We start from the raw sequence: 54,538 nt of genomic DNA, 5'->3' as shown, positions 1-54,538 counted from the left end.
CACCGCCCCAAGGTAGCCAAAGAGGAATTCATGGGCGTGCCAGGACACCGGGTCGAGCCGGGTCGGCAGTGCGAGTGTGCCCGACAGCAGCGCGAGCCAGAGGCAGGCCGACAACACCGCCCAGACCCCGGCCCCCAGGAAGAACGGCCGGAAGCCGTAGCTGAAAAGCGCCGGGCCAGTCCAGGCCCGCCTGCGATCCGAAGTCGTGGCCATTCCCGTGTCTCCTCAAATTTGGTGTTGGTACCCGTTCAGCTGGCTCACCCTATCGTCACCGCCGCGGGTCCGAAGACCTCATGGTGGATGCGCGCATCGGGCACATTCGCCGCCTTGAGCCCACGCACCATCGCCTGCATGAAACCAACCGGGCCGCAGATGAAATAGTCGGCCTGCTCGATGTCGGTGTTCTCGGTCAGCCAGGCAGGGTCGATGCGACCCTCCAAGACCCCCTCCTCTCGCTCCCGCCCGCCGAGATCCTCATAAAACGCAAAGGTCGCGTCGGCGAGCCTACCAGAGGTCCCGGTCATGGCGTGGCGCTCCGGATCCTGCGCCGCGTGAACATGGATCATGCGCAGACCTTTCCCGCCAAAGGCTTCGAGCATCGAGATCATCGGCGTCAGTCCGACACCGCCCGAAAGCAGAATTACTTCCTGCTTGTCACAGGGATCAAGGAAGAAGGCACCCGCGGGCGGCGCGACGTCGATCCGCTGGCCCACTTCGGCCACCTCGTGCAGCCAGCTCGACACGCGCCCGTGCGGCTCGCGTTTCACGGTGATGCGGTAGGTCTGACCGTTTGGCGCCGAGGAAATCGAATAGTTCCGCCGCTGCTCCTCGCCATCGGCAAGATGGAAGCGGAAGCTGAGATACTGGCCAGGGAGGTGCTGGACCACTGCGCCGCCGTCCACGGGACGCAGAACGAAGGAGATGATATCCGTCGCTTCGCACCGCTTCTCCGCAATTTCGAAGCTGCGCCAGCTTCGCCAGCCACCGGACGCCTCTGCCGTGCCCTGGTAGATGTCCTCTTCGCGTCCGATCAAGATGTGCGCGAGCTGCCAATAGGCCTCGCCCCAGGCACTCAGGACCTCCGGCGTTGCAGCCTCTCCCAACACCTCCAAGATCGCTCCCAGAAGCGCATCGGCGACATGCGGATAATGCTCCGGGAGAATCTGCAAACCCGCGTGCTTCTGTGCGATCCGCTCGACCGCCCCGGCCAATACGTTCGGCGTGCGGATATGGGTTGCATAGGCCACCAGCGCATTCGCAAGGGCCTTGTGCTGTGGCGCCTGGCCCTCCTGATTGGACATGTTGAAGAGCGCGCGGATTTCTTCGTCCGCAAGCAGGCGCCGGTACATCGCAGGTACGATCTGATCGACATGCTGTGCCACGACCGGTGCGGTCGCTTCGATGATCTGCAGGGTTGCTTCGCTGAGCGAGCTCGACATGGCGCCCTCCTAAAAGATTCCGATGATCGGCATCTATACATGCTATTCAAAAACATGCCACCCATTGGTATCTTAAAGACCTGCGTCATTGCGTCTCGGGCTGAGCGGGCCGGTGCAGACTGCAGGCGCGGCGGAAAGGACCGGAAAATGCGGCTCAACGACAGCACCGACATTGCGCTGCGGATCATGATCCACGCCGCCTCGACCGGCGGCCAGCGCATCACGATCGACCTGATCGTCGCCCACTACCACCTGCCGCGCAGCACGGTCATGAAAGTGGTCAATGCGCTGACACAGGGGGGGTTTCTCAGCGCGCAGCGCGGCCGTTCAGGCGGACTGACGCTAGCACGGGACGCGGGCGACATTCCCGTGAGCGCCCTGGTCGAACATATGGAGACCGATTTCGCCCTGGCGGAATGCATGCGCCCGGGCAACGCCTGCACGATCACGCGGAGCTGTCGGTTGATCACCCCGCTCGAAGAGGCGCGCCGTGCTTTCCTCGCCGCGCTCGCGCGGTATTCGGTCGCCGACATCGCCCTCGCGCCTGCCGACTTCGGTCTGACCGCGACCAATACCTGAAGCCTTTCCGGTCTCTAGGCGCGCCGCCCCAAGGCGCCAGCACACCGCCGGCGCTTCTGCCTTCTCAGAACCTACGCGCCCAAGTCACCCATGTCGCCTCACACCGACCAGCACCGGAAACCTGGCCCCCTCAGACAAGGCCGTTCGCCGTCAGGAAGCCCTGCATCTTCGTTCTTTGCGCCTCCGTCAGCGGCCAGGCGGAGGGCGACCGGGTCGGGCCGCAGTCATTGCCAAGCGCCTGCAGCGCGGCCTTCACCCCGGTCACGTTGGTTCCGTTCAGCTCTTCCGCCCGGACCTCCTCGAATGGAGCCATGTCGGCGATCAGCCCATTGGCACGGCCGTAATCGCCCGCCTCCAGCGCCGCGTGGATCGCCATGGAACGCTCCGGCCAGATGTTGATCAACCCGGAGGTGAAGCCCCGCGCGCCCACCGCGTAGAAGACGGGGGCCCAGAGCTCTGCCAGCCCGCCGACCCAGGTGATGGCGGAATCGCAGGCGGCGATGGCCTCGGCCAGTTTCAGGGGATTGGGCGTGGCCCATTTGACCCCCTTCACCCCCGGCAGGTCGCAAAGCGCCTTGATCCCCGCGACCCCGATGGCGTCGTTGCGCAGGTAAAGCATGATCGGCAATCCGCCCGAGGCCTCGTGGATCGCGCGCACATAGTCCACTGTGCCGCGCGGCGACACGAAAGGATCCGGCGGCTGATGGATCATCAGCGCCGTGGCCCCCGCATCGGCAGAGGCGCGGGCCAGCCTGCAGGCATCCCGAATGCCCCGCCCGACGCCTGCCAGAAGCGGCGCGCGGCGGTCCAGCAGGGCCGCGACCTCGGCCACCATGGTGCAGGCCTCATCTGTGGTTAGCGCGTAGAATTCGCCGGTGTTGCCGTTCACCACCGGCATGTGCAGCCCGGCGGCCAGCGCCCGGTCCAGCACCGGCGCCAGTTTGCCGGGCGCGATGTCGCCCGCCGCGTCATACGGCGTGACGAGGATGCCGGAGATCCCGGTCAGCGCAGTGTCGAGGTCGATCATTGGGGGCTCCTCTGAGCGGGTGCAAAGCTGGTCCAGAGATCGCGAAACTTCCAACAATTGTCAATTATAATAACAAAAAATCCGTGAATTTGTCAGATCACCTGCCTTGAGCTCATCGCGTCAAATCTCATCAATGGCTTGCTAAGTTGCACATATCTCCCGAACTCGCAGGCAGAGACCTTCTGTCACCCCGGTAAATAAGTAAATTAAGTTGGACAAAATCCGAGACCTTTGGGAAAATCGCCCCCATGCCAAGCCAGATGCCGCCAATCCCCGGCCCAGATGCGCCCGCTTCCGCAGGTTCCCCGCGGGATCGGATCTATGAGAGCATCTACCGCAAGATCTCCCTTGGCGAATGGCCCAACGGCACCAAGTTGCCCGCAGAGGCGCAGCTGGCGGCGGAGTTCGGCGTTTCCCGGCTGGTACTGCGCGAGGCACTGACGCGGCTTCGGATCGACGGGCTGGTCGAGTCGCGGCAGGGCGCGGGCACGCGGGTCATCGCTTCGCCCAGCCGCGCCGTCCTGCCGCTGGTCGAGAAGGACGGGCTGGCAGAGCTGGTCAGCCTCTACGAGATGCGCGTAGGCGTCGAAGGCGAGGTCGCCTATCTTGCCGCCAAGCGTGCCACCCCGCGCCGGATCGCCGCCATCGAGGCCGCGCATCAAAAGATGCGCAAGGCCCTGACCCAGCCCGGAGCGGAGGTGGTGGAAGAGGATATCGCCTTCCACCTTGCTGTCGCCCGGGCCACCGAGAACAGCTATTATCTTGGGGTCGTGGAAAGCGCCGTGGGTGGCATCCGCACCGGCATCAGCATCGCCCGCTCGCTGGAGCATCGCACCAACGAGGAGCGGGTGGAGAATACCGTGACCGAACACGGGCAACTGCTGGACGTCATCCGCTCCGGCGATGCCGACCGCGCCAGGCAGATGATGCGGGACCATATCGAAAATGCCCGTGCGCGGCTGTTCTTGGGCCGGTAAGGGACCGAAGCCCCTCTTCAGTCGGAGACGTAGCCCGCCCCATGGGCGGCGCGGTCCCATTCCACCAGCGGCGCGCGCAGCGCCTCCATGGCGTCCTCGTCCAGCTCCATGCCAAGGCCGGGGCCCTCCGGCAGGATCAACTTGGTGCCGTCGAAGCGGATACGCTCCTTCACCACGTCCTCGGCATAGAGGGTCGGGCCTACGGTGTCGGAGGCCACGTGCAACTCGGGCAGGGAGGCGCCAAGGTGGGCATGGGCGGCGGTGCCGATGGAAAGCTCCTGCGTGGTTCCGATCAGCACCCGGATGCCGGAAAGCTCCGCCAGCGCGGCCAGCTTGCGCACTTGGTGGATGCCACCGGAGTTCACGGTGATGTTGAAGACATCGACGGCCCCGGCGCGGATCATCTGCATAGCCTGCGCGGCGGAAGAGCAATGTTCGCAGACATCGGCCTCGACCCGGCGGCGGATCTCGGCCATCCCCTCGAAATCCTCGCGCCAGCTCGGGCTTTCGATCAGGGAAAAGCCGAACTGCTTCAGCCGGTCATAGGCGCGCAGCACGTCCTTCCAGTAATGCCGGGCCTGGAAATCCAGCGCCTTCAGAGTCACCCGGTCGCTGAAACGGTCGCGCACCGCAGCCAGGAATTTCTCGTCCTTCTCGAAATCCACGCCCACGTAATAGCGGAACCGAGTGAGGCCCTGCGCCAGCAGCTCCTCAATATAGCCGAGGTTGCGCTCGTAATCCGCCTCCGCCTTCACTTGGAAGAGCGGATAGCAGATCTCCAGCGACTCCCGGACCTTGCCGCCGATCAGCGAATGCACGGGCGTATCCAGCGCCTTGCCGACGATGTCGTAGCAGGCCATGTCGATGCCGGCGGCGATCTGCGAGGCGGGGGTGAAGGGCGGGTAGCTGGGGGCGGAAACGAAGTAGTTGTGCAGGTACTTCGCCATCTCGTCATGCATGGCCTGCACCGCGAAGGGATCGCGGCCCAGCACGACCTTCTCGATCCCCGTGCGCACCGCTTCCACGTCCGGCATGTACATCCGGTAGCAGTCGAGGTCAGAGATCTCTCCCAGGCCGGTAATCCCCTCGTCTGTGTGCATCTGCAGGATCAGGTGCGAACTAATCGAACCGGTGCGGCGGTGCGTCTGGATCGGGGTAAGGGTGATGCGTGAGATTTTCATGAAAGGTCCTTGGAAGGCTTATCGGGCGCGGCTTACTGAGCAAGCAGCAGATTGGGCAGCCAGAGAGAGATGCCGGGGATGAAGGTGACCATCATCAGCACGGTGAGAATGGCGAGGTAGAAGGGCCAGATCGTCTTAATCGTCTCTTCCATGCGGATGCCGCCGATGGAGCAGCCCAGGAACAGACAGGCCCCAACAGGGGGCGTGGTCAGGCCCAGCCCGAGATTCATCATCATCAGGATGCCGAACTGCACCGGTTCGATGCCCATCTGTTGCGCCACGGGCAAGAAGATCGGCGTGCAGATCAGGATCAGTGCCGCCATGTCCATGAAGCAGCCCAGCACCAGCAGGGCAAGGTTGATCAGCAGCAGGACGATGATGGGGTTGTCGGAAACCGCCGTCAGGCCCGACATCACCAGCTCCGGCATGCGGTAGATCGACAGCAGGTAGGCGAAGCTCGACGCCGTGGCGACCAGGATCATCACCATGGCGGTGGTGCGCACCGTGGCCTTCAGCGACTCGATGAGCGAAGCGATGGTCAGGCCCCGGTAAAGCAACCCGATGACGATCAACCCGTAGATCACCCCGATGGCCGCGCTTTCCGTGACGGTGAAGATGCCCGACAGGATGCCACCCACGATGATCACCCCGGTCAGCATACCCGGGATGGCATCGGCCGCGAAAAGAAGCGTGCGCCTGATACCCGGGAAGGCCTCGCGCGGGTAGTTCCGGGTCACCGCCACGCCATAGGCCGCGACGCAAAGCGCCAGGCACATCAGCATTCCCGGGATCACCCCCGCAATGAACAGGCCCGAAATCGAGGCCGTCCCGCCCGCCGCCAGCGCATAGAGCACCATGTTGTGCGAGGGCGGGATGACGATCCCGGCCAGCGAAGAGGTCACGGTCACGTTGACCGCGTAATCCTTGTCATAGCCCGCTTCCTCCATCACCGGGATCAGCATGGAGCCAAGCGCAGAGGTATCAGCCACGGCAGAGCCTGAGATCCCGCCGAAGATCATCGAGGAGACCACGTTGACCTGCCCCAGCCCGCCGCGCACCCGGCCCACCAGCGCAAGACACAGGTTCACCAGCTTGGTGCCGATGCCGCCGCGCAGCATGAGCTCTCCGGCGAAGATGAAGAAGGGCACGGCGATCAGCGAATAGATGCTCAGCCCGCCCACGACCCGCTGGAAGGCGATGGCCGGGTTGATCCCCTCGTAGAGGAAGGTCGCCAGCGAGGCGACGCCGAGCGCATAGGCGATCGGCACCCCGCCGCAGAGGAAAAAGAAGAACAGAAAGAAGAGGATGAAGAGGCCCATCAGGCAAGCTCCCGGCGCGTCAGAGGGTGATTTGGGGCTGAGCGGCGGGCTCCGGCTCACGCTCGGTGACGAAGCTCCGGACCAGCAGCTCAGCCACGAAGATCAGGGTCAGGGCGCCGGAGATGACCAGCGGCAGGTAGCTGTACTTGCGGCTGATCCCCAGCAGGGGGACCATTTGGCGGGCGGTGCGCTCCACCAGGTCGAAGCCGTAGACCATCATGAAGCCGCCGTAGATGCCCAGCACCACCAGCACGAAGCGCTGCTGCCAGCGCAGGGCGTTGCGGTGCAGGGCATTGGGCAGGATCTCCACCGCCAGGTGGAAATGCTGGCGGATGCCCACGGCGGCCAGCGGCAGGGTGATGTAGAGCAGAAGCATCATCGTCACTTGCTCTGTCCACGTGGGAGAGTTGTTCATCACGTAGCGGCCCCAGACCTGCCAGGCGGCAAGGGCGACAAGGCTGGCCATGGCAAGGCTGGAGGCCGCGTAGATGAACCAGACGACCCCGTCGAGCAGGCGCGAGATGGCATTCAGGATCCGCATGGTGATCTCCGAAAAGGGCTGGGGATGCAGGAAACGGCCCCCGGCGTTCCGCGCCAGGGGCAGTCGGCCAGGGGAGAGGCCTACTTGCCGGAGGCCTGGATATCGGCCAGCAGCTGGCGCAGCTCATCCGTGGTTACGAACTTGTCGTAGACCGGCTGCATGGCGTCGATGAAGGGCTGCTTGTCGGCGATCTCGTTGGTCTCGACACCAGCCTCTGCCAGCACGGCCTTCGATTTCTCGACCCGCTCCGCCCAGAGCTTGCGCTGCGTCTCGGCCGAGGCGCGGGCGGTGGCGCGGAAGACTTCCTTGTCCTCGGGGCTCAGGCTGTCCCAGAGCGACTTGGACACCACCAGCGCCTCCGGCACCATCATGTGCTGATCAAGGCTGTAGAGCTTGGCGACCTCGTAATGGCGGGTGGATTCGAAGGAGGGCGCGTTGTTCTCCGCCCCGTCGATCACCCCGGTCTGGAGAGAGGTATAGACCTCTCCGAAGGCCAGTGGCGTGGCATTGGCACCAAGCGCCTCGACCGTGGCCACGAAGATATCAGCATCCGGCACGCGGATCTTCAGCCCCTTCAGGTCCGCAGGCGTCACGACCGGCTTGTCGACCGTGTAGAAGGAGCGCGCACCGCCGGTGTACCAGGCCAGCGCCACCATGTTGCTGTCTGCCAGCGCGTCGGAAAGGCGCTCGCCGATCTTCCCGTCCAGCACCTCGAACATGTGCTCCTCGGAGCGGAAGACATAGGGCATGGAGACGATATTGAGCGCCGGCGCGAAGTCACCAAGGCTGCCGCCGCTGAAGACGGCGAAGTCGATGCCGTCGAAGGCGAATTGCTCAACCGCGAAACGCTGATCGCCCAGCTGGCCGTTATGATAGACCGTGCCGGTATAGCGCCCGTCGGTCTTCTCTCCGATGGTTGTCGCGAATTCCTCCATCGCGACGGAGCCGGGGTAATCCGGGATGTGCAGGTTCCAGCCACGCAACTCACGCGCCTCGGCAGAGGCCGCGACGGTCAGCGCCAAGCTCGCGGCAAGCGCTATCATGCGGCCGGGCCGCCAGGACAAGTTCATCGTGTCTTCCTCCCATGAAATCTCTCGGCCGTTCCTCCCGACCTCTGCTCACTGTAGAAATCCGCAATAAGTTGTCAATATATTTATGCAATATGCAGACAGGCCGACTTCCGCGCAGACGCCCCTCAAGGCTCTGGATGAGCCATTTCCAGAATTTTTTTGATTTATCGCGAAGCTTTACAAGTAAAGTGACCATGTGGGCGCATCCCTGGGGGTTAGGTCTAGAAAGGGAATTGACAGGCTATTTGTAATGTCTTTTTACTTTATATCGATGACACTGTGAAGGCCCCCAAGATGAACGACACGCCCGCTTTCCCGCCGCGCATCCTGGTCACGGGTGCCGCCGGCAGCCTGGGCGGCCAGGTGGCCCGCCACCTGGCCCAGGCCCTGTCCGAAGGCCGCATCGCTGCGCTGCGCCTGGTGGATATCCGTCCCGTGACCGTCGACCTAGCGGGCACGCCCGAACGGCTGGAGATGTCACTGCAGACCCGGGAGGCCGCCTTCCGCGTAGCCGAGGGGATGGATGCCATCATCCATCTTGCCGGGATCCCGGTAGAGGACGAATGGGAGGCGCTCATTCCCGCCAATATCGCCGCCACCGCGCATCTCTTCGACGCGGCCATGGCCCATGGGGTGGATCGTCTGCTCTTCGCCAGCTCAAATCACGCGATCGGCATGTACCCGGTCATGCAGCGCCTCGATCACGCCACGCCGCCCCTCGCGGACAGCCGCTACGGCGTGACCAAGGCCTTCGGCGAACAGCTTGCCGCGCTCTGTTCCGCCCGGACCCCGCTGCGCAGCTTCTGCATGCGGATCGGCAGCTGCTTCGAGGTCGTCTCCGAACGCCGCCAGCTATCCACCTTCCAGTCCTTCGCGGATCTCCTACGGCTGGTGGACGTGGGCCTGACCGCCGATTACCGGCATGAGATCGTCTATGGCCTCTCGGACATTCCCGATGGCTATTGGGACAACGCCAACGCCTTCCGACTGGGCTATGCGCCGCAGGACCACCCGCAGGACTTCGCCCCTGCAAAACTGCCGTCTCGCAGATACGCCCATCAGGGCGGGGAGTTTGCCGAACGGCCCTTCTCTCCGCCAAAATCCTGATCGGTGATCCGGTCGCGCACGTTCACGAGGTGGTAATGCATGAACATCTTCGCCAGCTCGCCATCCCCGGCGCGGATCGCGTCGTAGATGTCGCGATGCTCCTGCAGGACCTTGCGCTTGCGCGCCTCCTCCCGCGTCAGCGTGATGTCTGCGGCGATGCGCATGGTGCCCATCATGTCGGGCTTGAGGAACAGCAGCTGCTTCTCGAAAAGGTCGTTCTCCGTGGCTCGCGCGATCTCAAGGTGGAACAGGAAATCGGCCTCCACCACGCCCTCACTGGTGCGGATCGTTTCCGCCATGAACTCCAGCGTGCTTCGCAGCCGGCGCAGGCCGGACTGGTTGATGCGCAGCGCAGCCAGCCGCGCGGCCTCGCATTCCAAGCTCTTGCGGACCTCGTAGGCGCGCATGTACTGGGCGATCCGCGCGTCCTCGGTGTAATGCGCCATCTCCGAGGGCGGCAGCCGCGTCACGAAGGTGCCGGAGCCGCGCCGCGCGTCGATCAGCCCGTCATTGTGCAGGTGCTGCAACGCCTCCCGCACCACGGGGCGGGACACATCGTACATCGCCGCCATGTCCTTTTCCGTCGGCAACCGGTCCCCGATCGCGTAGCGGCCGGTGGAAAGCTGCAGCAGGATCTGGGCATAAATCTCGTCCGCCAGCCGCCGCTTGCGCAGCGGTTTGACCGCCGGGGCCTCGGCCTGGTCCTGAAGCGCTGCCATGGGATCCTGCTTGCCTCGCATCGCGCCCTCCCCGGGCTGAATTTGTCAATTTGTTAGAAGGCTAGGGCCAGATTTGTCATTTTACAACCTGAGAAGCGCGGGGGCCGCGCGATGAAGGCAGAAATCGTCGTGGGGCCCGCCGATGTCACAGGGGAATCCCCCGTCTGGTGCGACAGGCGGCGCTGCCTCTGGTGGGTGGACGTGCTGGGCGGTGCGCTGCATCGCCTCGTCCCCGAGACCGGCACGGAGCGCGTCTGGACCTTCGGAGAACCCCTCGCCTGCCTCGCCCTGACGGATGGCAATGCCCTGCTTCTGGGCCTGCAGAGCGGCCTTGCCCTCTTCGATTCTGACACGGGCAAGCTGGGCACGTCACAACCGCTGGAACCCGACCTGCCCGGCAACCGCCCCAACGATGCCGCCATGTCCCGCGATGGGCGCTGGTTCGTCGGCACCATGGCGATGGTGCCCGATGGCACTGCCCGGGGCGCGCTATACCGGCAGGACCCGGACGGCGCCGCGCACCGGGTGCTTACCGGCCTCCATGTCGCAAACGGCCTTGCGGTCAGTCCCGAAGCCGATCGCCTGTATCTCTCGGATTCCTGGCATGAGGCGGGCTGCATCTGGCGCTTCGACCTGTCTCCCGAGGGGGCGCTTTCCAACCGCCGCCTCCTCCATGACCTGCGCGGTTCAGGGGCCCGCCCGGACGGCGGCTGCGTGGATGCCGAGGGCTGCTACTGGAGCGCCGGTATCGACGGCGGCAGGCTGATCCGCTTCACGCCCGAGGGTCGCATCGACCGCGAAATCACCCTGCCCGTGTCCAAGCCCAGCAAGGCCTGTTTCGGCGGAAAAAAACTCGATACCATGTACATAACTTCACTGGCCCCGGGCGATGCCGGGCCGAACGCCGGGGCCGTCCTGGCCCTGAACCCGGGCGTCACCGGCCTGCCGGAGCCGCGCCGGAGGCTCTGAGCCTCAGCCCAGCATCTGCCGCACCGGCGCGACCAGAGCAGACCCGATGGCGCGGGTATTGGCGGCGTTCAGATGCACCCCGTCGACGAGGCTTGCCCGCGCCACGGTGGCCGCATCGAAGAATCCGCAACCGCGCTCCTCGGCCAGGGCCCTGTAGTCGGGCGCGAGCTTTTGCGATTCCGCCACGATCCGCCCGGATTGCGGCCCCTCGCCATTGGCACGGTCGCAGAAATGCGGCGGGGACACGACCATCACCAGCGGCGTCGCCATGCCCCAGGTAAAGGGGAAGCAGCGCACGATTTCCACCAGCCGCGCCATGCCCGCCAGAGCCCCGTCCACGGTGGGGCAGATGGCCGCCTTGAGGTCATTCGCCCCCAGCATGATGATCACCAGGTCCAGCGGCGCATGGCTGGCAAGCAGCATCGGCAGGGCTTTCGCCCCGTTACGCTCGAAGCTGACGGTGTGGTCGTCGAAGGCGCTGGTGCGCCCACCGTAGCCCTCCGGGATCACCCAGTAGCCTTCCCCCAGACCGGCCTCCAGCATGGAAGGCCAGCGATCCTCGAAAGCGTGGCGGCCACCGCCCTCCGGGTTGGCCCCCCCAGGTCAGGCTGTCACCGAAGGCGAGGATCGTCCGGGTCATAGATTTGTCCTTTCATTTGACAATATTTGTTAGTAAACAAAGGGGGAAAACTGTCAATGGCGCGCGCGTGACCTCCCTTCCCGAACACACGATCTTTCCCGGTTCCGACCATGCCGATCCGGTCCTTTCGGTTGACCTGCGCAATGGCGCGATGGAGGCCCGGGTGATCACCTGGGGCGCCGTTCTGAACGACCTGCGCGTGACCGTGCAGGGCAGCCCGCGCTCGGTCGTACTGGGCTTCGACCGGCTGCAGCATTACCGCGATCATGGCCGCAACCAAGGCGGCAATGTCGGGCGCTACGGCGGGCGGATCCGCGACGGTTTCGTGCCGATCGACGGGGAAAGCGTCCAGCTCAGCCGCAACCTGAACAACCGGCACCACATGCATGGGGGGGCGCAGGGCCTTGGCCGCCGCAACTGGCGGATCGTGGCGCGAGACGCGGCCTCCGTGACGTTGGAGATCACCTCTCCCGACGGGGACGAAGGCTATCCCGGCACGCTCACCACGCGCTGTCATTATGAGCTTGGGACGAACGGCATCGCCATCACGCTGACGGCTGAAACCACTGCGCCGACGCCGGTCAATTTCCTGCATCATAGTTACTTCAACCTCGACGCCTCCGAAAGCATCGCGGGCCACAGCCTGCAGATCCTCGCCTCCGAGGTACTTGAATTCGACGAAGAACGCCTCGCCACCGGCCGCTTCCTGCCCCTCGAGGGTACCTGTCACGATTACCGCGAACCGCGCTGCCTTGGCCCGGATGTGCGCGAGGATACCAGCTTTGTCCTGCCCGGGGGATTGCAGACCGAACCGCGCCTTGCCGCGCGACTGACCGATAGCACCGGGCGCCTGACGATGGAGGTGCTGACGACGGAGCCGGGGATGCACTTCTACTCGGGCTTCGTCGCCGCGGCGCCAGTGCCCCTGCAGGATGGCCGCGCCTGCCTGGCCGAAGCGGGCCTCTGCCTCGAGGCCACGCGCTTCAACGATGCCGTGACCTTCCCGGCCTTCGGCGACGTGATCACCCGGCCCGGTAAGCCCTATCGCCAGCGGACCGAGTTCCGGTTCAGCGAGACCTAGGAAAGCGACGGCAGGCCGAAGAAGGCCTCCGGGTTCTCCACCAACGCCAGTTGCCATTCTGCGGGGGTCAGCCAGCCAAGGACCGTGTCTAGCAGCGCCCTGTCATCGGGATACTCGGCCTCGGTCTTTGCAAGGTTATGCGGCCAGTTGGTGCCCCAGAACGATCGCTCCGGCGCATGGGCGGCCAGCGCCTACGCCACCACCGCGATATCGGGGAAGTCCGGGCCGCCATCACGGGGGCTCTTGCAGCAGCCCGCCAGCTTTAATGCTCTTCACTTGACACCAAAGCGTTGCCCAAATTATTCCTGTGGAGGGATAATACTTCACATTTGTGAAGTTGAGTCGCGGATCCCTGAAGATGATCCGCGATGGAGGGAGGAAATCTATGACCGTACGTCAGGCGGATAACGTCCTGCGGTTTTTTGAGTATTTTGCCGCATCGCAGAGGCCGGCCACGCTCACACAACTGTCAGAAACGCTGGAGCTACCGCTGTCGAGCACCAGCAACCTAGTCTCGACCCTGCGCGAGCGCGGGTTCCTGTTCGAGGTCCGAAAACGCGGCGGGTTCTACCCGACCCGCCGCATGCATGATCTGACCCTATCGATCCTCGACGGCGACCCGGTGCTCGGGCTCGTGCGCGAGCACATGGAAGCGCTGCGCGAGGAGACCGGAGAGACCATCCTGCTCGCCGCCCGCGAGGGCGATCACGCGATTTATCTCGAGGCGCTCGAGTCCCGCAAAGGCGTGCGCTACTCGGCGAAGGCGGGCGAGACCCGGCCGATCTACGCGATCTCCTCGGGCAAGGCGATCCTCTCGTCGCTCGACGACGCGGCGCTGCGGCGCGAGCTCGCGGGGCTCGACTATTCCGGGGCGGCGGAGACCTCGATCACCGATCTCGACGCGCTCTTCGACAACATCGTCGCCGGACGCGAGCGCGGCTGGTTCCTGAACGCCACCGAATTCACTCCCGAGGTATCGGCCGCGGGCGTGCTGCTCGACATCGCCGACCAGAAATACGGGCTGTCCGTGGCGGGGCCGAACTACCGCATGCAGGGCCGCTACGACGAGATCGGCGCGGCACTCACGCGGGTCGTCGCGGCCATCAAGAGCCAGATCCACGAGAACGGAGACGGCCGATGATCCGGAAATACATGGCGGTCGTCGACCACGCCTTCACCGCGGTCGCGGTCTTCGCGCTGGCCTTCATGACGCTGCTGATCGTCGCTGACGTGGCGCTGCGCTACGGTGCCGGGACGCCGATCTTCTTCGCCCATGACCTCGTCGTGCTCTACCTGACGCCCGCGGTCTTCTTTTTCGGCTTCGGCCCGACCTACTGGCGCGCCGAGCACCTCTCGGTCGACCTGCTGACGCTCAACCTGCCGCACCGCCTGCGCGAACTCACCGACGTGGTGTCGAGCGCCATCGGACTCTGGGTCTTCGGCCTGCTGACCTGGGTCGCGTGGGAGCGCGCCGCCAAGAGCTTCGCCAACAACGAGGTGATCGCGAGCATCGTGCCGTGGCCGGCATGGGCGAGCTACGCGCTCGTGCCCATCGGGTCCGCCGCGATGGTGCTGGTCTGTGCCGCGCGCATCGTGATTTCCCTCAACAACGCCTTTGGCCGTGCGACCGGGGAGGCCGCGCAATGACCTCGCTTCTTGTCGTGATCGGACTGCTTGTCCTGCTGCTGCTCGGCGTTCCCGTGGGCTTCGCGCTGGCCTTCACCGGCCTTGTCGGTCTGATGACCATCGTCGGGTTCGAGAGCGCGCTCTCGGTGCTCTCGACCACGCCGCTGTCGACGACCAACGGCTTCGAGCTGATCGCCGTGCCGCTCTTCATCCTGATGGCCGAGTTCGTCATCGTCAGCGGCATTGCCGACCGGATGTTCAAGGCGATCACCATCTGGGTGGGCCGCCTTCCGGGCGGGCTCGCCGTCGCCACCGCGCTTGCGGGCGCAGGCTTCGGGGCCATCTCGGGCTCGTCCACCGCGGCCGCGGCTGCGCTGTCCTCGACCTCCATTCCCGCAATGCGCAGAGCGGGTTACGAGGTGAAGTTCGCGTCCGGCGTCGTGGCCGTCTCGGGCACGCTCGCCATGCTCATCCCGCCGTCGATCGCGCTGGTGCTCTACGGCATCATCGTCGAGGTCAACATCGCGTCCCTGCTGATCGGAGGGGTCATCCCCGGAATCATCGTGACGCTGGCGATCATCGTGACGATCTACGTGCTGATGGCCCGCGACCCGTCCATCGCGCCGGCGGCACGGCCCTGGCCGATGCGCGACAAGATCCGCGCCCTGCGGGACATCGGGCCGATGCTGCTGCTGCTGCTCTGTGTCACGGGCTCGATCTACCTCGGTATCGCGACGCCCACCGAGGCGGCCGGCCTCGGCGCCTTCGGAGCCTTCGTCATCGCCGCGGCGTTCCGAACGCTCACCTGGAAGACGACCTGGGGGGCGCTGGCGCGGGCGGTCCGCGCGACCTGCATGATCTTCATGATCATCATCGGCGCGCACATCTTCGGCTACGTGCTGACGCTGGGCCAGATCACCCCGGGCTTCGTCAACTGGATCACCGGGCTTGACGTGTCGCCCTACGTGGTGATGGCGGGGATCATCGTCTTCTACCTGATCATGGGCTGTTTCATGGACCAGATGGCGATCCTCATCCTCACCGTCCCGGTGATGGTGCCCGCGATCACCAGCCTCGGCTTCGACCCGGTGTGGTTCGGCGTGCTGGTCGTGGTCGCGGCCGAGGTCGGCATGATCACCCCGCCGCTGGGCATGAACATCTTCGTGGTCTCTCGCTACGCCGAGCGGCCGCTCTCCGAGATCTTCCGCGGTGTCGCACCGCATGTCGTCTCGCACATCATCGTTCTCGCGTTGCTCGTCGCGTTCCCGCAGCTGGTGCTGTGGCTGCCCGGCACGACGCAATAATCCGGACGCAATAATCCAAGGGAGGAGCCACCATGTCGACCGCAAAGACCGACATCGACCCCAAGATGTATTTCATGACCGAGTCCAGGGCCGCGGCCTACCAGCCGCGCGGCCACAGCGGGACGGTGAACCGCCGGCTGGTGTCGCCAGAGACCGGCGCCACCCAGATGGAAGTGCTGATCGGCCGCATCGAGCCCGGCGAGGGCGCCAGCGCCCACTTCCACCCCGGCATCGACCAGTTCTGCTGGATGCTCGAGGGCCGCGCCCGGGTCGAGGTCGGCGGCCTCACCCAGGAGATCGGGCCGGAGGAGAGCGTCTTCTTCCCCGCCGACATGCCCCACACCTTCACCGCCATCGGCGACACGCCGGTCCGCGTCCTGATCTGCTACGGCCCGCCCTACGGCGAAGGCGCCCGCGTCGAGTGCTGAGCACCCGCACCCCCTGACACGTCTTTGGTCCATCGGAGGAGAACGACCATGAAACCCACCATCAGCATCCTTGCGGTCTGCGCCGCATTTGCCGCGGCACCCGTCGCCGCACAGGAAGTGACGATCAAGATCGCCGACAGCCTGCCGGCCGATCACATCATCACCAAGAACACCACCGACGTGTTCACCGCGCGCCTCAAGGAAGAGCTCGGCGACCGCATCGCCATCGAGCACTACCCGGCCCAGCAGCTCGCCAAGGCCAAGGACATCCTGTCGATCACCCAGGCCGGCATCGCCGACATCGGCTACATCGTGCCGTCCTACGTCTCCGAGAAGATGCCGCTCGGCGGCGTGGTCGAACTGCCGGGCGAGATCTCGTCGTCCTGCGAGGGCTCGCTGGCCTTCGAGAAGCTGATCCAGCCGGGCGGCAAGCTCGACCAGCTCGAGTTCCAGCCCAACGGCGTGCGCGTGCTCTACAACGTGGCGCTCTCGCCCTACCAGGCGATCTTCTCGAAGCGCGCCAAGGTGACCTCGCTCGAGGGCTTCAAGGGCATGAAGATGCGCTCGAACCCCGGCGCGATGGAACTGTCGCTGCAATCCGCGGGCGCGACCCCGGTGCGCATGACCCCGCCCGAGATCTTCGACGCGATGACCAAGGGCACCGTCGACGGCGCGCTGCTGCCCTTCACCTCGACCTTCTCCTACGGGCTCGACCAGATTGTGGGCTCGGCGACCGCCAACGCCAACTTCGGCTCGGTGGGGATCACCTACGCGATCTCGCAGCGCAAGTGGGACAGCCTGCCCGCCGACATCCAGGAAGCCATGACCCGCATCGGCCACGAAGTGACCGCGAGCGCCTGCAAGGCCTTCGACGCGGCCGAGGTCGAGCTGACCGCCGAGCTTGCCGAGAAGGGCGCCACTGTCATCACGCTCAACGACGAAGAGACCGCGACGCTCACCGCGGATTTCGCCAGCGTCGCCGATGACTGGGCCGCCGCCCTCGACAAGCGCGGCAAGAAGGGGACCGAGATCCTCTCCGACTTCCGCGCCGAGGTCGAAGCGCTCCGCGAGAGCGGCATCTGAACCGAGACCTGGGGCGGCCGCCTGTCCGGCCGCCCCGCAACGAAAAGGAGAGGCGCGTGCTTGATCTTTTGAAGGGTGTCCGGGTCGTCGAGCTGACGACGATCGTGCTCGGGCCCATGGCCGGCCAGATGCTGGGCGATTTTGGTGCGGAGGTCGTCAAGGTCGAGGCGCCGAACGGGGATCTGGCGCGCTACGTCGATCCGCGCTCGAAGGCGGGCGCAAGCTCGATGTTCGCCAACAACAACCGGAACAAGAAGAGCATCGCGCTGGACCTGAAGACCGAGGAAGGCCGCGCCATCCTGATGAAGCTGGTCGATGGCGCCGACGTCTTCCTGCACAACATGCGCCTGCAGGCGGTCGAGCGCCTGGGCTTCGGCCCCGCCGCACTTCGGGCGCGCAACCCGAAGCTGGTCTACTGCTCTGCCATCGGCTTCGGCAGCGACGGCCCCTACGCCGCGCGTCCCGCCTATGACGACGTGATCCAGGCTGCCTCGGGCATCGCCAAGCTGCCGACCTACACCGGCAACGATCCGTCCTACGTGCCCGGCGTGATCGCCGACAAGATCGCGGCGCTTTACGCCGCCAACGCCATCTCGGCCGCCCTCGTCGGGCGCGAGAGAACCGGCACCGGCTGCGAGATCGAGGTGCCGATGTTCGAGGTCATGACCTCCTTCGTGATGACCGAGCACATGGCCGCCGCCAGCTTCGACGAGGCCGCGCCCGCCGGCTACCAGCGGCTGCTGAACCGTCACCGCCGGCCCTTCCCGACCAGCGACGGCTGGATCGCCGTGCTGCCCTACACCGAGCGCCACTGGCGCAAGACCTTCGAGGAGCTCGGCCGCGCCGACGTGGTGGCGCAGCCGTGGTTCGACGACGCCACCGACCGCTCGCGCCACGTGGGCGAGATGTACGAGGTGCTCGGGCAGGAGATGCCGAAGCGCTCGACCGAGGAGTGGATCGCCACCTTCGAGCGGCTCGACGTGCCGCATTCCCGGGTCAGCGGGCTCGACGACCTGTTGAACGACCCGCACCTGCAGGCGGTGGGCTTCTTCGAGCCGACCGACGATCTCGAGAGCCGGGTGCGCTCGGTGCCGCAGCCGGTGCGCTTCCGCGCCTCGCCCTCCGAGCCCGACCGCCGCGCGCCCGAGCTGGGCGAGGACGGCCCGGCGCTGCTGGCCGAGCTGGGCTACGGCGCCGACGCCATCCGAGAGCTCGAGGACCGCGGTGTCCTCGGGCGCGGGACGCGCCACCAGACGGAGGATGTCTGACATGGCCGGACGCTGGCTCGAAGAGTTCCGCGAGGGCGAGGTCATCCGACACGCCATCACCCGCACCGTGACCGAGGCCGACAACGTCAGCTTCTCGGTGCAGACCATGAACCCGCAGCCGCTGCACATCGACCGGCATTTCTCGGCCGCGACCGAGTGGGGCCAGCCGCTGGTGAACTCGCTGCTGACGCTGGGCATCATGATCGGCATCTCGGTGCATGAGACCACGCTCGGCACGACGCTGGGCAATCTCGGGATGAGCGACGTGGCCTTCCCGGCGCCGGTGTTCCACGGCGACACGCTGCGGGTCGAGACCGAGGTGATCTCGGCGCGCCCGTCGCGAAGCCGGCCCGGACAGGGCATCGTCGTCTTCGAGCACCGCGCGAAGAACCAGCACGGCACGCTGGTGGCGCAATGCCGCCGCTCGGCGCTGATCATGTCCGACAGCTACCGGGAAGCGGTCTGATGCGATCCTGGCTCTTCGTCCCGGGCAACCGGCCCGCGATGATCGCCAAGGCGCGGGGCGTCGGGGCCGACGTGCTGATCCTCGATCTCGAGGATTCCGTCGCCCCCTCCGAGAAGCCGGCCGCGCGCGCCTGCGTCCTCGCGGCCCTTCGGGAGGATCGCGGCGGGAACCGGCTCTGGGTCCGGGTGAACCCGCTCGCCTCGCCCGAATTCGCCGAGGATCTCGACACGGCCCTCGCGGGTGGTGCTGACGGTCTGGTCCTGCCCAAGGCAGAGAGCGGCGCCTGCGTCCGCGCACTGCGGGCCGCCTGCGACGCGCGCGGCAAACCCTGCCCGCCGGTGCTCGCCATCGCGACCGAGACAGCGCAGGCGATCTTCGGGCTCGGCAGCTATTCCGGCCTCGCGCCGGATCTCGCGGGGCTGACATGGGGCGCCGAGGATCTCTCTGCCGCTCTGGGCAGCGCCAGCGCGCGTGACGACGCTGGCGCGCTTACCGGCCCCTACGCCATGGCCCGCAACCTCACGCTCGTGGGCGCGATGGCCGCCGAGGTGCAGCCGGTCGACGCGGTCTGGACCGACATCCGCGATCTCGACGGGCTCGCGGACGAGTGCCGCGCGGCGGTGCGCGACGGCTTCACCGGCAAGCTCGCGATCCATCCGGCGCAGGTGCCGGTGATCAACCGCTGCTTCCAGCCCTCCGACGAGCAGGTCAGCACCGCGCGCCGCATCGTCGAGGCCTTCGCGGCCGACCCGGCGGCAGGTGTCGTCGCCCTCGACGGCGCGATGATCGACATGCCGCACCTGAAGCGGTCACGACTTATACTTCAAAGAGCGGGGATCCCGGCATGAACAACGAACCTGTGCTTCTCGGACGAGGCTTCTACTGGCAGGACCTCACGGTGGGCGACCGCTACCGGACCTATGGCCGCACCGTGACGCCGTCGGATATCTCGGCCTTCGTCAACCTCGCGGGGATGATCGAGGTGCTGTTCACCGACGCCGAGTACCGCCGCACCGAGGCCGCCATCAAGGGCAACCCCTCGCCCGGCGCGCTGGTCTTCGCACTGGCCGAGGGGCTCTCGCTCAATGCCACCGCGCAGGAGACGGGGCTGGCCTTCCTTGGGACAACCATGAGCATCAAGGGGCCGGTGGTCGAGGGCGACACGATCACGGTGGAAATCGAAGTGTTGGAGATTCGGCAGGAAAGCAAGGGCGACCGGGGGCTGGTGAAGACCCGCAACACTGTGCGCAACCAGCGCGGCGAGTCGGTAATGGTCTATGAGCCGCTGCGCCTAATGCTGGGCCGCCCCGAGAGCTGAAGCTCGAACTGCTGCGGCAGGGCCCAATGCCTTCCGAGGTGAACGACTAGGCCGGTTTGCAATTGCGCCAACTGGCCTGGTCCCCGCTTACTCCTTGTGTAGGAATTGATGGCCCTGTCGGACAAATCAGCTTGCGAGCGCAATTCCCCTTTTTTTCTGGAAACATTTATCTCGCGGCCATGGGCATCGGGATCCGACGGACCTTGCGTCAAGTTTACGGCAAAGGTTTTTTACGTAAAAGATTCAGGCCATCCCAGCAGCCTGAATTTACGCCCCGTGCGCCTCAAGCGGCGCACCACAGCACTGACACACCGGGCGCTTCGCCTTCAGCTCCTCAAGGCGGTGCAGCGGTGCGCTATCCACAAAGCGCCGGACCCTCTCAGGGTCGACGCGGACACTCCACGCAGACCCCCGGTAGACCAGCCAGCAATGGACGGATCCCACGACGCTGATCACCATGCCAGCTATACAGATCAACGGACCAATCATGGGCTTCCCTTTCTGGAGGTCATCCTGGGCCCAATCAAATGGCACGCGCCCCCAAAGGCTGCACGCTGACCAATGGCATGTCAAATCCGCGGAGGCATGGTCGCGTCATAGCGCCAGCGCGCGCTGCAGATCATCATGCTCGAAGGCGCTGGCCATGCGGTTGATCTCAGCTGACCGCGCCCCGACCAACCTCGCGGTCTCGCGCCAGGTGGCGGTGACCGAGGCGATGGCTAACAGGCTGCTGAAAATGGTCTGACGCGCGCGCCACTCGCCTCGCTGGTCAGGTCCCGATCCGCCGTGTTTTCATCAGCTCGACGAGAGAGCCCGAAAAATAACGCGCTATGGCGTCGAAATCGTGGCGGTCGGAGTTTTTCAGCGGCCTGCTCTCATGATCGCTGTCAACCCTTTGTTTCAACACAATTGCCCCGACAGGGCCGGGTGCAAGCTTTTGTAGATGCGCAAGGCTGGAGACGGAACTGAGACGACGGTTGAGCAAGCTCTCATACGCGGGTTGGGTACCGCATGACCGTGGTTTCGTCTTGGGGCTGCCTCGGTCTAAGGATCGAGCGTCGGCATAGCCGGCTCATAACAGGGCACGAGGATTCCCCACCGCGTTCCGCCCCCGGCCTTGCGCATCAGCGGGCCGAAAGAGCGTGTTTTTTCTAAGCAGACTGCGAGACAGCCGGGTCTGGAACCGGCGATACAGCTCGGGCGATGGCCCAGACGAAGCCGACCATTTCTCGAGCGATCGCCGTGGTCACCACGACTTTCGGCTTCCCTGCCATGACCAGACGGCGATAGCGCTGGCACATTCGCAGCTGTCCCTTCCATGCGATGTCCCGCACACACGATGGAACAGCTTCGAGCCGGTCATGCAGCTTGCGGCTGACGCGTGGCTGCATGCGGTAACTCCAGGCGCCTTCGATCAGCGCGCGTCGAGCCAGGCCGCTGCCTGCCTTCGTGATGCCGCCGCGTCGGACGGTGGCCCCGCTGGAATGCTCCGAGGGTGTCAGCCCGAGATAGGCCATGAGTTGCCGTGGGTTGTCGAAGCGATGGAAATCGCCGACTTCCGCGACGACGGTGACCGCAACGACGAACGCGACCCCACGCATGGCCTGGATGGCCTCCACCACCGGTGCCAGATCCCAATCCAGCAGCAGTTCCGTGATCTGTCCCGTCAACCGTGCCACCCGCGCCTCAGCATCGGCGACGGCATCGACGTAGTCCTGAAAGACGATCTGTTGTGCCCGATGCTCGAAGCGCACGGTCGTCAGCCAGCGCCGATAGGCAACCGTCCACCCTTTCTTGCCGGGGTAGATGCGTCCGTGGCGCAGAAGAAAGCCTTGAAGATGCTGCCGCGCCTTGCCGGTGACGCGTATCGCCGTCGCCCGGGCGCGCACCAGATCTCGCATCGCCTCATGTGCCGCATCGGGGACCCAGACCGCCGTCAGCTCCCCCGCTCGATGCAACTTCGCCAGCATGACGGCGTCGCGACGGTCCGTCTTGACCCGGTCGCCCGTCTTCACCGGAATCAAAGAGGGCGCCACCACGATGCAATCATGCCCCAACTCGACGAGCTGGCGGTGCAGGCCATAGCCACAGGGCCCGGCCTCGTAGCAGAAGTGGAGCTTGTGACCCCCGGCACCCAGTTTCTCGACAAGCTTCCGAATATGGTCGGCGCGATGCGGGATTGTGCCGAGGTGACGGACCTCGCCGCCTCGAACACCTTCGGCAACCGCCACCGAAATCGTCGCCTTATGGACATCCAGCCCGATGAACGTGCTATCCTGCATCTGGTCTCTCCCCCATTCCTGAGGCTCGGCACCGGGTCATCCGGCGCAACCCTCGCATTCAGAATGCCGTGGGAGAGACCGCCGACCTAGTCACCGTGCAGAGCGATCATGGGGTCTAACTGTGCAGTGCGGCGACCGACCGTAACCTGCGCCGAGCACACTCGTGGGCAGACCCCGTCGCCAGCTGCGTGGTACTCATTGCGGCCGCCCGACGTTTCTCGCATTCGCATAAGCGCCAATAAGTTGAATATGATCGGAGTAGAAGCTTCATCGTTGACCGACCGTGCGTTCACCGCGGCGCGGGACGGGTGTGCGTCGACGCTTTGCAGGAAGAGGGCTTCGTGCTCAGCGCAATCAGCCTCGCCGGCTTCAGCCAGGGCGGCTGCCTTGCACTGGAGTTGGCCGAGCGAGAGAGCGCGGGGCTCTCCGCCGGCCTCATCGGCAGCGGTGATGGCGAGGAGTCGCCCTGCGACGATCTCTACGGTTTCCCGCCCAAGCAGATTGACTACCCACATTTGGCACGCCATTCGGCGGCAGAACACCGGTCTAGGCCTATCAGAGCCCTGACCTACAGGCCGCAACTGATTAACAGGCAAGCATAGCCGCGCCGCAAACCTGTTTGGAAAATGGGGTTCACCTCACTCAAGCCGCTTGGGATGCAGCACGACGCGTGCGTCCATCGGAACCTGGTCATAAAGCTGGGTGATCTGGTCGTTTATCAGGCCAGCACAACCGTTCGAGACCGCACGCCCAATGCTGCCCGGATCATCCGTCCCGTGAATGCGGAGAAAGGTGTCACCGCGTTCTGGAGTGAAGAGATAAAGCGCCCGTGCGCCGAGCGGATTTCCGGGACCACCGGGCATGCCGCCATCGGCGTACTTCTGATATTTTTCCGGTTCCCGCTCGATCATGCCGGGGGTCGGCGTCCAGGAGGGCCACTCCTTTTTCGCACCAACGTAGTATTCTCCCGGCTCGTAAAGGCCATCGCGGCCCACACGGATGGCATAGATCCACGCCTGTCCATCTGGAAGCGACCAGAAAAGACGGTAGGCGTCTGGAAAGACATGGACTTCGTTCGCTGGAAGAGGGGTCGCAAGTCGAATGAGTTGCGGTGGTATCACACTGGGGGCCGGCGCTGAGGCCTGTGCGCGTAGAAGTCCGGGCACCGCTAGGCCCGCTGCGGAGGCGAGGCCGAGCTTCAGAGCAGTACGGCGGGTCGTCAGGGCATTCATAGATATTCCTTTCCTTCAGCGGCCCGAGGTTGGTCGGCCAGAGAGGACTAGTAGGCTTAACTTAATTGGAGCTTAGCGACTGTGGGAGGCGTCGCTTACGGCCGCGCAGCCATCGTCATACTAGGAAATCGGCCGGATGCGTGATGACACAGGCGCGGAGGGGCCAACGCAGATGCGAGCGACCTGCGAGATCACGGGATTTGGGGATACGCAATGTCTCTCTCTCCGCACAACGTTTCGGGAGGCACGCGTTTCTTTTGCCGCTCCCATCTAGAAGGGAAATGTGTGGGGTGAGCATTGAGTTCCAAGTATCTGGTGGATTGAGAGAGGCGAAGCTGCCTCGACACCCGAACCCTCCCCCATATTGGCTCGAGTGCGGCTCCTCGTAGTGGCAGCCCTCCGACCCTTGCGAAGACAGGCGACAGCACTGAGGTAGGCCGCAATACCGGCCCGGCCGCGCGGGCAGGGATCTTAGGCGCCCCAGCTGCCCGGAACCGTTACCCGGTAGAAAGGCGCCGGCGCCGCTTCGGCGTCCTTCACGGGACCGAGACGGACAGCATCCACCGGACCCTGCGCAAGCAGGTAGGCGATCAGCGCCTCGGTGTCCGTATCGCTCAGTTGCGCGCAGGTCTGCCATGGCATGGCGGGCGCCGGAGCCCGGCCGTTGGAGCGCGCCCCCATGCCAAATCACTTCTAAGACTTCGGCATCGGTCAAGAGCCCCAGGCCGGTCTTGATCGGGATCAGGTTGGATGTCCAGAAAAGTCCCATGCTAGGGATCTCGAAACCGACGGTCCCACAAGACAGGTCGGGCTCGACCATCGGAATGCCATCTGAACCGCGTGGCATGCCCTGACTTACGGAGCGTCGCGCTCACGATCCTCCGTCTTCGAGCCAAACACGGCGATGCCCGATTGATCCAGATCATGGACCTTCCAGCGCTGGAATCCTGCATGCTTGGCCTCCCGGCGGATCAATGCCCGGGGAGACATGACATCAAAGCGGCCTTCACTGCGCGGCCGAGGAGAATGAAAATGAAACTCAGCACATTTCCGGCGCTCCTGCTCGCATCCACCGTCGCCCTTGCGGGCGCTGTCCGGGCTCACGAAGCGGGTCAGGGATGGGGTGGCCAGGGCATGATGGGCAACTCTTCCGGAGGGTATGGCGGAGGTGGCTATGGTCACGGCCAAGGCATGATGCAGGGGCAGATGCCACAGGGCGGCTATGGCCAGGGCATGATGCAGGGTCAAGGCAGCCCGGCTGACATGTTGGGCGGACAACGTCCAATGTATCCGCAGCGCTTACCTCAGCAGAATTATGGAAATTTCGGACCCGGGATGATGAATGGCCAGCCCCCGATGTTTCCCGGTTCAAGCTACATGGACCGCGGCATGATGAACGAGATGATGCACCCCGGCCAATTTCGAGATGGGCAGGGCTACATGGACTTGGGACAGATGTTCCAAAGCATGGAGAGCAATTTTGCGGACGCAGACTCCGACGGCGATGGCGTGCTTTCAGCAGAAGAGTTCGAACAGCTCCACCTCATCATGGTTCGGCCCGTTCTTAGTGACAGATTTCAGGCTCTCGACGAAGACGGGAGTGGTTCGTTGAGCACGGACGAGATGGCCGCGCCCGGCCATATGATGGACCGCATGCGCCGGTTCTGGGGTGGGAGCCAAGACAACTGACTTCAGGCTGTATTGTCCCTGAAAAGCTGCTGGCCCAGATAGGTGGCTGGGCTGGCTGACTTTTACGCGGGAGGCGACAGGTCCTCCCGTTTTGGGTAGTTTATGGCCCGTTGGTGGTACAGTGCGAAGACGGGCGGGCGCCGGTGAAATGCGCGTCTGACCGCCACGGCGATCGGCGGAACATTCGAGCAGACTCCTCCCAGCCTTGTCGATAAAGGCGGATGGCATCAATTCCATCAGGCCCTTCGTCAAGGCGTTGCCTGCGCGTGCCGTAAATTCGCTGCCCGCTCTTTCACACTCCCTCCCATGCGAGCTCACATTTTAGGGAACCCTCCAGCGCTGGAAGGCCGTTGAGCCTGAGAGCGACAAGCATGGAGGTGCCGATGACCTATTCCCGCTTCGCCCTCATGATCCTCGCCTCGACGGTGATCATGTTCGGGCTGATGTATCTCAACACCTACGCTTTCGAGCATGTCTTCTTCAGCGAGACCCGCGTCTATATGGCGATCGTCATGGGAGCGACCATGGCATTCGTGATGCTCGCCTTTATGGCGGCGATGTATCCCAGTCGGGCAGTCAATATCGCCATCTTCGCGGGCAGCATCGTCGTCTTCGCCGGCGCGCTCTGGCTGGTGCGCAGCCAGGTGACCGTGAATGGTGCAAGCTACATGCGGGCGATGATCCCCCACCATTCGATCGCCATCATGACCTCCGAGCGGGCAGGTATCGAGGACGCAAGGGTGCGCAAGCTCGCCGAGGGCATTGCCACGGCCCAGAAGAAGGAGATCGCTGAAATGCGCGCGCTGATCGCCGATGTCGCCGCCGGCAACGTGGTGCGCGAGATCTACGAGGATCCGCCCGCGCGGCAGGGAAGCCTGCAGGACGCGCTCAGCAACACGCTCCTGTCGACGCTCGATCCGGCACCGCTGACCCCCGAAGAGGCAGGAGATGCGTTGCCCGAGGGTGAGACTTGCTCCTTCCGCCGTACCCGTACCGAAGACCCGGTGCTGATAGCCCCCGCCGATGGCAGCGCCGCCGTCACCAAGCTCAACGGCATCATCCTTTCGTTGAATGCAGGCAACGCCGAGCGGTCCTACAGCACCGAGGGGCTAGAGATGGCGGTCGAGCAGGTCGATGCGCAGCGCTCGGACAGCCAGCTGACCTTCCGACTTACCCCCGGCCCCGAGGCGATCTACCGCGGATTCTGGTCCTGCAGCGGGTAAGGTCTCGTTGCCACGCCTTCCATCGCGCTGCTCCCTAAACGGACTGGGAAGCGGGAGCGCCCTTTGCATTAAGACATGTCTCAAAAAACGTGTTAGGGAGTTCGCTCCCCACCGCTGGCGAAGGAGTGCGGTGCACTCACGGAGGATCTACGGACCCGCGTGACGGTGCTGGAAGCCGATGGCAAGACGGCGGTCATCGTGGTCTGCAATGACGTGCCTCAGGGCTTCATCGCGCTCAGGGACGAGCCGCGGGACGACGCGGCGAACGCTATCGCGCAGCTCCGCAGGCTCGGCACCTCCTCGGTCATGCTGACGGGGGTCGGCGCCGGAGCTGACCGAGCCGGTGCACCGGCTCTCGGCGGCGCGGCCAGCGAGCAGGATCACCAGTTGCGTGCGCAGGAATTGCTCATGAACCCGAGCGGCGTGTCCCGCGACGCCGCACAGACTAATGGCAAGTAGGTTGAGCCATTCCGAAAATGACCTTGAGCAATATCGAGAAGTGCCCGGGGCGGCGGCAGAGGCGCTCCGCTTAACCGAATACGAAATTCACTCCTGCCAATCCACATTGAAACGCGCCACCAGCGCTGCAACGTCTCCCTCGCCCAGCATGCGGGGTGACAGGCCGCGCGTCATCATCGCCAGCCGGGCCCCTGCCTCGAGCTCTTCAATGGCGTGGACTGCTGCCTCGAGGTCCTTGCCCGCCACGACCGGTCCGTGGTTGGCCAGCATCACAGCCGATCGCTTGCCCGCCAGCCCCCGGATCGCGTCGCCGATCGCCGGGTCACCGGGCATGAAATAGGGCAGCAACTTCACCCGGCCGAGTTTCATGATCGGATAGGGCGTCAGCGGTGGGAGGAAGTCGTCCGGATCCGCATCGGGCATCATCGACAGGGCGACGGAATGGCAGGCGTGCAGGTGCACTATGGCCCCGGCGGTGCCCCGCGTTTCGTAAAAGGCGCTGTGCAGCGGCATCTCTTTTGTTGGGGCATCGCCCTCGACATGTTCCATCTGTGCGTCGAAGCGACTGAGCCGCGACGGGTCGAGGGTCAGGAAAGATGTTCCGGTCGGGGTCACCAGCAGCCCGCCATCGGGCGTACGCACCGAGATGTTGCCCGTCGAGCCATGCGTCAGCCCCTGCGCGTAAAGCGTCGCCGCATAGGTGCAAACCTGTTCTCGCAGCCGGGACAGCTCGCTCATGACCGCGCCTCCAGAACTGAGAGCGCCTTGGCGAAGAAATCGACGTCGCCGAAGTTGCCGGACTTCAGCGCCAGAGCCACGTCCCGCCCCTCGGCCATGACCGCGGGCACGCCCGGCGCGATCTCGGGGCCGATCCGCAGCGCGGTGAGGCCAAGCCCTTCAACCACCGCGCCCGAGGTTTCACCACCCGCCGTGACCAGCCGCGTCACCCCGCCGTCGACCAGCTGTCGCGCTGTCTCCGCAAAGAAGCTTTCCAGCCGTTCGGCGATGGTCTCCCGCCCGTAGCGCTCCTGCGCCGCCCTGACCGACGCGGGATCGGCCGACGAGTAGACGAGCATCGGCGAGGCGCTGTCGAGCGCCGCCCCTGCAGCGGTCTCGGGCGTCACGCGGCCCTCCATCACCGCATCCGCAGTGATCTCGAGGGCCGGGTTCGCCTCGGACCAGCGCGCGATCTGCGCGCGGGTCATCTTCGAGGCCGAGCCGGCGATCAGCGCCCCCTGCCCGGGCATTCCGGACCATACCGCGCCCGCCGGATCAAGATCGCCGTCGGCCATGAGCATCGCCGGAAGCCCCATCGCCACGCCCGAGCCGCCGGTGACCAGCTTCAGCCCGCGCGTCGCCGCGCCGATCGCCCGCAGGTCGGCATCGCTCACCGCATCGATCACCACCAGCGGGCGCACCGCCGCGGTCTCGGCGCGGATCGCCTCGGCGATGGCCTCGGCCCCCCGGAACACGGTGGCGGCGGGCACATGGCCCACGCCGCGCGTCGCCTGCCCGGCAAGCCAGCGGCGGATGTCGGGGTCGGTCATCGGGGTCAGCGGGTGGTGCTCCATCCCCGAGTCCGACAGCAGCCGGTCGCCCACGAACAGATGCCCCTGGTAGACCGAGCGCCCGGTGGCCGGAAAGGCCGGGCAGACGATGGCGCAGTCGGCCCCGAGCCGCTCCATGAGCGCCTCGGTCACTGGCCCGATATTGCCCTCGCGCGTCGAGTCGAAGGTCGAGCAGTACTTGAAGAAGATCTGCGTGCAACCTTGCGCCAGCAGCCAGTCCAGCGCTTCGAGAGACCGGCGCACCGCCTCTTCGACCGGCATGGTGCGGGTTTTCAGGGCGACCACCCCGGCGTCCACGTCTTCCGGGGCCGGCCACTGCGGCACGCCGGTAAACTGGATGACGCGCATCCCATTCTTGGCCAGCATGCTCGCAAGGTCCGAGGAGCCTGTAAAATCGTCACCGATGCATCCGAGCTTCATGGTCTGTCTTCCTGTAGGCTTGGTGTGGCGGGCCCATGCCCGCAGGTCAGGCGTCGCGGGTCTGCGCGCGGCTCTCGCGGTGACGACGGATCATCGGCATGATCACGGTGAACACCAGCAGCAGCACCGCGACCGCCAGCAGCACCGCGCTGATCGGACGCTCCAGGAACACCGACCAGTCACCCCGCGACATGGCCAGAGAGCGGCGCAGCTCGCTCTCGGCGATCGGGCCGAGCACCACGCCGAGGATGATCGCGACCAGCGGGAAGCCGATTTTCTCGAGCAGGAAGCCCGCAAGGCCGAAGCCCAGCATCAGCCAGACATCCATCATCGAGTTCTGCACCGAGTAGGTGCCGACGACGCAGCAGATCACGATGATCGGACCAAGCACCGAATAAGGCACGTCGAGCAGCTTCGACAGAACCGCGATGAACGGCTTGGAGAAGATGAGAATTAGCACGTTGACGATCAGAAGGCCGACGAAGACCGCGTAGATCAGGTCGGTATTGCCGCTCATGAAGGTCGGCCCCGGGGTCAGCCCGTGCACGATGAAGGCGCCGAGGATCACCGCCGTCGTGCCCGAGCCCGGGATCCCGAGCGCAAAGAGCGGCACCAGCGCCCCCATAGCGGCGGCATTGTTGGCGGCCTCGGGGGCGGCGACGCCCTCGGGGGCGCCGCGGCCGAAACGGCTGCGGTCCTTCGACCAGCGCACGGTTTCGCTGTAGGCCACCATCGCCGCGGTCGAGGCGCCGATGCCCGGCAGAATGCCGATCGCGGTGCCAAGGAGCGACGAGCGAAGGATCGCGCCGCGGATCTGGCGGAGGATCGGCCAGTCGAAGATCCGGATCCGGAAACTCTTCGTCGAGAGGTGGATGTCGCCCTCCTGGCTGCGCTTGAGCACCTCGGAGATGGCAAAAAGGCCGATAATCACCGGGATCAGGTTGATGCCGCTCATCAGTTCCAGGTTGCCGAAGGTGAAGCGCTCGGTGCCGGTCAGCGGGTCGAGCCCGACCGAGGCGATGATCAGCCCGATGCAGACGCCGATGACGCCCATGATCAGGTTGCCACCCAGCGAAGCCACGACCGTCAGTCCCAGCACCGCAAGGGCAAAGAACTCGGGTGACGAGAACTTCAGCGCGATGCCCGCCAGCAGCGGCGTCGCGACGATGAGCACGATGGTGCCGAACATGCCACCCACCGCCGACGACAGGATGCCGATGCCGAGCGCCTTGCCGGCCTCGCCCTTCTGGGTCATCGGGTAGCCGTCGATGGCGGTCATCACCGCCTCGGGGGTGCCCGGCGCGCGGTAGAGGATCGCGGTGATCAGACCCGAGAAGACGCTCGAGGCGTAGATCGCCGTCAGCAGCATAAAGGCGCCGGTGGGCTCCATCGAATAGGTGACTGGCAGCAGGATCACCACCAGGATCACCCCGCTGATCCCGGGAAGCGCGCCGCCGACGAAGCCGATCAGCACGGCCGAGGCCAGAATCAGCAGGTTCATCGGCTGCAGGACGACGCCGAAGCCGCCCATCAGGTCGCTAAGCATGTCGTATGTCCTTTCAGGCGTCCATCACGGAAGTGGAATGTTGAGCAGGCGATCAAAGACCTCGCTGACGATCAGCACGGCGACGGCGGTGTTGAGTACGATCCGCAGCGGCCGGCGTTCGCCCAGCACCATGGTGGCACCGAAGGCAAAGAGCCCGGTGGCGATCAGGTAGCCGGTCAGACTCATCACCAGCGTGTAGCCCAGCGTCAGCCCGAGGATGACCAGATGCCGCCAGCGCTGTCCGGTGACCTTGTCGCGCACCACCGCCTCGTCCGGCGCGTCCTGCGGCAGATCCGCAAGCTCCTCGTCGGTCTCGCCGGTGAACTGTCCGGGGCCGCGCGCCCGGAGCAGCCCGGCCATCGCGACGACCAGCGCCAGCATCAGCACCAGGACGCCGAGCGGCCAGGTCCGCGGGCCGACGAGGGTGGACACCTCGTGGCTACCCGGGAACTGCAGCGCATGCCGCAGGAAGTAGAGGCCGGCAAGAAACGCGACCGCGGTGAAAGTGTACAATCGTGTCGTCATGGCAAACCCCGTCTGAGGCCTTCGGCGCGCGCATCGGCGCGCCGCCCGGGTGATCCCGCTCCGATCCGGTGCTGGCGCCCGCCGTGACGGGCGCCGGCGCGGATCAGTAGTCGGCCAGAAGCTCTTCGAAGAATGCGAGGTTCTTTTCAAGCTCCGCGCGGTATTCGTCGCTGCCCAGCCAGCCAGGGCGCACGTCAAGGAAGGTGCGCGCGGCGTAGGCCTGATAGGGCTCGGAGTTGAAGATATCCTCGAAGACCGCCTCGATCGCTGCGATGGTCTCGGGCGGGGTCTTGGCATTGATGAAGATGCCGCGTTCGTTCCCGAAGGTCAGGTCCCAGCCGTTCTCCATCGTGGTTGGAATGTTGGGATAAGCCTCGAGCCGCTCTTCGGCCAGCGCCAGAACCGGGATCATCTCGCCCGACTCCATGTAGCCCTGGATGGCACTGATCTCATTGAACATGCCGTCGATGTTGCCGCTCAGCAGGTTGGCCGAGGCCGCGCCCTTGTTGTCATAGGGAATGAAGCTCAGGTCGAGTCCCGCCGCCTCGTTCAGCCCCAGAAAGGCCATCCGGTCGACGCTGGCGGCATGGGTGCCGCCGATGATCAGCGTGCCGGGGTTCGCGTCGGCAGCGGCCATGAAGGCCTCGAAGCTCTCGTACTTCTCGGGATTCACCACCAGCATCAGGACATCGGACTGCATGCGCGCGACCGGCGTCAGCATGTCGAGCCCGATCGGGTTCTGACCCGCGGCGCGGCTGGTGATCAGCGTCGAGGAGGCGAACTCGATGGACTGCCCGTCCGGCGCGGCGGTCGCCGTGCGCTGGTGCGCGATCGCCCCTGAGGCGGCGGGCAGGTTGACGATGGTCACATTGGCGCCGAGACGCTCCTCCAGCATCGGCTGCACGGTGCGCGCGAAGTTGTCGGTGCCGCCCCCCGCGCCCGCTGCGACGAAGGCGGTGATCTTCGACGGCTTGTAGCTGTCCTTCGCCGCCACCGATCCGGCTGCGAGCGTGACCGCGGCCGCGGCCGCGGCCGCGAGTGCGATAGTCCGATAAGTGAAGTCCATGGTTTCCTCCCTTGGGTTTGAATGTCTCTTTCCCCGCTCCGGCATGGCGGCACCGGAACGCAGTCACAAGGCGCTCAGGCCGAAAGCCTTTCGCGTGCAAAGCGCCGGTCCTGGTCCTTGCGCAGGCGCAGCAACTCGCTGTCCGGGTCAAGCTGCAGATCGCCCATGCGGATCAGCTCTCCGGCCCGCACGTCGCGGGCCAGAGTCGCGTTCGACGCAAGGTAGAACGGCGCGGGCGCCTGCGGGTCCAGCGCCACGCCGGGCAGCATCCGCGACGAGACGCCCTCGATCGAATGGTGGTGCCCGCCCATAGCCAGATGCGTCCCCGCGGGGAAGTCTCGGTCGGCATGCGCCACGAGATCGACCTGGTGCACGGGCTGCTCGGCGCCCGAGGACACGCCCCTGAGCCCGATCTCGAAGACCGTCGTCGCGGCCTCCATGCCCAGCAGGTGCCGCGGGATGAAGATCATCGCGGTCTGACCCGTGCGGCTGACAAGGTGCCCCTTGCCGCGCAGCAGATCCCAGGTCTCGTCGTGGATGCAGCGCACGACGACGAACACACCGCCGGCAAAGCTGATCTCGCCCGGCTCGCGCAGGCAGTGGAAGACGTCCAGCACCCCGGCCCGCGACAGCAGCCCCCCCTGGCCCGCCTCACACAGGATCGACGCGACCTCGTCGATGCGGGCGATCGGGCAATGCAGATCCGGGCGGTCAGGCGACATGCCGCAGGCGTTCGCGACAAGCGTCATCTCGCACAGGTCGGGAACGGCGCGCTGCGGCAGCATGGCGGTCGCGGCGGCGCGGCGCGCGACCATCTCCGCGCAATCGGCATCGCCCAGCCGTTCCAGCCCGGCGAAGGTCGGAACTTCGACGACACGGCCGTCCACGCTCATGGTCCCTGCGTCGCGGTCATAGACGAAATCATATTCGCTCGACTTTCCGGCAGACACGATCTCCAGCCCAAGCACCTCGGCCCAGGTTATTAGACCGATCAGCAGGCTCGGCTGGTCGCCATCCACCGGAGAGACGATAACCCCGCGCTCCCGGGCCATGGCCGCCAGCCCCGGCCCGATCACGCTGTCGACCTCTTTCGACACCAGGGCCACGTGACGGCCCTTCTCGATCGCCAGGCGCGCATGGCGTGCGCCCACCTCGGGCGCGCCCGTGGCCTCGACCACGACCGAGACCGGCAGATCCGCAACGGTGGCGAAATCCCCGGCGGCGATATAGGCACCTTCGTCCCAGGCGCGCCGCGCCTCGGCGGCGTCGCTGCAGGCGCGGATATCCTCCTCGGCAATTCCGACCGACCGCAGGCTCTCCACCGCGATGGCGCTCTCGCGATCGACAGCAACGCGCACGGACAGGCCGGGAACCACCAGCCCCTGCGCCAGAAAGCTGCGGCCGAAACCGCCGGTGCCGATGATGCAGCACTCGACACTGCGCGTCCCACGATCGAAGTAGCTGTGGTGGTTCATTCTTTCCTCCTGCCGGGATCGACCCGCCAGTTGCATGCAAAATGGCAAAAATCGACCTTTTGGAGTGCGATTTCAGTCGATTTCCACATCTGTTGCATGCAATATAGCGATCGTCAAACGATATCTTCCCCTTTCCGTCGCACTATGCCTATTTTTGCATGCAATCGGAGGAGAGCATGAGAGACCAGCAAGCCGAGCCGCCGCGCGGCACGCGATCCGCATTCGTGACCCAGCAGGTGCGTGACATGATCACCAGCGGAGAGCTGGAGCCAGGCAGCCGCATCAACGAACGCATCCTTGTCGAAAAGCTCAACATCTCCCGCACCCCCCTGCGCGAGGCGTTCAAAATCCTCGAAGGAGAAGGGCTTATCTCAATTCGCCCGAACGCAGGCGCGACGGTGGTCACCCTATCGACAGAGGATGTTGAGGCTTCGATCGAGGTGCTGATCGGGCTAGAAAGCATTGCGGCAGAACGCGCGGCATTGCATGCAACAGACGCCGACCTGAGTGAGCTGACCGAGCTGCAGGAAAAAATGACCGAGGCTTGGCGCGCTGGCGAGCTGATGAACTATTTCAACTACAACCAGACGATCCATCAGAAGATCGTCGACGCCGCGCGCAATCCAGCACTCAGTCGCGTCTACGCCAGTGAATCCGCTCGCATCCGCCGATTCCGCTTTGTCGGCAATCGTGACGCAGACCGCTGGGCCCGCGCTGTCCGGGAACACGAGCAGATTCTGGACGCGTTGAAGCGCCGCGAGGGCGCCTTGCTGCGCGAAATCCTTCGGTCACACCACCTCTCGGGCTGGCGCTCAGCGCGCCGGGAGCTGGAGCTCAAGGCAACCGCACAATCAGGACAAACGGCTTGAGTGCCGAAAGCAGAACGGCCGCCCCAGTCGGGACCTCTGTCGTCAATGACCAGGGCGACTCCACGGCGAAGATCAGATCACGGTTTGCCGGCGAAACGCGCGCGCCGATCACTTCGCCGAGGCTTTAGGAAGTATGCCCCGTCGTCCCCTACCGTCACCCCATCCCACCATAACCCATGAAGCTGACGCTCGGCTTGCTGCCATCTGAGCCCATCAGGCAGCGCCAGTGGGCGCCGCTCGGACCGATCCGCACGTAGACCGCGCTTCTTGCACTCGCGGCCTGCGATCCAACGACCTTCAGCCTGTCGGAGGTTTTCGCCGCCAGCTTGGCCCTGCAAGCCCCCACGGCCGCATCGCTTCAGGAAAAGCGGCCTACGACGAAGCCTTTGGTCAGCGGTTGAATCTGCGGGTCTTGGGCACAGGCGCCAAGGGCAATAACTGTCGCAACCATCGCGAACGTCCGGGTGTACTCGACCATCGTGGGAGTCCTCCTATAGTGCCAATCGCGATCTTCTTGCGGCACGAAGGAGGCTGGCGAACTCGTGCGCCCCCGCTCCCGTATGGGCGCTTCTTTGCCGTTCATGTCCGCGGCGCCCAGCCCTTCGCGCCCAGCCCCGGCAGCCCGGCGCCCCGCATTGCCGTCGATATAGTATCAAGATGCGCTTGCATCGCCGCCGCCGCGCGGTCCGGATCGCGCAATGATATCGCCGCCGCAATGGCCTCGTGCTGGGCGGTGTGGCGCTGGGTGAACTCGCTGACACCAAGTTTGCGATAGGTCAGCTCCCACTCGCGCTGCCAGGCCGCGTGACGTCGCACCCCCGCAAGATAATCCAGAAGCCCCAGCAGGATCGGGTTGCCGGTCACCTCCGCGATGCCCCGATGGAAGGCCGCGTCGAGCTGCTCGCTCTCCGGCCGCGTACGCGCGCTGCGGCCACGCCGCGCCAGGTCCGCCAGATGGGCGGCCTGCTCTGCAGTGGCGAGCCGCGCCGCCTCGGCGGCCACCGAAGGCTCGATTGTCTGCCGCGCCTGCATGAGCTGCATCGGCGAGGCGCCCTGTACGATGATCTGCTCGGGGATCGGATGGCCGAGTGGCCGCGGACCGCAGAAGGTGCCCTGCCCGACATGCCGCCAGATCTCCCCCTCGCGCTCGAGTACCTGCAACGCGCCGCGCAGCGTCTCGCGGCTGCAGCCGAGCTGACCCGCAAGCTCGCGCTCGGGCGCCAGGCGCGCGCCGACCTCGGTGGCCAGACCAGCCACCAGCCGGCGCAAATCCAAAAGGACCACCTGCCCCCGCTTCGATGCCATGCCATGGCTCCCCCTTCGTCCGACAGCCAGACCAATTTGCAGGCCAATCTGCCCCCATGCAACACCTCGCCTCTCTAGAGGAGGACCCAAATGCTGACCACGACCATCCTTGCCCTTGCCGGTTTCGGCGCGGGGGCGCTCAATGCCATCGCAGGCGGCGGCACCTTCCTGACCTTTCCCGCGCTGGTCTGGGTCGGCGTACCGCCGATCATAGCCAATGCCACCGCCACTTTCGCCGCCCTGCCCGGCTAAGCCGGAAGCACTTGGGCCTATCACCGCGATATCCAGGCAGGCGACGGGCCAAGCCTGCGCGCGCTGGTCACCACCTCCGTCCTTGGCGGGGTCCTCGGCGCGCTGCTGCTGCTGGTCACCCCCGAGGACCTGTTTTCCGGCGTAATTCCCTGGCTGCTGCTGATCGCCACGCTGGCCTTTGCCACCGGTCCCGCGCTGCTGCGCGGGTTGCTCGCCTCGGGGCGTCACATGCCCGATGCCCTCTCGCTGACGCTGCTGCTGCTCGTCTCGATCTATGGCGGCTATTTCAACGGCGGGCTCGGGATCCTGCTGCTGGCCGCCTTCGGGCTCATCGGCATGAGCGACCTGCACCAAATGAACGGGCTGAAGACGCTGGCCTCGCTGGTGCTGTCGGCTGTCTCGGTCGTCACCTATAGCCTTGCCGGGCCGATCGACTGGAGCGCGCTGGTCGTCACCGGCCTTGGCTGCGCCGCAGGCGGCTACGTTGGCGCGCATATGGCCCGCAAGGTGCAGGACCTCTCGCTGCTGCGGACCTTCATCGTCACCGTCGGGCTGGTCACCACCATCGTCTTCTTCGCGCAGGCCTATGGTTGAACTTTTCACGAAATGCTGAATTTTTGCGCGGCAGGCACAGAAGGCAATCCTCCATGCAGATTCTCCGTTCCCTCGGTCCCGCCGTGGCGCGCGTTTCCCTCCGCGAGGCGCTCCGCGCTGGCGTCGGCGCGCTGCTCGGGCTCGGCGTCACCGGGCTCTTCCTGCTCTCGCCGCAAGTGGACCTGAGCCTCGGGCTCTATCTCGTCGCGCCCTTCGGCGCGACCTCGGTGCTGCTCTTCGCGGTGCCCAACAGCCCCCTCGCCCAGCCTTGGTCCGCCATCGTCGGCAATACCGTGGCGGCGCTGGTGGGCGTTGCGACCTGCCTTCTGGTCGCAGATCCGGCGTTACGCATCGCGCTCGCCGTGGGCCTCGCGATCACCGCGACGATCCTCTGCCGCGCGGTGCATCCGCCGGCGGGTGCGGTGGCGATGACCGCCGCCATGAGCCCCGAGGCCATCGACCATCTCGGCTTCTGGTTCGCCCTGACCCCGATCGCCGCGGGCACCGGCGCGCTGGTCGTCCTCGCCGCGCTCTACGCAAAGCTCACCGGGCGGCACTACCCGTTCCGGCAGTTCGAAGCCCCCAGCCGGCACGGAACCGGGGACCGCGATCCCTCCGAGCGCCTCGGGCTCTCGGAAGCTGAACTTTCCGGGCTGCTGGAGCGATACCGGCAGTCGTTCAACCTGGGGGTCGAGGATCTGGCGCGGCTCATCGGCGCTGCCGAACTGCAAGCCGCGAGCCACCACGCAGGCCCGCTCAATGCCGAAGACATCATGTCACGCGATCTGATCACTGTTGGTGGCGGCACGAGCCTCGCCGAGGTCGCGGACCTGTTCCGGCGGCATCGGTTCACCTCGCTGCCCGTGGTCGGGCCCGAGCAAAGGTTTCTTGGAGTGATCTTCCAGATCCACCTGATCACGCGCGCCCGCGAGGATGCGCAGCGGCTTGAGCGGGGCTTCCTGCCCGCCTTCCGGCGGCTCGTCGATCTAGGCCGCGAGACGCCGGTGACCGCCTCGGACATCATGAAGGTCGCCGGCCCGCGCGCGACGCGCGCCTCCCCTGTCGCCGCGCTGCTGCCGATGATGGCGGATGGGGACGTCGATGCCATCCCGGTGCTGGAGCGCGGACGCATCGTCGGCATCGTCACGCGCACCGACCTGATCGCCGCGCTGGCGCGTCAGGCGCTGCGGCACCGCTGAGATCGCCGCAGGAATAGCCTCCAGACAAAAAAATGGCCGAGACAAGCTCGGCCGAAGTCCAACAGGGAGGTAGGGAAAGGTGAGCTTTTCAGCTCAAATCCGAACCCAGCGCCCCATCTATGGGCGAAATGGAAACTTCTCAATAAGAAGCAGCATGCGTATGCCGCATACCCGTCAACCGGGTCCGCGTCCGCGATCCGAACAGACAGGCTGATCGCGAGCGGGGCCGGTACGCAAGGTTTCGAGCCCGCGGCCGAAGCTCGAGTAATATCAGCATGGTAGGCACCGAAACTCCCATGCATCTTGCGCAGGACAGCTTTGCGCCAGGGAAGCTTGCGCTGAGCCGCGGCAATTCCTAACTAGCCATCACAGCACGAAACTGTGCTGGCGGAATTTGCCGGGCTCTCTCCTCCTCCCTGAGCCCCGCATTTCAGCGGCGGCCCCTCTCCTCCTCCCTTGGGGTCGCCGCACTCCCGCATCCAGCTTACACCCTCACATTGACGTTCGCGCCGTCTCAACAGAACCGTGCTGCCTCCGATGCACACGCCGACGAGAGTGATCTTGGGTTGCCTCGCTGAAGACGGCACAGAAATACCTCGACACCTATCGCGCATTTAACTCTCTGTTCATCCCTCTACTGCATGCTCAGCCGAAAGGGAGGACAAACCGTATGGACAATGCAGTCTCCTTGAGCGACGTGCTCGCGGATTACATCAGCCGGTACGGGCTCACCGAGAAGGCCCGGCTGTACTTTCTCGAGCACGTGGATCCGAAGACCTCGCCCGACGGCCGTGAACGCGTCGATGCGAGGCAAGAACCCGGGCCAAAGTGACGATGCCTGTCGATCTTGCTTGTCGCAGCTTTACGCCTTGCAAGCGCCGGGATTGTCGGATCGGGATTGCCCAAGGCGACAACATCCGCGACACCGCGGCGGCCGTCGGCACCCGGAATTTCCGGATTGCCCACCCCGGAGAGCTTCACCTTTTCCTTGTTGGTCCACATCGCACCTACGCTGGCAAAGAACTGCTCGCATAGACACCCGCAGACATTGGTATGTCCCGGCCCGCAGGGCATGCAAGATGCCCATGGCGCCGAATAAACGCTCAGCTAAGCCCGGCAGCGTGTCGCAATGCCTCGTTCATCCGCGTCTGCCACCCCGGGCCATCTGCCTTGAAGCGCGCCACGACTTCAGGATCCAGGCGCAAGGAGATCGCGACCTTCGGGTTCGCCGCCTTCGGACGCCCGCCTGCACTCTTGCGCATCTTCTCGGCCAGCGCCGGAAATGCTTCGGTGAAGGGCTTTGCCTGCGCGAGCTGCGCATCCGTTGCCTCGGGAGCATCGGGATCGCTGGCGATCATAGCTTGCACCTCGGCTTCACTAAGTGGCTTCTTGGTCATAGAAGTTCCCTTTCCCTCCGGCTTGAAGGGCGCATCGAGATGACCGAAACGCCCTCGCTTCCCAGAATAGCGAAAACGACTGCGATGGTTCCATCCGCAAGCCTTCCGATCGCGATTTGACGGTTTTCCTTCGCCGGAACGACCAACGAGGACAGAAAGAACGCCTCGTCCAAGTCGGAAAAATCGAGCCCATGCTTGGCCAGATTGACCAATCGCTTTGGCTCGTCCCAGACGATCATCATGAGCGCACCCTACATCCTCAATATAGTTTATGTATCTACAACAACCAAGACACGCCAACGAATAAATCGCGACCACGAGTGGCCGCCGGGTCGGAGTCTCTTGGCCATGCCTGCCGGAGCAGGTAATGCGCCGGGATCAATCTCCGATTGCTGCGCGTGGCTGCGTCGATCGTCACGACTTCATGGGCTCAGCGCCTTTTTCCACATGAATGAATTTTCCCGGAAAACTAGCCCGATCACCCCGTCATTCCCGGATTTTCCGGAACACGCCTCGCTTTACGACGGTTGCCCCTGTGACTGCCGCAGCGCGGCATCGCAATAAGGAGACACCCATGACACGCACACTGATCGCAAGGGCTACGCCAAAGGCCGGACAAGCCGACAGGCTCGCAACGCTGGTCGAAACACTGGTCGGACAGGTCCGCTGCGAGGCGGGCAACATCCGCTTCGAGGCCTTCACCGAAGACGGCGGTGCGGTGGTGATGCTCGAGGAGTACCGCGACGACGCAGCCTTCGAGGCGCATCTCGATCAGCCCCACACCCAAGAATTTAACGCGGCACTTTCTGAAGTGGTGACCGGAGGTGCGTCGACCGTGACCGACCTTACCCGCTTAGCCGAGGAGACGTTCGCGGCCCAGGGTGTGCGTGGCGTCGATCATGCGGGCCTCACCGTCCCCGACATTGATGCGGCGACCCGCTTCCTTGCCGAAGCTTTCGGAGCCGTCACGCTTTACGATGTGCTGCCCGCGGACGGGCCGGACATGGAAGGCGAAGGGCCGCAGGCAGAGCTTGGTCTTGCCCCCGGCACGCGGATCACCCACATGCGCCTGCTGCGGATCGGCAACGGGCCGTGCCTGGAACTTTTCCGAATGAAGGACGGGGCCCAGTCCGACCCTGCTTGCCTCCAGGACATGGGGCTCACGCACCTCGGCCTTTACGTTGACGACATCGACGCGGCCTGCGCGGCCTTTACCCGCGCCGGCGGCATGCTGCTGAAGGGCCCGCATCCGCTGGCCAACAACGAGGACAAGGAGGGCAACGCAGGCATCTATGGCCGCGCGCCCTGGGGCACGCTGTTCGAATTGCTGACCTATCCCGGCGGTATCGACCTGCCCGCGGACGCCCCGGCCCCCCGCTGGACTCCAAAACCCTGAAGGACCGCTGCAATGATCAAGATGACGATGCTGCTCAAGCGCAAGCCCAAGATCGACCACGCCACTTTCGTGCGCCACCATCGCGAAACGCATGGTCCGCTGTTCCGCTCGATCCCCGAAGCGCAGACCCATGTGCTGCGCTACATCCAGACCCACCCGGCCGTGGGCGACTTTCCCGTCCCGCAGGCCAACTTCGACGGCACCGCCGAGATCTGGTTCGACAGCCCCGCAGGCATGAGGGCTGTGCTCGGGTCCGAGACCTACAAGCGGAAGGTGTTTCCGGACGAGAAGACCTTTCTTGACCATGATAACACGCTAATCCTGGTAGGTGTGCAGACCGATATCATCGAGGAGAGAAGTTAGCAGGAGTACGGGTCGTGTAATGCGGGGAGCGGAGAAAGGAGAACCTCCGCTCTGTCCCGCATAGCGGACCAACACGGTTTGCGGACACACCCTTAATCAACCCGCTGCGCCGGAGACGCTATCCCCCTCTCGCAGGCGTTCGCGGTGTCTTGGTGGTCTAGGGCCCGACAGCTCAGACCCTTAGCGCCCAGGCCCTGTCGCGGGAACCGGGCCCTAAGACGAGTGAGTCCGCGTTGCCGCCTTACAGGTCGATGACCGCCGGGCGCAGCGACCGCAGGCCCATTGCCAGCGACGAGACCTCTGCAAGGAAGGCGCTGGTGTCATTGCCTTCGCACAGCAACATGGCATGGGCCTCGGCATCCTGCGGTCGCCCGCACATCATGGCGCGCACGATGTTCAGAAGCAGGCGCTCATGGCCGCTGATCCGCGCCGCGCAACGGCGGCACCCCGGGTTCGAGAACTCGAAGACGCTCTTCCGGGCGAGCCGCATTTCCTGCACGGCGCGCTGGACCCCGCAGACGAGCCCCGGCGCAACCTCGCGCCCGAACAGCCGGTCGGCATGGGGCAGCGCGCAGGTCCAGCCTTCGCTTTCGGGCGTGGCAAAGCTCTGGAACTGAAGCCGCGCGATGGTCAGCACGCAATGAAGAGCCGGATCGAGCGTCGCGGCCCCGCGCAGATCGTGCTGCGGACGGATCGGTTCGCAGCGTCGGCTCGGGCGTTCGGGGAATATCATGGCAAGCCTTTCACATGCGGGATCGGACGGCCCCCACGCGGCTCGAAAAGGCGGGAGGCCGGCCGATCCGGTCTCCTGCAAGTCGATGCACATGAGGTCGGGCTTGCATGGCGGGAACCGGCTGGCGCTCCACGGCTTCCTGACAAAACGACTTGGGAATGGCAAGCCCCTCCCCGCCCCCTGCGCGTCACCTGCCCCAAGTCATGGATATGATGGCGCGCTATTAAATCGAGAGCCTATGGCGGTTCGGTCACGGCGCTACGTCGGACGCCAAGACGCGCCTTAAAGTCATCAGCGCGATTGGTCATCTTGCCGCGCATGCCGGAAGTTCGGCGGCCCGCTACCGATCGCGCCGCTTGGGAAACGGAACGGCGGGCCAGAGCCCCCCTGCGAACGACCTGTTGCCACAAAGATACAAACGCCTTGCCTCAATAGGTCGTCATCTGGGCAGGTGGATTGAAGTTATCCGATAAAAACTGTCAAGAAGCGAGTAAGGATGCCTCAGCCATGAAACAGCCAGGGCCACCAGGATGGAGGCTCCCATGGTTGTTTCTCGAATTGCCCTGCTCGCCGGTCTTGGAGCGGCGTGGACCACACTTCTCGCGACGAGCGCCATGGCGCAGGATAGCGCCGGGGTTGATCTTGGGACCCTCGTGCTCGAGGCGGAAAGCGACGATACGCTTGTTCAGAACGGCTATGTTGCCGAGAGTGGCCGGCAGGCAACGCGCACCGATACGGCGATCCGCGACATTCCGCAGAACATCAGCACGGTGACGCAGGATCAGATGGAGGACCAGGAGCCGCGCACGCTGCTCGATGCGCTCGGCTATACCTCCGGCGCCAGCACCACCAATTTTGGCTTCGACAGCCGCTACGACGCGATCTACCTGCGTGGCTTCTCGTCGTACTACACCGGCCTGTTCCGCGACGGGCTGCGGCAGGTGAACGGCCCGTCGGCGTGGTACCAGAACTACCCCTACAGCTTCGAGGCGGTCTCGGTTCTCAAGGGGCCGTCGTCGTCGATGTATGGCGTCAGCGGCTCGGGTGGCATCGTCAATATCGTGTCGAAGCGGCCCAAGCAGGATCCGTTCCGCGAGGTGCAACTGACCTTCGGAACCGAGGGGCAAAAGGAGCTCGCATTCGACTTTACCGGACCGGTCGGGGATGGCCGCCTCAGCTACCGGCTGACCGGGGTGCTGCGCGACGCCGAAACGCCGCTCGACGGCTACCGCGACGACCTCTCGATGATCGCGCCCGCCCTGACCTACCAGCTCACCGAGCGCACCAGCGTGACTCTGCTCGGGGAATACGCCAAATCCACGCGCGGCGGCACGGCTGCCTACTATAACTCATCCTATGGCGAGGCGTCCGACATCTACGCCGGCGATCCCGATTACAACGATTTCGACAACGAGCAATGGCGCCTCGGGTACGAGATCGAACACGAGCTGACCGACAGCGTGACCCTGCGCCAGAACCTGCGCTACTCCGAGGTCGATGCCGATCTCGAGTTCAGCGGGCTTTACGCTGCGACCCCCGACCTTGGCCGCTACTGGGGACACTATCTCGAGGACTCCGAGACCTTCGCCGTCGACACCAGCGTCGAGGCGTTCTTCACGACGGGCGCTTTGAACCACACGCTGGTGACCGGGCTCGACTACAGCGATGCCTCCTATGACGCCTATTACGGCGGCGTGGGCTATGTCTCGGCGGACGCGACCGACGCGATCGACCAGCCCTATTCCGTCGGGCAGGAGAGCGAACAGCTCGGCGTCTACCTGCACGACCAGATCAAGAGCGGCGACTGGACGGTCTTCCTCAGCGGGCGCTACGACTGGGTCGAGACCACCACGTACGATGCTGTGAAGACCGGCACCGACAAGTCCGACGAGGGCTTCTCAGGCCGAATCGGGGTCAGCTATGCCGTCAATGACGACCTGTCACTCTTCGCCAACCTGTCGAGCAGCTTCGTGCCGACGACCGGGCTGGTCTTCGACGGGGCCGATGCGCCGAACAGCGGACGCCCGGGCGATCCCACCCGCGGTGTTCAGAAGGAGATCGGCTTCAAGTACCAGCTGCCCAACACCGAAAGCCTGATCACCGCCTCGCTCTTCGACATCCAGCAGGAAGACGGCGTGGTGTTCCAGACCGTCGATCCGACGGAGTTCGGCGGGCTCAACCAGGTGCAGGTGCCGTATGATCTGCGCTCGCGCGGGGTCGAGCTCGAGGGGCAGTTTAATTTCGAAAACGATCTGCGGATGACCGCTGCCTACACCTATCTCGATATGGAAATCGAGCGCGGTGCCTCGGGTACCGAGGGCAACCAACTCTCGGCAACCCCCAAACACACCGCCTCGCTCTGGGCCTTCTACGAGCCGAGCGCCGGCGCGCTCGCGGGCTGGGGCTTCGGCGGCGGTCTGCGCTATGTCGGCGAAAGCTGGGGCGACGATACCAACAGCTTCCGCAACGACGACCTGTTCCTCGCGGACCTGTCGCTGTCCTACGATTTCGGCCAGCTTGGGATTGACGGGCTGGGCCTGCAGGTGAACGTCAAGAACGTCTTCGACCGCACCGACCAGACCTGCAGCGCGGGCTATTGCTACCGCCTCGAGGGCCGCACCGCGGCCGCCAGCATCGCCTACCGTTTCTGATGTCCGGACAAGGGGGACACTGGGGCGTAATCGGTACCATCGGTGGCGTCTACGTGGCGCAAAGCGTCATCGGCGGCGTAACCTGGACCGGGCTGCCCGGTGTCCTGCGGGCGCAGGAGCTGCCGCTCGACCAGATCGGGCTGCTCTCGCTGCTGGTGCTGCCTTGGGCGCTGAAGTTCCTCTGGGCGCCTCCGGTGGAACGGTTCCGCCTGCCCGATGGCGGGCGCGACCGGTCCGCGATGATCGTGCTGTGCGGCGCAGCAGTGGTGACCGTCGCGCTGCTGGCGGTCGGGCTCATCGGCCCGTTCCCGGTGCTGCCGGTTCTCGGCATCCTGATGCTGGCAGCCTTCGCGACCGCCACCGTCGACATCGTCTGCGACGGCTATGCCGTCGCGGCGTTGCAGAACACGCGCTATGGCTGGGGCAATGCCGCGCAGGTCGGTGGCGCCTATCTCGGCTCGGCCATCGGCGGCGGCGTCTTTCTCATCCTCGTGAACCGCGCCGGATGGCTCAGCGCCACCTGGGCCATGGCGCTGGTCATTGCGGTGCTTTGTCTGCCCTTCGCGCACATTGCCCGCAGCCCGAGGCCCCAGCCCCGCACGCATACACCGAGCCTCAGAGCAGCGCTCGAGCGCCCAGAGGTCCGCAAGGGTCTGTTGATCGCTGCGCTATACGTGGTGGCGCAGAAGACCGCGATCGGCATGTTCGGCCCATTCTTCATCGATGCCGGCTACGATCTGGCGCAGCTCGGCATCCTGAGCGGAGTCGGCAGCCTGACACTGGGCTTTCTCGGGGCGATGCTTGGCGGGGCCTTCGTGCGCCGCTTCGGGGCGCGGAGCGTTCTGGTCGGCGCCGTGGCGCTTCAATCGGCGATCCTCGCGGTCGTGGCGCTTTCGGCCGGCGACGTGATCCTGCCGGCGGCCACGGTGGCACCGCCCGCGATGGTGGTAAGCGCCGCCGTGATGGCGTTCGGCTTCGTCGCGCTTTACGGACAGTTCATGCGCTGGTCCGATCCGCGTCAGGGTGGCGTCGATTTCACCCTGTTTCAATGCATGGATGCCGCGATCTCGATGGTCGCCGGGACCGCCGCAGGCTTTCTTGCGGAGCATCTCGGTTATGGCTTCTTCTTCGGCCTCGCCTGCGCGCTCTCGCTCGCCGCGCTGCCGATGATCTGGCGCGTCGCCGGACAGAAAGCTAGGTCGCATGCCTGAGATCACCGCCCGTACCGCCCCTCTCGGCCTCGCCTTCGCGCCGCTCCGACAGGCCGCGCTCGCGCTGGCCCGCGAGCATGACCTGCCCGTGTCGCAGGACGACGCAGAGGGCCTATCGCTCGACACCTATTATGGCCGGATCAGTGTTCTGCCGGGTGCCGAGGGGCTCGAGGTCGAGATCCGGGCACCGCATGCGGAGTATCTGCAGGTGCTGAAGGACACGATCGTGGCGCAGATCGCCGCGGTGGACCCGAAGGTCGCGGACGCAATCCGCTGGCGCGATGCGCCGACGGAGGGGCGTCTGCCCGCGAACGCCGTGATCATGACGGTGCTCAGCGTCGCGCCGCTCGCGGGTGGCTTCCTTCGGGTGATGCTGCAGGGCGACGTGGCGCGCTTCACCGACACGGCGATCCATTTCCGTCTCGGCATCCCGCCAGAGGGCCGCGTGGCGCGCTGGCCGAGTGTCGCGCAGAACGGCGCGACCGAGTGGCCCAAGGGCGAGGACAGGCTGCACCTTCCGGTCTACACCGCGCGTGCAGTTGATGCGGCCAGCGGGAAGCTCTGCTTTGATCTCTTCGAGCACGCGGCGGGGCGCGCGACGCAATGGGCACGGACGGCACGGCCCGGGCAGGAGGTGCTCGTCATGGCACCGGGCGGAGGCGGATGCGTGGTGTCGGGCGAACTGCGGGGCTTCGCGGATGAAACCGCCTTCCCAGCGATCGCCCGCATTCTCGAGGCCAACCCAGAGGCAACCGGACACATCACGCTCTACACCGACGCCGCCGGCGCGGCCTATCCTCTGCCCGATCATCCGCGGCTGCAGATCGATTATGCCGCGCCGGCACGTCGTGAGGATATGGGACAGGACGCGAAGGCCGCGATGACCGAGGATCAGGATATCTTCCTCTGGTTCGCGGGAGAGCGGGAGCTGGCCACATCAGTTCGCTCCGCCTGGCGAGCCTCGGGCCGGCGTACGAAAGACGCCTATATCTCGGCCTTCTGGCAGAAGACATAAAAGCCCGCGGCCGCGCGCCGCCTAAGGAGAGGCTTCTCATCTCGGCGGAGATGACCCGTCAAATTCGTTTCGTGCCTCTCCTCCGCGCTTAGGGGCGACGAACCTGGTGACTAGCCAGCGCCTAGATTGGGGACGGGCGCCGCGCGGAGCGGCGCCCGAAGGGTCAGTCGAAGTGTCCTGCCATGGGTTGGTTTCGGGAGCTGATTTGTCTAGGTCAGCCGGGACCTTGTTACTGATGGCCCCGTGCGGTCCTTCATCATTGTGCTCTCCACTCCAAGCTTCCACCTGTTCAGCGGCACCTTGAAGGGTCATGAGCCCGTGCTTGTTTTCTGCGCGCGCCCTCGTCCGTCAGTGCGGACTTTGCACTCGTCATTCTCTGGCTTGGTAACGCCGAGGTCGCGACGGTTTTCCAATCTCCTTGGCTGGCATGGACCGGACTCTCCGCACAGGTGCCACCGGCACTGGATTTCCTGCACTTGGTCCCTTGGCTCAGGCCATTTCTATCGGGAATAGCACTTGCTCACGCAGCTTGCAGCGGGGAATTCCGGAGTGATCCACATGAGGCTGTTGAACGTCAACCGCCGCATGGCCTTGCGAGAAAAGCTACCGATCCGAGAGATCGCACGCCGAACCGGCCTGTCTGCCTGGATCCAGCTTGCATCATCCGCCCTCTGGTCAGTTCCTCCGAGAATGAAGTCCATGGCGGCTACTGGTGCCGACAGGAAAACAGAGGCGGCAATAAGCGCAAGTCGGAATCGCATATACTGGACTCCACAGAGGTACGATCTGACTGATAATTTGTATCCAGATACATCCGTCGAAAACAACGGCGACGGGCCGGGAGTGCATAGGTCTGAGCAACCTGATGCAGAGATCACACCACTTGCTTTTCACTCCGTCACCGCCTCGCCAATAGTCCATGCCACGAGGTCAACCTTCTTGCAGTTTGGGGACTTGAGACCCTTCAAGATCGGCCGAAGGTGCTCGGAAGGTTTGTTGAGCTGACTGAGCCAGAAACCGTGCAGATGCCAGGGTACGTCGCCGCAGAGGAACGCGGTGCGGATCGCGTGCCCGGGCACAAGGCCCTCGAGCCCCACGGTATGCATCGCAGTGCACCGGCCGCCGAAATGGCCGGTGCGGGCAAAACCTGCGGAGCTTTACCGCCCACCTCGATGTCGCGCCGGGCTGAGGGCGGTCAGAACACCATCTCGTCGACCATTTGGAAGTAACCGGTCTGTACCCGCGGCACCCAGGAATATTCCGAGGTCGCGAAAGGCGGGATCACCTCGTCGCCGAGGCTGAAGGCCCCGGTGCCGTCGTTCTCAAGCATCCGGAAGCCATCCGAGATGATCAGCATGTCGATGTCGCCGTCACCGTCGTAATCCGCCGGCGCCAGTACGTTGCCGACGATGTTAGGATTATAATAGACCTCCTCGAACGATGCCAGGGTGTCGCCCACCACGATGTCGAAGACGCGAAGTCCCGGCAATTCGCCCGAATAGTCGTCGCTGTGCGAGCCGGTGATCATCTCGATATCGCCGTCACCGTCGAGATCGGCGCCTATGGCGGTCCCAGTCGTGCCGTCGGACGGGGCGAGAATGGGTCCACCTATCGCTTTGCCCCCGCTGCCGTCGTTGAGATATCCATAGATGCCGTAGCTCTCGCCCGCTGCGGTGTGCAGCACGTCGAGATCGCCGTCTCCGTCCAGATCCACCGCCTGCGGGTTCCCCGTCGGCCCCTCGCTCGGGGAGTCGCCGCCCATTGGGACCATCGTTCCCGTGCCGTCATTGATCAGTACATCGAGCCGGTTAAGATCGAGCCCTGTGGTTACGATCGCATCGAGCAACCCGTCACCGTTCATATCGGCGATCCGTGCATCGTTGCGGGTGGCCCCAAGCTCGAAAACCGTCGTCGCCTGAACCGAGAAACTGTTCGCGCCGTCGTTCTCCATCACGAAGAGCGTCTCTCCGGCGAAGCTGGTGGCGAAGTAGTCGATGTCGCCATCCCCGTCGATGTCGCCGGCGGCATAAGCCTTGAAGAGATCATCTGGCAGTTCTACTCCGTCATACGCATATTCTTGGAGGTCGAGGTCGATCTTCTCCTGCGAGGTGGCCGCCAGGTCAAAGCCCGCCGCCCCGTCGTTGAGATAGACCTCCGTCGTCACGGTAAAAGAGAACGGCAGATCGATGGTCGCGGGCGGCAAATCCGGCAACTCGGTGACCGCGTGGCTAACCTTGATGAAGTCGTTCAGCCCGTCGCCGTTCAAGTCAGCGCTCATGATCGAGGCGCCGCCGCGGGCGATGTCGGGCTGGCCCGGAAGGTAATAGACGTCGGTCGCGATGTCGGTCACCACCTCGGTGAAATTGCCCGCCCCGTCGTTCAGCGCCACCACCACGTAGTCGTGATCCTCGAACCACAGGTCCGGTGGCGGAGCCGGAGCCGCTGCGCGGACGGCGAAGTCAAGATAGTCGAGCCGCAACGGCTCGCCGCCGTCACCCTGTCCCGAGAGCTCGATCACGTCGCCCGCCTTCAGGCTGAGATCCGGGATCAGGTATTCCGTCAGACTCGCCTTGTTCGCCAAGTTCGAGCCGCTGGTGCCGTCCCAGAGGAACCGCGCGACCTCTGCCCCGTTCACCGTCACCCAGAGCTCCGAGATGCCGTCGTTCTCGTCGAAATAGCCCAGCGTCAGATCGAAGATGCCGGTCTGCTCCATCGTGTAGCAGGCCCGCGCCGTGCCGCCGCCAGATTGCTGCAGCACATGGCTGGCCGAGGCTGCGCCGTTGCGCACTACCTCAAATCCCGAAAGGACGGCCAGATCCTCGGCCTCGAGGCTGAAGTTGGACGCAGGACCTGGGTCCTCGCCCGGACTTATGTCGATGTAGTCGGTACGCAGCGGCTCGCCGCCGTCCCGCGCGCCTCGCAACTCGATGATGTCTCCAGAGCCCAGATGCAGACCCTCGACCAGATATTCCCGCTTGGCGGCAGCTGTGACGATCTGGCTGCCGTCGGGGGCCCCCCAGTCAAAGGCCGCGACGACCGCGCCATTGACCAGGATTTCCATGAAGGACGTGCCATCGGTCTCGTCGAAATAGCCCAGTGTCAGATTGTAATAGCCCGTCGCCCCCGCAAAGACCCCGCCGGCCTGCGACTGCGCCGCGTTCGCCTCGAGGTATTGGCCGGCTGACGGGTGGGGGTTTGACTTGACCATAAACCCGCTGCCGATCGATAGGTCTTCCGCCTCGGTGCGGCCGGCGCCGAAAATCTTGGCGAGCGGACTGAAATCCGGAAATTCGAATATAGAGGGCGTGGAATATATAGTGGGCATTTAAGCCTCCCTGAGAATAGATGAGCGACTCAAAACTGATAAATAAATGTGCACAAAGAATGCCGCAGGGTTACCCTGACGTCAATTCGCGTCACCGGCTTGGCACCCTTTTTTACTCCGCTCCAGCCGTGACCCGGAGCGGCAGGCCGGCTTGCTTCCATGATCGGCCATGGCGGTTAGGTCATGTTGAAAAATGACGGAGGCAGAGGCGGATCGACGTGATATCTATGAAGCCGAGAAAGCTCTCCGCCGTCTTGTCGTAGCGGGTTGCGACAAGCCTGGCAGTTGATTTCCACCAAGAACTGATGGCGTGGATACCCCCTCCCGCCAGCCTCGCGATCAGCGACGCTCGCGGCTTCCTACACCACGCCGCGGGGCACTATCACTCAGGATTATGCAGCCCCGTAGGGGACAGCAGGTAACCCCCGGAAGTACCACCCGCCGCAGATGCGGCAGATGCAGTTTCCGACCCCTTCAATCAGATAAACGCTGCATTCACGCATCTCTGCAGACACAAAGAAGCCCGCTAGACGAGACCTGGCGGGCTTTCGGATGTCTTGTGAGAAAGGCTCAGAGAGAGTCGCCTGCCTGTCGACGTTCACGGACAGTGCCGACAGCATCGATGAGGATTTCTGGGTCTTCGCCTCTAGCAGAGACCTTCCGAGCGATGTCGAAATCGGACAGGCCGCACTCGAGAAGCTTTTCGACCGCCTGAGATTGTTCGCGGGTAAAAATGCCCATGTTGGTGTTCTCCTATTTGTTCGCCCACGCAAAGCTCCGCACAGGGGCGAAATCATCGTCCTGCAAAGCATTCTGGATGTGTGGGGTGCCGGCGAAGCGGCCGACGGAAGAAAGCTTCTAGCACAAATGGCCATCCCGGCCAAGCGAGTTGAGAGTGTCAATTATCCGCCACATATGTCGCATTTCTGCATCACCCGGGACCCCACTCACCCTACGTCATGGAGGCTGCGACATTTCGCCTCTAGGTCGCTCTTGAGCACGGCGTGCAACGAATGGTTGGATCAGCAGCCGTCCCGCACGCCGGTCCAATATCGGCTTTCCCCAGAGCCCTTCAGCGTGCCGTGCTCACCCTGGCCCCAACTCGTGCTCATGAGGGACGTCGATCTGCGCGGTCAGTCGCGCCGGGCCGCGCTGCCCCTGCAAGAAGACCGGCCGCCCGCTGGCTGTCCTCGGAACGTATTCGAGCTAGCACGGCCTCCAAGAGGGCCGCGATCTAGCGTCATTAGGCGTGTGCCAGCTTTCCCCCTGACTAGTACGCTGGGTCCATTTTCTGGGTTGGCCTGCCCCCTTGTAGCCGTCCGCTACAATGCTCCTTGCAATAGGGCGAAATGTAGCGTAAAGCTACATCCATGAAGACGATCACCTACAGGAGCGCCGCCCTTCGCACGCTCCGCAAAATGCCGCGCAACGAGGCGAAGCGGATTACCGAAAAGGTGGAACTCTACGCGACCGATCCCGAAGCGTTGTCGAACAACGTCAAATCCCTGAAAGGCCGCGAAGGCATCCGGCTGCGTGTGGGCGACTGGAGAGTGATCATGGACGATCAGGGCGAGGTGCTAGACGTACTGAAAATTGGGCCGCGTGGCGGCGTGTATGACTGACGGAGGTTAACATGAATGAGATGATCACTATCCCCCGCACAGAATACGAAGCGCTCATCGAAGCCAGAGACGACCTTGAAGATATTGCGGCGTTTGATCGCGCGAAGGCCGATGGCGGAGAGAGCATCCCTTCGGATGCTGTTGCTCGCATCATCGAAGGCGAAAGCCCCTTGCGCGTGTTCCGCGAACTCCGTGGCCTGACTCAAGCGGAGCTCGCGTCTCGCGCGGGAGTGCATCGCGTGACCGTGGCCGAGATCGAAACTGGCAGAAAGAACGGCTCTCTAGATGCTCTCAAAAGGCTCGCCGCTGCGCTGTCCGTCACCGTGGACGATCTGATCTGAGGGAATAGAAGAGCGCTGGCGTCGTGCCCGGCGTCACTTACAGAATGCCGGTTTGCTCCTGCGAAATCTCCCGGCGTCTAAATCTTGGCAGGTTCGGCGCCGATCCGGTCAAGAATCTGATTGGGCAAGGTCGCAGTGGATCCAGATTCCGCCATGTCCGAAGATTACCACATACTTCGGACATGAGACCCGAGAGTCCGGCCCCGCGTTAGGTCCCTATTCGCCCCGACGGGATCGACATGCCGTGGTGGGATCGTCGCGCATTGATCGGCTCGACGCCGCGAAGGGTCGTCAGCGCATTTCCTGCAGCCGACCAACCGCTCACGAGGTACTGAACAACCAAGGGCTGCCTGGCTAGCCACCTGCGCGGGCAACCCAACGGTCTCCGGCAAGCTGGTGACCCACTCCCATCGTAGACATCGACATGGCGTCAAAACCTGCGCAACATGCCAACGAGCGCGCCTCGGAGCATAATCTCAAGGCGATCTTTGCACCCGTTGCCCGAGAAGAGGGGCCCCATACCTCATATGCCCGCGTCGCGCTCACCTCGGATGCCAGCCAATGCCTGGCTAGCCGATGCCTGCGCCCGAGGCGAAGAGCTCTCCGTCGTTGCACGGCCCGGTGCGCTCGCACGCCCCAGGCATCGCCCCGCCACCAATTTTCAGATGTCCGGCGACCGATAGGGTGCGGGGCATGAAGTAGCGCTCTCAACTCTTGAGCGCCATCCGCACCAAATCGGCGCGCTCGAGCTGACCAAGAAGCCGCTGCCGCAGCGCGGCTAAGCCATCCTCTCGCAGGTCATCGTTGAAATCCCCAAGGCGGGGCTCGAGCACCGAAACCGCGATACCTGCGTCCTTGGCTCGCGCGCTCAGCTTGTCTGCCGCGGCCTGCCCGGCATCGTCGAAATCTCGCGCGATGTAGAGCTGGCGGATCCCTTCGGGCAGATCGACGGCGCCGAGGTGCGCAGCCGAAAGCGCAGCCCAGACCGGAAGGCCCGGGAGGGCCTCGCGCAGCGACAGCATGGTCTCGAGACCTTCGCCGATCGCAAGGCACTCGCCCGGGCCGTCGATCTTTACGGCATTGCCCAGAAGTTCCCCCATGGCCCGGCGTTGCACCTCGACGGGCGCCTTGTCCGACCCATCCTCTGCCAGCCAGGTGCGATGTACTCCGCGAAGGCGCCCTGCCCTGTCGGTCACCGCCGCGATCAGCGCGGGACGCGGCCTGGACGCGGCCTCGTCGTGATCGCGATGCCAGCAGCGCGGATGAAAGCGCAGGGCCGATGCGGACGGCGCGCGGGTGATGCCGCGGCGCTGGAGGTAGGTTTCTGCAAGACTCCCGGAAAGCGGAACCGACGCCTCATAGAGGCGCTTGGCGGATGTCCGTTTGCCGGATGGGCTCTTGCGCTTGCGGGGCGTGCTCGGGTGCGCCACCGGCATGGGGCGCCCGAGATGTGCACGGACCTCCCCCAGAAGATCGGGAAACCGGGCGATCCCGGTCCGCGCCTTGATGATGTCGAGCAAATCACCGTATTCCCCGGTCGCGCCGTCGGTCCAGCGGCCGCGGGCGCCCTTGCCTTCATCGGGCCCGGTGAGGCGCACGTAGAGCGAGCGCCCGGGCGTGTTCTCCAAGTCCCCGACCAGCCAGTACCCGCCTTCGCGCCGCCCGGCGGAGAGATAGTGCCGACACACGCTTTCTGCGTTCTGGGCCAGCTCGCGCAGGAGGTCCTGAGTTTCGGTAGTCATGGCAAAATCACTCTATGCATGCCGCGTATTTCCCGGGCGCAACGAATCTGGAAGCCCCTGAGGGGGTGCAAAAATCCGACCCCTGGAAAATCCGCTATCGCCTGCCGGCCCGCCCCAAATCGACGACGGCCGAAGCGTTTCCGAGGCGTTGTTCCGCAAACTGTTCGCGCGCTCTGGCGGCGAGCTGGCGCGCGAAGGAACTGCATCGAGGATACCGGCCTAGCTAAAGGTCACACACGGGCGGGCGACGTCTCCTGCCGAAGAGGCGGCGCAACTCTCGTGCGTCGAGGCCCGTCTCCGCGACTACCTGCTTCTTCGGCACCGGCGGGTCGGCCCAGAGGAGGCCTGCCTTGCCGAGGGTCTCAAGTCGCGTCCGTTGTCGAGGTTCCTCCTCGACCGATCCAATCTCCTGTTCATAGGCGGAGTGGTTGAATTGGTTCATTGCTTTCCCTTTCCCGGCGGACCCCACCAACACGCGGCCTGCCGTCTTCTGCGGCGCACTCGGTCGCGCCATGCGGGAAGTAACAGGAGCTTGCACGTTGACTGCAATGCGAAGGGCTCAACCTGAGCGGGAATTTGCTTAACCCTAGGGAAGTTTGACGATTGTGCGGCTACCTGCTCCACGTCTCAGGCGCAATTGCGCGCGTTTTCTGCCACTTACGCGCCTTTTCGCTGTGCGCGGAGCCCAACCTCTCGAGCGCGCGCGGTCCCCCCGGAAGGACGGCGCCATAATCGCCCTGTCGCATCGCACCGGCCCCGCGACTACTCGGCATTCTGGCGCATCGACAGCCCGATGAGCCCGCCAACGATGTTGAGCGTGCCCTCCTCATGTCGCCTCGTCATGGCGCGCAGATACCCACTTGGGCTGAGGATCGGTGTCGCGGGATCGCCGGCCT

At 64.8% G+C, this 54,538-nt stretch carries 55 protein-coding genes and 3 pseudogenes (1 of these 58 cut by a window edge); 30 read left to right on the top strand and 28 right to left on the bottom strand.

Annotation, left to right across the window (positions count from 1 at the left end; genetic code table 11):
* Together G0Q01_RS26860 and hmpA are read right to left on the bottom strand one after the other, a co-directional pair.
* On the bottom strand, positions 1–213 hold the 5' portion of the coding sequence (locus G0Q01_RS26860) for an NnrS family protein (RefSeq protein ID WP_255455638.1). It extends 186 nt beyond the left edge of the window; the window shows 213 of its 399 coding nt (coding positions 1–213); it begins with the start codon at positions 211–213; its stop codon lies beyond the left edge, outside the window.
* Positions 214–257: 44 nt separating this feature from the next.
* Positions 258–1,439, bottom strand: a complete 1,182-nt coding sequence (gene hmpA / locus G0Q01_RS14355; protein WP_164213572.1) for an NO-inducible flavohemoprotein — start codon at positions 1,437–1,439, stop codon at positions 258–260.
* Between the two features lie 147 nt (positions 1,440–1,586).
* Between hmpA and G0Q01_RS14350 the strand changes: the two genes are divergently transcribed.
* Positions 1,587–2,018, top strand: coding sequence for an Rrf2 family transcriptional regulator (locus tag G0Q01_RS14350; RefSeq protein ID WP_164213571.1), 432 nt, complete (start codon positions 1,587–1,589; stop codon positions 2,016–2,018).
* A 130-nt stretch (positions 2,019–2,148) separates the two neighbouring features.
* Here G0Q01_RS14350 and G0Q01_RS14345 read toward each other — a convergent pair whose 3' ends face one another.
* Positions 2,149–3,045: a dihydrodipicolinate synthase family protein gene (locus G0Q01_RS14345; RefSeq protein ID WP_164213570.1), complete on the bottom strand. Its 897-nt coding sequence runs from the start codon at positions 3,043–3,045 to the stop codon at positions 2,149–2,151.
* 248 nt (positions 3,046–3,293) lie between these two features.
* On the opposite strand from G0Q01_RS14345, the gene G0Q01_RS14340 reads away from it, so the two are divergent.
* Positions 3,294–4,022 (top strand): FadR/GntR family transcriptional regulator, encoded by a 729-nt coding sequence (locus G0Q01_RS14340; protein WP_164213569.1) that lies wholly within the window; start codon positions 3,294–3,296, stop codon positions 4,020–4,022.
* 17 nt (positions 4,023–4,039) lie between these two features.
* Here G0Q01_RS14340 and G0Q01_RS14335 read toward each other — a convergent pair whose 3' ends face one another.
* From G0Q01_RS14335 to G0Q01_RS14320, 4 genes are all read right to left on the bottom strand, one after another.
* Positions 4,040–5,203, bottom strand: coding sequence for a mandelate racemase/muconate lactonizing enzyme family protein (locus tag G0Q01_RS14335; protein WP_164213568.1), 1,164 nt, complete (start codon positions 5,201–5,203; stop codon positions 4,040–4,042).
* A 32-nt stretch (positions 5,204–5,235) separates the two neighbouring features.
* Entirely contained in the window at positions 5,236–6,522 is a 1,287-nt protein-coding gene (locus G0Q01_RS14330) for a TRAP transporter large permease (RefSeq protein WP_164213567.1), read from the bottom strand.
* A 19-nt stretch (positions 6,523–6,541) separates the two neighbouring features.
* Positions 6,542–7,063: a TRAP transporter small permease gene (locus G0Q01_RS14325; protein WP_164213566.1), complete on the bottom strand. Its 522-nt coding sequence runs from the start codon at positions 7,061–7,063 to the stop codon at positions 6,542–6,544.
* An 80-nt stretch (positions 7,064–7,143) separates the two neighbouring features.
* Positions 7,144–8,133, bottom strand: a complete 990-nt coding sequence (locus G0Q01_RS14320; protein ID WP_164213565.1) for a TRAP transporter substrate-binding protein — start codon at positions 8,131–8,133, stop codon at positions 7,144–7,146.
* A 294-nt stretch (positions 8,134–8,427) separates the two neighbouring features.
* Here G0Q01_RS14320 and G0Q01_RS14315 point away from each other — a divergent pair, with 294 nt between their 5' ends.
* Positions 8,428–9,240 carry an NAD(P)-dependent oxidoreductase gene (locus G0Q01_RS14315; RefSeq protein ID WP_164213564.1) on the top strand — a complete coding sequence of 271 codons (813 nt, stop codon included), beginning with the start codon at positions 8,428–8,430 and terminating at the stop codon, positions 9,238–9,240.
* Here the strand turns inward: G0Q01_RS14315 and G0Q01_RS14310 are convergent.
* Positions 9,192–9,980, bottom strand: coding sequence for a FadR/GntR family transcriptional regulator (locus tag G0Q01_RS14310; RefSeq protein WP_235940152.1), 789 nt, complete (start codon positions 9,978–9,980; stop codon positions 9,192–9,194). The genes G0Q01_RS14315 and G0Q01_RS14310 overlap by 49 nt on opposite strands.
* Before the next feature lie 90 nt (positions 9,981–10,070).
* On the opposite strand from G0Q01_RS14310, the gene G0Q01_RS14305 reads away from it, so the two are divergent.
* Entirely contained in the window at positions 10,071–10,928 is an 858-nt protein-coding gene (locus G0Q01_RS14305; RefSeq protein WP_164213563.1) for an SMP-30/gluconolactonase/LRE family protein, read from the top strand.
* A gap of 3 nt (positions 10,929–10,931) precedes the next feature.
* Here G0Q01_RS14305 and G0Q01_RS14300 read toward each other — a convergent pair whose 3' ends face one another.
* On the bottom strand, positions 10,932–11,471 hold the full coding sequence (locus G0Q01_RS14300) for a GDSL-type esterase/lipase family protein (RefSeq protein WP_235940150.1): 540 nt from the start codon (positions 11,469–11,471) through the stop codon (positions 10,932–10,934).
* A gap of 164 nt (positions 11,472–11,635) precedes the next feature.
* Here G0Q01_RS14300 and G0Q01_RS14295 point away from each other — a divergent pair, with 164 nt between their 5' ends.
* Positions 11,636–12,649, top strand: a complete 1,014-nt coding sequence (locus G0Q01_RS14295; RefSeq protein ID WP_164213562.1) for an aldose epimerase family protein — start codon at positions 11,636–11,638, stop codon at positions 12,647–12,649.
* Here the strand turns inward: G0Q01_RS14295 and G0Q01_RS27360 are convergent.
* On the bottom strand, positions 12,646–12,837 hold the full coding sequence (locus tag G0Q01_RS27360) for an amidohydrolase family protein (RefSeq protein WP_203595028.1): 192 nt from the start codon (positions 12,835–12,837) through the stop codon (positions 12,646–12,648). The two genes, G0Q01_RS14295 and G0Q01_RS27360, sit on opposite strands and share 4 nt — an antisense overlap.
* Positions 12,838–13,034: 197 nt before the next feature.
* Here G0Q01_RS27360 and G0Q01_RS14285 point away from each other — a divergent pair, with 197 nt between their 5' ends.
* The 9 genes from G0Q01_RS14285 to G0Q01_RS14245 are packed head-to-tail and all read left to right on the top strand — an operon-like array spanning position 13,035 to position 20,142.
* Positions 13,035–13,790: an IclR family transcriptional regulator gene (locus tag G0Q01_RS14285; RefSeq protein ID WP_164213561.1), complete on the top strand. Its 756-nt coding sequence runs from the start codon at positions 13,035–13,037 to the stop codon at positions 13,788–13,790.
* The gene (locus tag G0Q01_RS14280; protein WP_164213560.1) at positions 13,787–14,296 is read left to right on the top strand and encodes a TRAP transporter small permease; all 510 of its coding nucleotides are present in this window, start codon (positions 13,787–13,789) and stop codon (positions 14,294–14,296) included. Before G0Q01_RS14285 ends, G0Q01_RS14280 begins: the two co-directional genes overlap by 4 nt.
* Positions 14,293–15,579 (top strand): TRAP transporter large permease, encoded by a 1,287-nt coding sequence (locus tag G0Q01_RS14275; protein ID WP_164213559.1) that lies wholly within the window; start codon positions 14,293–14,295, stop codon positions 15,577–15,579. Before G0Q01_RS14280 ends, G0Q01_RS14275 begins: the two co-directional genes overlap by 4 nt.
* Positions 15,580–15,611: 32 nt before the next feature.
* Complete coding sequence (locus G0Q01_RS14270; protein WP_164213558.1) at positions 15,612–16,007, top strand: cupin domain-containing protein; 396 nt, start codon at positions 15,612–15,614, stop codon at positions 16,005–16,007.
* A gap of 48 nt (positions 16,008–16,055) precedes the next feature.
* Positions 16,056–17,090, top strand: a complete 1,035-nt coding sequence (dctP, locus tag G0Q01_RS14265; protein ID WP_164213557.1) for a TRAP transporter substrate-binding protein DctP — start codon at positions 16,056–16,058, stop codon at positions 17,088–17,090.
* Positions 17,091–17,146: 56 nt separating this feature from the next.
* Complete coding sequence (locus tag G0Q01_RS14260) at positions 17,147–18,358, top strand: CoA transferase (RefSeq protein ID WP_164213556.1); 1,212 nt, start codon at positions 17,147–17,149, stop codon at positions 18,356–18,358.
* Between the two features lies 1 nt (position 18,359).
* Positions 18,360–18,824, top strand: coding sequence for a MaoC family dehydratase (locus tag G0Q01_RS14255; RefSeq protein ID WP_164213555.1), 465 nt, complete (start codon positions 18,360–18,362; stop codon positions 18,822–18,824).
* Positions 18,824–19,672, top strand: a complete 849-nt coding sequence (locus G0Q01_RS14250) for a CoA ester lyase (protein ID WP_164213554.1) — start codon at positions 18,824–18,826, stop codon at positions 19,670–19,672. The genes G0Q01_RS14255 and G0Q01_RS14250 overlap by 1 nt, the downstream gene beginning before the upstream one ends.
* Positions 19,669–20,142, top strand: coding sequence for a MaoC family dehydratase N-terminal domain-containing protein (locus G0Q01_RS14245; protein WP_164213553.1), 474 nt, complete (start codon positions 19,669–19,671; stop codon positions 20,140–20,142). The genes G0Q01_RS14250 and G0Q01_RS14245 overlap by 4 nt, the downstream gene beginning before the upstream one ends.
* 1,151 nt (positions 20,143–21,293) lie before the next feature.
* On the opposite strand, the gene G0Q01_RS14240 is transcribed toward G0Q01_RS14245, so the two are convergent.
* The 3 genes from G0Q01_RS14240 to G0Q01_RS14230 all read right to left on the bottom strand — a co-directional run bounded on the left by G0Q01_RS14240 (position 21,294) and on the right by G0Q01_RS14230 (position 24,298).
* The gene (locus G0Q01_RS14240; protein ID WP_164213552.1) at positions 21,294–22,424 is read right to left on the bottom strand and encodes an IS110 family transposase; all 1,131 of its coding nucleotides are present in this window, start codon (positions 22,422–22,424) and stop codon (positions 21,294–21,296) included.
* 638 nt (positions 22,425–23,062) lie between these two features.
* Positions 23,063–23,656, bottom strand: coding sequence for a L,D-transpeptidase (locus tag G0Q01_RS14235; protein ID WP_164196800.1), 594 nt, complete (start codon positions 23,654–23,656; stop codon positions 23,063–23,065).
* Positions 23,657–24,127: 471 nt separating this feature from the next.
* A complete protein-coding gene (locus G0Q01_RS14230) occupies positions 24,128–24,298 on the bottom strand; it encodes a hypothetical protein (RefSeq protein WP_164196801.1) in 171 nt (56 codons plus the stop codon).
* Positions 24,299–24,688: 390 nt separating this feature from the next.
* On the opposite strand from G0Q01_RS14230, the gene G0Q01_RS14225 reads away from it, so the two are divergent.
* The 3 genes from G0Q01_RS14225 (at position 24,689) to G0Q01_RS27355 (ending at position 27,027) form a co-directional block, all read left to right on the top strand.
* Entirely contained in the window at positions 24,689–25,345 is a 657-nt protein-coding gene (locus G0Q01_RS14225) for a hypothetical protein (RefSeq protein ID WP_164213551.1), read from the top strand.
* A gap of 383 nt (positions 25,346–25,728) precedes the next feature.
* Positions 25,729–26,568, top strand: coding sequence for a DUF6692 family protein (locus tag G0Q01_RS14220; RefSeq protein WP_164213550.1), 840 nt, complete (start codon positions 25,729–25,731; stop codon positions 26,566–26,568).
* A gap of 159 nt (positions 26,569–26,727) precedes the next feature.
* Complete coding sequence (locus G0Q01_RS27355) at positions 26,728–27,027, top strand: hypothetical protein (RefSeq protein ID WP_343504879.1); 300 nt, start codon at positions 26,728–26,730, stop codon at positions 27,025–27,027.
* Between the two features lie 87 nt (positions 27,028–27,114).
* Here G0Q01_RS27355 and G0Q01_RS14210 read toward each other — a convergent pair whose 3' ends face one another.
* The 6 genes from G0Q01_RS14210 to G0Q01_RS14185 form a co-directional block, all read right to left on the bottom strand.
* On the bottom strand, positions 27,115–27,765 hold the full coding sequence (locus tag G0Q01_RS14210; RefSeq protein ID WP_164196804.1) for an aldolase: 651 nt from the start codon (positions 27,763–27,765) through the stop codon (positions 27,115–27,117).
* Positions 27,762–29,015 carry a 3-oxo-tetronate kinase gene (gene otnK / locus G0Q01_RS14205; RefSeq protein WP_164213549.1) on the bottom strand — a complete coding sequence of 418 codons (1,254 nt, stop codon included), beginning with the start codon at positions 29,013–29,015 and terminating at the stop codon, positions 27,762–27,764. Before otnK ends, G0Q01_RS14210 begins: the two co-directional genes overlap by 4 nt.
* A 46-nt stretch (positions 29,016–29,061) precedes the next feature.
* A complete protein-coding gene (locus G0Q01_RS14200) occupies positions 29,062–30,561 on the bottom strand; it encodes a tripartite tricarboxylate transporter permease (RefSeq protein WP_164213548.1) in 1,500 nt (499 codons plus the stop codon).
* 24 nt (positions 30,562–30,585) lie between these two features.
* Positions 30,586–31,086 (bottom strand): tripartite tricarboxylate transporter TctB family protein, encoded by a 501-nt coding sequence (locus G0Q01_RS14195; protein ID WP_164196807.1) that lies wholly within the window; start codon positions 31,084–31,086, stop codon positions 30,586–30,588.
* Between the two features lie 103 nt (positions 31,087–31,189).
* The gene (locus G0Q01_RS14190; RefSeq protein WP_164213547.1) at positions 31,190–32,152 is read right to left on the bottom strand and encodes a tripartite tricarboxylate transporter substrate binding protein; all 963 of its coding nucleotides are present in this window, start codon (positions 32,150–32,152) and stop codon (positions 31,190–31,192) included.
* Positions 32,153–32,226: 74 nt separating this feature from the next.
* Positions 32,227–33,627: an NAD(P)H-dependent oxidoreductase gene (locus tag G0Q01_RS14185; RefSeq protein WP_164213546.1), complete on the bottom strand. Its 1,401-nt coding sequence runs from the start codon at positions 33,625–33,627 to the stop codon at positions 32,227–32,229.
* A 176-nt stretch (positions 33,628–33,803) separates the two neighbouring features.
* Here G0Q01_RS14185 and G0Q01_RS14180 point away from each other — a divergent pair, with 176 nt between their 5' ends.
* The gene (locus tag G0Q01_RS14180) at positions 33,804–34,496 is read left to right on the top strand and encodes a GntR family transcriptional regulator (RefSeq protein WP_235940149.1); all 693 of its coding nucleotides are present in this window, start codon (positions 33,804–33,806) and stop codon (positions 34,494–34,496) included.
* Between the two features lie 579 nt (positions 34,497–35,075).
* On the opposite strand, the gene G0Q01_RS14175 is transcribed toward G0Q01_RS14180, so the two are convergent.
* Positions 35,076–35,801 carry a FadR/GntR family transcriptional regulator gene (locus G0Q01_RS14175; RefSeq protein ID WP_164213545.1) on the bottom strand — a complete coding sequence of 242 codons (726 nt, stop codon included), beginning with the start codon at positions 35,799–35,801 and terminating at the stop codon, positions 35,076–35,078.
* A 90-nt stretch (positions 35,802–35,891) separates the two neighbouring features.
* Between G0Q01_RS14175 and G0Q01_RS27350 the strand changes: the two genes are divergently transcribed.
* The 4 genes and pseudogenes from G0Q01_RS27350 (at position 35,892) to G0Q01_RS14160 (ending at position 38,678) form a co-directional block, all read left to right on the top strand.
* Positions 35,892–36,053: a hypothetical protein gene (locus tag G0Q01_RS27350; protein ID WP_370526738.1), complete on the top strand. Its 162-nt coding sequence runs from the start codon at positions 35,892–35,894 to the stop codon at positions 36,051–36,053.
* A gap of 15 nt (positions 36,054–36,068) precedes the next feature.
* Positions 36,069–36,647, top strand: a pseudogene (locus tag G0Q01_RS14170) (sulfite exporter TauE/SafE family protein); the annotation flags it as partial.
* A gap of 53 nt (positions 36,648–36,700) precedes the next feature.
* Positions 36,701–37,846, top strand: coding sequence for an HPP family protein (locus tag G0Q01_RS14165; protein ID WP_164213544.1), 1,146 nt, complete (start codon positions 36,701–36,703; stop codon positions 37,844–37,846).
* A gap of 670 nt (positions 37,847–38,516) precedes the next feature.
* Positions 38,517–38,678, top strand: coding sequence for a hypothetical protein (locus G0Q01_RS14160; protein ID WP_164213543.1), 162 nt, complete (start codon positions 38,517–38,519; stop codon positions 38,676–38,678).
* 271 nt (positions 38,679–38,949) lie between these two features.
* On the opposite strand, the gene G0Q01_RS14155 is transcribed toward G0Q01_RS14160, so the two are convergent.
* Positions 38,950–39,243 (bottom strand): BrnA antitoxin family protein, encoded by a 294-nt coding sequence (locus G0Q01_RS14155; RefSeq protein ID WP_203595027.1) that lies wholly within the window; start codon positions 39,241–39,243, stop codon positions 38,950–38,952.
* Positions 39,240–39,485: a BrnT family toxin gene (locus tag G0Q01_RS14150; RefSeq protein ID WP_164213542.1), complete on the bottom strand. Its 246-nt coding sequence runs from the start codon at positions 39,483–39,485 to the stop codon at positions 39,240–39,242. The genes G0Q01_RS14155 and G0Q01_RS14150 overlap by 4 nt, the downstream gene beginning before the upstream one ends.
* A gap of 332 nt (positions 39,486–39,817) precedes the next feature.
* Here G0Q01_RS14150 and G0Q01_RS14145 point away from each other — a divergent pair, with 332 nt between their 5' ends.
* Positions 39,818–40,639 carry an antibiotic biosynthesis monooxygenase gene (locus tag G0Q01_RS14145; protein ID WP_203595026.1) on the top strand — a complete coding sequence of 274 codons (822 nt, stop codon included), beginning with the start codon at positions 39,818–39,820 and terminating at the stop codon, positions 40,637–40,639.
* 12 nt (positions 40,640–40,651) lie between these two features.
* Positions 40,652–41,002, top strand: a complete 351-nt coding sequence (locus G0Q01_RS14140) for an EthD domain-containing protein (RefSeq protein ID WP_164197779.1) — start codon at positions 40,652–40,654, stop codon at positions 41,000–41,002.
* A 241-nt stretch (positions 41,003–41,243) separates the two neighbouring features.
* Here G0Q01_RS14140 and G0Q01_RS14135 read toward each other — a convergent pair whose 3' ends face one another.
* Positions 41,244–41,735, bottom strand: a complete 492-nt coding sequence (locus G0Q01_RS14135) for a hypothetical protein (protein ID WP_235940147.1) — start codon at positions 41,733–41,735, stop codon at positions 41,244–41,246.
* 542 nt (positions 41,736–42,277) lie between these two features.
* Between G0Q01_RS14135 and G0Q01_RS14130 the strand changes: the two genes are divergently transcribed.
* The 4 genes and pseudogenes from G0Q01_RS14130 to G0Q01_RS14115 all read left to right on the top strand — a co-directional run.
* A complete protein-coding gene (locus G0Q01_RS14130) occupies positions 42,278–44,386 on the top strand; it encodes a TonB-dependent siderophore receptor (RefSeq protein ID WP_164213541.1) in 2,109 nt (702 codons plus the stop codon).
* Positions 44,386–45,597, top strand: coding sequence for an MFS transporter (locus tag G0Q01_RS14125; protein ID WP_164213540.1), 1,212 nt, complete (start codon positions 44,386–44,388; stop codon positions 45,595–45,597). The genes G0Q01_RS14130 and G0Q01_RS14125 overlap by 1 nt, the downstream gene beginning before the upstream one ends.
* Entirely contained in the window at positions 45,590–46,612 is a 1,023-nt protein-coding gene (locus G0Q01_RS14120; RefSeq protein WP_164213539.1) for a siderophore-interacting protein, read from the top strand. The genes G0Q01_RS14125 and G0Q01_RS14120 overlap by 8 nt, the downstream gene beginning before the upstream one ends.
* 329 nt (positions 46,613–46,941) lie before the next feature.
* A pseudogene (locus tag G0Q01_RS14115) lies at positions 46,942–47,139 on the top strand (heparan-alpha-glucosaminide N-acetyltransferase domain-containing protein); the annotation flags it as partial.
* 363 nt (positions 47,140–47,502) lie between these two features.
* Here the strand turns inward: G0Q01_RS14115 and G0Q01_RS14110 are convergent.
* From G0Q01_RS14110 to G0Q01_RS26590, 4 genes and pseudogenes are all read right to left on the bottom strand, one after another.
* The gene (locus tag G0Q01_RS14110) at positions 47,503–47,718 is read right to left on the bottom strand and encodes a hypothetical protein (protein WP_164197522.1); all 216 of its coding nucleotides are present in this window, start codon (positions 47,716–47,718) and stop codon (positions 47,503–47,505) included.
* Between the two features lie 89 nt (positions 47,719–47,807).
* Positions 47,808–49,937 (bottom strand): VCBS repeat-containing protein, encoded by a 2,130-nt coding sequence (locus G0Q01_RS14105; RefSeq protein ID WP_164213538.1) that lies wholly within the window; start codon positions 49,935–49,937, stop codon positions 47,808–47,810.
* A gap of 181 nt (positions 49,938–50,118) precedes the next feature.
* A pseudogene (locus G0Q01_RS14100) lies at positions 50,119–50,220 on the bottom strand (IS5/IS1182 family transposase); the annotation flags it as partial.
* 287 nt (positions 50,221–50,507) lie between these two features.
* Positions 50,508–50,678, bottom strand: coding sequence for a hypothetical protein (locus G0Q01_RS26590; protein ID WP_203595025.1), 171 nt, complete (start codon positions 50,676–50,678; stop codon positions 50,508–50,510).
* A 629-nt stretch (positions 50,679–51,307) separates the two neighbouring features.
* Here G0Q01_RS26590 and G0Q01_RS14095 point away from each other — a divergent pair.
* Positions 51,308–51,559, top strand: a complete 252-nt coding sequence (locus G0Q01_RS14095; protein ID WP_164213537.1) for a type II toxin-antitoxin system RelE/ParE family toxin — start codon at positions 51,308–51,310, stop codon at positions 51,557–51,559.
* 11 nt (positions 51,560–51,570) lie between these two features.
* Positions 51,571–51,900, top strand: a complete 330-nt coding sequence (locus G0Q01_RS14090; RefSeq protein WP_164197524.1) for a helix-turn-helix transcriptional regulator — start codon at positions 51,571–51,573, stop codon at positions 51,898–51,900.
* A 707-nt stretch (positions 51,901–52,607) separates the two neighbouring features.
* Here G0Q01_RS14090 and G0Q01_RS14085 read toward each other — a convergent pair.
* The gene (locus tag G0Q01_RS14085; protein ID WP_164213536.1) at positions 52,608–53,642 is read right to left on the bottom strand and encodes a toprim domain-containing protein; all 1,035 of its coding nucleotides are present in this window, start codon (positions 53,640–53,642) and stop codon (positions 52,608–52,610) included.
* Between the last annotated feature and the right edge of the window lie 896 nt (positions 53,643–54,538).

It is taken from the genome of Salipiger sp. PrR007 (assembly GCF_010499845.1).
In the GTDB taxonomy this organism is placed as follows: Bacteria; Pseudomonadota; Alphaproteobacteria; order Rhodobacterales; family Rhodobacteraceae; genus Salipiger; species Salipiger pacificus_A.
This window is presented reverse-complemented; position numbering and strand designations above follow the sequence as displayed.

What these genes read in the sequence shown, in the direction of transcription:
- hmpA (WP_164213572.1), bottom strand. Translation starts at nt 1,439, where the DNA reads ATGTCGAGCTCGCTCAGCGAAGCAACCCTGCAGATCATCGAAGCGACC.
- G0Q01_RS14350 (WP_164213571.1), top strand. Translation starts at nt 1,587, where the DNA reads ATGCGGCTCAACGACAGCACCGACATTGCGCTGCGGATCATGATCCAC.
- G0Q01_RS14345 (WP_164213570.1), bottom strand. Translation starts at nt 3,045, where the DNA reads ATGATCGACCTCGACACTGCGCTGACCGGGATCTCCGGCATCCTCGTC.
- G0Q01_RS14340 (WP_164213569.1), top strand. Translation starts at nt 3,294, where the DNA reads ATGCCAAGCCAGATGCCGCCAATCCCCGGCCCAGATGCGCCCGCTTCC.
- G0Q01_RS14335 (WP_164213568.1), bottom strand. Translation starts at nt 5,203, where the DNA reads ATGAAAATCTCACGCATCACCCTTACCCCGATCCAGACGCACCGCCGC.
- G0Q01_RS14330 (WP_164213567.1), bottom strand. Translation starts at nt 6,522, where the DNA reads ATGGGCCTCTTCATCCTCTTCTTTCTGTTCTTCTTTTTCCTCTGCGGC.
- G0Q01_RS14325 (WP_164213566.1), bottom strand. Translation starts at nt 7,063, where the DNA reads ATGCGGATCCTGAATGCCATCTCGCGCCTGCTCGACGGGGTCGTCTGG.
- G0Q01_RS14320 (WP_164213565.1), bottom strand. Translation starts at nt 8,133, where the DNA reads ATGAACTTGTCCTGGCGGCCCGGCCGCATGATAGCGCTTGCCGCGAGC.
- G0Q01_RS14315 (WP_164213564.1), top strand. Translation starts at nt 8,428, where the DNA reads ATGAACGACACGCCCGCTTTCCCGCCGCGCATCCTGGTCACGGGTGCC.
- G0Q01_RS14310 (WP_235940152.1), bottom strand. Translation starts at nt 9,980, where the DNA reads ATGCGAGGCAAGCAGGATCCCATGGCAGCGCTTCAGGACCAGGCCGAG.
- G0Q01_RS14305 (WP_164213563.1), top strand. Translation starts at nt 10,071, where the DNA reads ATGAAGGCAGAAATCGTCGTGGGGCCCGCCGATGTCACAGGGGAATCC.
- G0Q01_RS14300 (WP_235940150.1), bottom strand. Translation starts at nt 11,471, where the DNA reads ATGCTGGAGGCCGGTCTGGGGGAAGGCTACTGGGTGATCCCGGAGGGC.
- G0Q01_RS14285 (WP_164213561.1), top strand. Translation starts at nt 13,035, where the DNA reads ATGACCGTACGTCAGGCGGATAACGTCCTGCGGTTTTTTGAGTATTTT.
- G0Q01_RS14280 (WP_164213560.1), top strand. Translation starts at nt 13,787, where the DNA reads ATGATCCGGAAATACATGGCGGTCGTCGACCACGCCTTCACCGCGGTC.
- G0Q01_RS14275 (WP_164213559.1), top strand. Translation starts at nt 14,293, where the DNA reads ATGACCTCGCTTCTTGTCGTGATCGGACTGCTTGTCCTGCTGCTGCTC.
- G0Q01_RS14270 (WP_164213558.1), top strand. Translation starts at nt 15,612, where the DNA reads ATGTCGACCGCAAAGACCGACATCGACCCCAAGATGTATTTCATGACC.
- dctP (WP_164213557.1), top strand. Translation starts at nt 16,056, where the DNA reads ATGAAACCCACCATCAGCATCCTTGCGGTCTGCGCCGCATTTGCCGCG.
- G0Q01_RS14255 (WP_164213555.1), top strand. Translation starts at nt 18,360, where the DNA reads ATGGCCGGACGCTGGCTCGAAGAGTTCCGCGAGGGCGAGGTCATCCGA.
- G0Q01_RS14250 (WP_164213554.1), top strand. Translation starts at nt 18,824, where the DNA reads ATGCGATCCTGGCTCTTCGTCCCGGGCAACCGGCCCGCGATGATCGCC.
- G0Q01_RS14245 (WP_164213553.1), top strand. Translation starts at nt 19,669, where the DNA reads ATGAACAACGAACCTGTGCTTCTCGGACGAGGCTTCTACTGGCAGGAC.
- G0Q01_RS14240 (WP_164213552.1), bottom strand. Translation starts at nt 22,424, where the DNA reads ATGCAGGATAGCACGTTCATCGGGCTGGATGTCCATAAGGCGACGATT.
- G0Q01_RS14235 (WP_164196800.1), bottom strand. Translation starts at nt 23,656, where the DNA reads ATGAATGCCCTGACGACCCGCCGTACTGCTCTGAAGCTCGGCCTCGCC.
- G0Q01_RS14230 (WP_164196801.1), bottom strand. Translation starts at nt 24,298, where the DNA reads ATGCCATGGCAGACCTGCGCGCAACTGAGCGATACGGACACCGAGGCG.
- G0Q01_RS14225 (WP_164213551.1), top strand. Translation starts at nt 24,689, where the DNA reads ATGAAACTCAGCACATTTCCGGCGCTCCTGCTCGCATCCACCGTCGCC.
- G0Q01_RS14220 (WP_164213550.1), top strand. Translation starts at nt 25,729, where the DNA reads ATGACCTATTCCCGCTTCGCCCTCATGATCCTCGCCTCGACGGTGATC.
- G0Q01_RS14210 (WP_164196804.1), bottom strand. Translation starts at nt 27,765, where the DNA reads ATGAGCGAGCTGTCCCGGCTGCGAGAACAGGTTTGCACCTATGCGGCG.
- otnK (WP_164213549.1), bottom strand. Translation starts at nt 29,015, where the DNA reads ATGAAGCTCGGATGCATCGGTGACGATTTTACAGGCTCCTCGGACCTT.
- G0Q01_RS14200 (WP_164213548.1), bottom strand. Translation starts at nt 30,561, where the DNA reads ATGCTTAGCGACCTGATGGGCGGCTTCGGCGTCGTCCTGCAGCCGATG.
- G0Q01_RS14195 (WP_164196807.1), bottom strand. Translation starts at nt 31,086, where the DNA reads ATGACGACACGATTGTACACTTTCACCGCGGTCGCGTTTCTTGCCGGC.
- G0Q01_RS14190 (WP_164213547.1), bottom strand. Translation starts at nt 32,152, where the DNA reads ATGGACTTCACTTATCGGACTATCGCACTCGCGGCCGCGGCCGCGGCC.
- G0Q01_RS14185 (WP_164213546.1), bottom strand. Translation starts at nt 33,627, where the DNA reads ATGAACCACCACAGCTACTTCGATCGTGGGACGCGCAGTGTCGAGTGC.
- G0Q01_RS14180 (WP_235940149.1), top strand. Translation starts at nt 33,804, where the DNA reads ATGAGAGACCAGCAAGCCGAGCCGCCGCGCGGCACGCGATCCGCATTC.
- G0Q01_RS14175 (WP_164213545.1), bottom strand. Translation starts at nt 35,801, where the DNA reads ATGGCATCGAAGCGGGGGCAGGTGGTCCTTTTGGATTTGCGCCGGCTG.
- G0Q01_RS27350 (WP_370526738.1), top strand. Translation starts at nt 35,892, where the DNA reads ATGCTGACCACGACCATCCTTGCCCTTGCCGGTTTCGGCGCGGGGGCG.
- G0Q01_RS14165 (WP_164213544.1), top strand. Translation starts at nt 36,701, where the DNA reads ATGCAGATTCTCCGTTCCCTCGGTCCCGCCGTGGCGCGCGTTTCCCTC.
- G0Q01_RS14160 (WP_164213543.1), top strand. Translation starts at nt 38,517, where the DNA reads ATGGACAATGCAGTCTCCTTGAGCGACGTGCTCGCGGATTACATCAGC.
- G0Q01_RS14155 (WP_203595027.1), bottom strand. Translation starts at nt 39,243, where the DNA reads ATGACCAAGAAGCCACTTAGTGAAGCCGAGGTGCAAGCTATGATCGCC.
- G0Q01_RS14150 (WP_164213542.1), bottom strand. Translation starts at nt 39,485, where the DNA reads ATGATGATCGTCTGGGACGAGCCAAAGCGATTGGTCAATCTGGCCAAG.
- G0Q01_RS14145 (WP_203595026.1), top strand. Translation starts at nt 39,818, where the DNA reads ATGACACGCACACTGATCGCAAGGGCTACGCCAAAGGCCGGACAAGCC.
- G0Q01_RS14140 (WP_164197779.1), top strand. Translation starts at nt 40,652, where the DNA reads ATGATCAAGATGACGATGCTGCTCAAGCGCAAGCCCAAGATCGACCAC.
- G0Q01_RS14135 (WP_235940147.1), bottom strand. Translation starts at nt 41,735, where the DNA reads ATGATATTCCCCGAACGCCCGAGCCGACGCTGCGAACCGATCCGTCCG.
- G0Q01_RS14130 (WP_164213541.1), top strand. Translation starts at nt 42,278, where the DNA reads ATGGTTGTTTCTCGAATTGCCCTGCTCGCCGGTCTTGGAGCGGCGTGG.
- G0Q01_RS14125 (WP_164213540.1), top strand. Translation starts at nt 44,386, where the DNA reads ATGTCCGGACAAGGGGGACACTGGGGCGTAATCGGTACCATCGGTGGC.
- G0Q01_RS14120 (WP_164213539.1), top strand. Translation starts at nt 45,590, where the DNA reads ATGCCTGAGATCACCGCCCGTACCGCCCCTCTCGGCCTCGCCTTCGCG.
- G0Q01_RS14110 (WP_164197522.1), bottom strand. Translation starts at nt 47,718, where the DNA reads ATGCATACCGTGGGGCTCGAGGGCCTTGTGCCCGGGCACGCGATCCGC.
- G0Q01_RS14105 (WP_164213538.1), bottom strand. Translation starts at nt 49,937, where the DNA reads ATGCCCACTATATATTCCACGCCCTCTATATTCGAATTTCCGGATTTC.
- G0Q01_RS26590 (WP_203595025.1), bottom strand. Translation starts at nt 50,678, where the DNA reads ATGGGCATTTTTACCCGCGAACAATCTCAGGCGGTCGAAAAGCTTCTC.
- G0Q01_RS14095 (WP_164213537.1), top strand. Translation starts at nt 51,308, where the DNA reads ATGAAGACGATCACCTACAGGAGCGCCGCCCTTCGCACGCTCCGCAAA.
- G0Q01_RS14090 (WP_164197524.1), top strand. Translation starts at nt 51,571, where the DNA reads ATGAATGAGATGATCACTATCCCCCGCACAGAATACGAAGCGCTCATC.
- G0Q01_RS14085 (WP_164213536.1), bottom strand. Translation starts at nt 53,642, where the DNA reads ATGACTACCGAAACTCAGGACCTCCTGCGCGAGCTGGCCCAGAACGCA.